Source organism: Acaricomes phytoseiuli DSM 14247 (assembly GCF_000376245.1).
Classification (GTDB): domain Bacteria; phylum Actinomycetota; class Actinomycetes; order Actinomycetales; family Micrococcaceae; genus Renibacterium; species Renibacterium phytoseiuli.
Genome location: NZ_AQXM01000043.1, coordinates 1 through 42,013, shown reverse-complemented (window position 1 = coordinate 42,013; position 42,013 = coordinate 1). Strand labels below are relative to the sequence as shown.

Below are 42,013 nucleotides of genomic sequence, written 5' to 3'. Positions count from 1 at the left end.
CCTGAAGAACAACGGCCTTATCGGCTCCATGGGCCGGTCCTACGGAGCTGGCGATAACGCGAGCATGGAGAGTTTCTTCAGCCTGCTTCAGAAGAACGTGCTCAACACGAGATGCTGGAACACTCGCGCTGACCTCCGCCTCGCGATCGTTTCCTGGATCGAAACGAAGTACAACCGAAGACGCCGGCAACGCGGCCTCGGCAAACTCACTCCCGTAGAGTTTGAGACGATCTACACGGACGCGAAAGCGGCCTGATCACCCCAAACCCCAACTGTCAACCAAACCCGGGACAGACCCGAGTACCGTTACCCGACCTCGAACGTTATCTGCGGTCTGCGTAATGGTGGTTGCTATGCGAACTTCCAGGGGTTGCCTTCCGGCCCGACATCGATAATTCTGACCCCTACTAAAGAAGCTTTCTTAAGTCAGGGAGGTATCAGAGCGGAATGGGCCAATCAGAATTACGAGAATGGACGTCTAGGCTACCCCACCAGTGATGAAATTTACCCGGCACCGGGCGAGGCTTATCAGACCTATGAAGGCGGAACCATCTTCTACAAGGCTGGTCAAGGTACTCGGATTCAATATAAATAAGAACTAACTCCTGACAGCATTGCGGGGTAACACCAACTAGTGTTGCCCCGCAATGCTGTCTCCCTGTCAAGAATTACTCACCCGGCGCCAGGCTAGGCCGCGGTAAGCCGAAGACTTCCTTGAGTGCCAGCTCGGCTGCTTGCAGGCCGGCCATGCCGTGCACACCCGGCCCCGGAGCCGTGCCTGCAGAGCACAGGTAGGTACCCGGTAGCGGAGTCTGCCAGGGTGTGGGGCTGAGTACCGGCCGGGCGAGGAGCTGGCGAAGATCAACCCGCCCGGTGCCGAAGTCCCCGCCCGGGTAGTTGGCGTTGTACTTCGATAGTTCCGCCGCCGGAGTCACCCGGAATCCCACGATGAGATCCCGGAAGCCCGGTGCGAAGCGCTCGATCTGCGCGATCATCGCGGCGCTCATATCCCTATCCGAGCCCGCCGGGACGTGACAGTAAGACCACACGATCTCCCGCCCGGCAGGCGCCCGGCCAGAATCGAAGCGGCTCGGTTGGGAGACCAGAACATAAGGCCGCTCCGGATGCTGCCCCCGCGCCACCTGGGCCTCCGCGGCGGCGACCTCCGCCCGGGCCCCGGCGACATGCACGGTCCCCGCCCCGCTCAGTTCCGTGTACTGCCAGGGGATGGGCCCGGAAAGAATGAAGTCCACCTTGCAGGCGGCGTTCCCGTACTCGAACCGGTTCAGCGACTTCAGGTAGCCGGTGCGCAGCTGGCCCGGAGTCAGCTCTGCCAGTGCGGTAGGCGCGATATCCAGTAGCCTCGCTCTGGCCTGCGGCAAATCGGCCAAGGCGGTGACCGGACTGCCGAGGTGGAGACGGCCACCATGGGCGGTGAAGTCGGCGAGCAACGCCTGGGTGATCTGCTGCGAACCGCCCCGTGGGATCGGCCAGCCGACGGTATGAGCCAGATGGCTCAGGACGAGCCCCGCGGCTGCCGTGGCCGGGCGCGGCTGCGGGGTCACGGTATGTGCCGCAGCTCCGCTCAGCAGTGCCGGGGCGGCCTCGCCCCGGAAGCCCAGATTCCAGGCAGGGGTGCCTTGCCAGGCGGTGCCGAGCCCTAAAGCGAGAAGCGCCGGGAAGAGTCGCACTAGAGCATCTGGCCGGCGAAGCAGCGGATGCATGGAGACATCCAGGACTTCTTCGCTGTGCCGGATGAGTGGGCCGAGCAGTCGCCGATAGGCCCTGCCGTCCCTGCCCAGGTTAGCTACGGTCCGCTCCAGGTCGTGGTAGGCCAGGGCCGCCCGGCCGCCATCCAGCGGGTGACCATAAGAGATCTCCGGCACGAACCAGTCGATCCGCTCCGCCAAACCGAACTCGGCGAAAAACGGCGAAGCAAAAGCCATGGGGTGCACTGCGGAGCAGGCATCGTGCCAGTGGCCTGGTTCGATCAGCTGCTCGGTGCGGGTACCCCCGCCCGGAGTGTCCCGGGCTTCATACAGTTCCACCTCGAGCCCGGCACGGGCCAGGGTCACCGCAGCGGCCAGCCCATTGGGGCCGGCACCGACGACAATGGCATCGGTTCCGCTCACCTAGAGACCCCCGCTAAGCCGGCTTTGCTCTTGTCTTTACTCTTGCCTTCGCCGTTACTCTTACCCGGTTTCTGTTCCTGAGCCGGCGGCATTCTGGTTTCCCGGAGCCGGGCCCAGATCGCGCGCAGTTTCCGCTCGGCCCACTGATAGCTGCGATTCCGGATGAAGATGACATCGGCGGCCACCATCGCCAAGGAGAACAGACCCAGACCCATGACCACGCCGATCATCAAATGCATGGCGCTAATGCCCAGCAAGCCGATGATCCTGGTCCAGCGCTGCAGGAGCATCAGCGGGAAGGCGATCTGGATCGCCACTGAGAAGAAGGTCACTAGCCCGACCATCACGCCATTGCTGTAGAGCATCTCGTTCAGCCAGGGCCAGATATTGAACCGGTCGGAGGCCAGGGGGAAGTACACTGCGGTACCGGATCGCCAAGTGTCCCCCGCGAGCTTGGCGAGCCCGGCGATGGCGTAGATGGTGAACAGCTGATAGGCGATGGCGATCAGGGCGACATTATGAATACCCGCCGGAACCCAGGAAGGCAGGAGCCGCTCCGCGGAAAGCGGATACGGCCGCTTTCCGGCGAGCGCCCGGCGGCGGCGGCGCCAGGCGTCGACGGACCAATGCTGAGACCAGTCGGTGAAGCAGAACAGCAGGAGCATGATCCGGTAAGCATTGTCCTGAGCGTCGGTGACCGCGGGGTTCGAGTTCACCAGGCTGGTCATGAGATAGAGCACCACGATGGCTGAGGTGCGGCTCAAGAACCCCACCATGAGGCTCAGCCCGGCGAGCCCGAGGAGCAGGAATTTCAGGGTGAACAACACGGTGCCGTCATCCGGGGTGTAGAACGTGAAGGGCGGGCCCCAGATCGAATTCCAGCGCAAGGGCTCGGCCCACTGCGCGCCGCTGCCCCACAGCACATTCCGGGGCCCGAAGTTCGTCACGACGAAGAGCACCGCGATGAGTCCGTAGAGAATCCGGGCCATGCTCACGCCGTAACTCGCCCGCTTGCCGTCGAGGAGCCAACGCTCCAGGCGGTAATAGAGGTCTTTGGTTCTGGCTACTAGCTCCGGCCAGGGATTGAGCTGCTCCGTGGGGGGCTGCGGGGCGTTCATCGTGAGGCCCCTTGAGTCGGCATTCCCTGAACATAATCGCGATACACCTGAAGGTCAATGCCAGGGCTCGGTAACGGGCTGCGCCACCCTGAAGTAATCACGCTGGGGGTGGCTCGCTTATCCGTACCGCGATCTTCGAAGTTTGGCACGTTCTGCTGAGTGTGCTGAGTCTGGACCGAGATGATCTCTTCTTCCGGCCAGAGGGCCTGGGCGATATTCGTCGATAGCATTACGAGCGCCTGATCAGTACGCGCCATTCCGGTATACGCCCCGGAAGCCTTGGCGTCCGGCGCCTGCGCCAGGTGGTCTATCAGCTGCTGGGGCCAGTCCTCGCCATCGAAATTTTGGCCGAAGATCTTTTTCTGTTCCGCAGACAGGGTTGCGAAATCTCCGGAATACGTGGCTGCCAGCCCGAAGCTGGAGATGAGGAGTTTGGAGGGGATGGGGTGCGAGCGAATTGATGAGTCGATATCGTGCTGGCTGATATTCACGAATTCGCTGACCCGCTCCGCCCCGGTTTGCCGATCCCGCAGGGTAGCCCTGAAGAGCACCCGGGCATCGACGAATTCCGGATCCGGCGCGAATACGTTCCATGCCTGATTGAACATCGGCAGCATATAGGAGCTGAGGTTCTGTGTGCCCACCGCGTTCTGGACGGGCAGATTTCCGCTGCCCCAGACGAAGGTGGCAAAAACATGCCAGCCGAGGACCATCGCCAGGACAGCGAGGAAGATCCGGGCACCGAGTGGTCGTTTGGTATCACCGGGTGGCAACGCTGCCGCCTGAGACGGTGAGGATTCTTTCACCATGTCATTCTTTCCGCACAGAGTGTTTCTGAAGCTTTTTCTGAAGCTTAAGGCACTGGTGGCGTGTCTGCCGAGGGGGAGACAGACACGCCACCAGCTATTCATTTATAGGCCCATCAAAGACGGGCGGTTCATCAGGCCTTGCTGCGCCGTGACCGGGAGAAGACCAGTGCTGCGGCCCCTCCGATCAAGGCGAGTGCAGCGAGGCCGAGCGGGATCGCTGTCTCGGCACCGGTAGCTGCCAGCGAGCTACCCGTGCTGCTGCCGCGCACGCTGCCAGCGGTGGCACCGTCGTTGGTCGCTCCGCCAGAGGTGGAGTTACCAGCTGTGTTGCCTCCCGTGCCGGGATCAGCTGCGTCGAGCACCGCGAGCGGTGTCATGGCAGAGATGCCGTCATCCGTCATCCCCGTAACCGTGAGTGTCTGAGCCGGCAGGTCCAGCGGCACGGTCAGCGTGGTGAAGGGCACGTTGCCGTTGGCATCGGTCTGAACCTTTGCCCAATCTCCCACTACGGCACCTGACGGGTCGTTCAACCGCAGGGTGACCGTGACCGATGCGGGCCAGCCGTTACCAGCGATCGTAGCCTTCTCACCCGGCTTCACCTGCGACGGCACGGCCACCAGGGTCGGGTTGGACGCGGTCGGGTTGGACGCGGTCGGGTTGGACGCGGTCGGGTTGGACGCGGTCGGGTTGGACGCGGTCGGGTTCGTGCCGGGGCCCGGACCTGGATCAACCGTGTAAGGCGCCTCAGCCGTCATGCTGCCCTGAGTTCCAACCACCGTGTACTCGCCTGCTGGAGTGCCGGCGGGTACCGGCAGATCGGTGGCGGGCAGGGTGCCGTCGCTGTTCGGGGTCACCGAAACCGGATCGCCACGGGCTGGCCGTCAGCGTCGTTCAGTTGCACCGAAACAGGACCACCAGCAGGGTCGAAGCCCTCACCGGTGACACTTGTGCTCTTGCCGTCCTGCACCGAAGCCGGAGCCGCGGTGATCGTCGGAGCGGCTGCGGCAGCGTCAGCGAATACCGTCGAGGAGGAGATGCTGACCCGGGCTAGACCGTCGCGCGGGTCGGGAACCTGAGCGAAAGGCGTTCCGCCGCCGGGCAGGCCGCCCGGGAACAGGACCGCGGTGAGCGCCCGGACGGTGTAAGCCTTCGGGCTGGCGATATCAGCGGGCCGTCCCTCAAGGGTCGGCTGGTCGTTGATGATGAGCCGAGCTGCCTGCTGGAAAGCCATGAAGACTGGTTCTACAGCGGCCAGAATCGGATCAGTGACACCCTTCACGATGGTGGTGATAGGACCACCCGGAGCGGTGATCTGGTTCAGCAGAGCGTCCAGAGGAGTTCCCAGCGCCGTTTTCAGCGGGGTCACGAGCACTGGCTTGAGTGCGTTCACCACAACAGATGAAGGAATGTTCACGGCCGGCAAGAGCGGCGGCTTGAGCGAGATGTCCTGGGCGGTGATCACCGGATCCCCGGCCCCGGCCACTCCAGTGACCTGCGCCAAGGTGCCGGAGACCTCGAAGCCGGTCGTGGCGGTCACCGTGGCTACGGAAGCTTCGGCGGTGGCTTTGATGGTCACCTTGACGTTATTCAGCAGGGCATCCTTGAAGCCCGTGTTGAGCTTGTCGACGATGGCGTCGGCCACATCTGACACGCCACCGAGCTAGTCCTGGACCATTTTGCTGTCCAGGATGTCGGTGTTCGGGGGGAGCCCGTTCAGATCAGTGGCATCGGCGCCTTTGTAGAGCTTGGCGATGTCGACATCGGCCAGACCGGTGTTGAGGTCTAGGGTGACCGCACCGTTCTTGCTCTTAATGGTCGTCGGCAGGCTCGCGGTCAGGGCGTTGAAGGCATCGTCGATGCCGGAGAACGTGACCGTGCTTCCGGTGGTCTTGAGCTTGGCTACGCCAAGATCGAGGTTGATCGCGTTGACCGCGGTCTGGAGAGCGGTGGTGATAGCACCGTTGCTTCCCAGAGCGGCGGTCACCGTGTCCTTGACCGGGCCGAGGCCTCCGGTGACGCCACCGATGATGGTGCCGACCGGCGGAACCTGAAGCCGCGCGTGAGCATCAGCGAAGTCGTAGCTGGTCTCTGGCGTACCGCCCTCAGTCACCTTGATGCTCGTGGATAGGGAGTTGGCGTCGACCTCAGCCGCGCTGACCAGCTGATGAGCGACGTCGATCTTGAGCTGATCGAGCAGGACGCGCAGATCGATCTTGGCATTGCCATTGCTGCTGGGGTCCTGTGGATTGGTCGGGGTGACTGAGCCGTCTGAGCTCACGGCACCCGCAGCGGCGTTCGCTCTTCCATCAGCAGCTTTGGAGTAGGAGTTCAGCGCTCCGACGCTGCCGCCGATATCTAACAGACCGGGCTGATCGCCGTCCTTGAGCAGCGGGATGCTGATATTGGGGAGCTGGATGGCTTTGCCGCCGAACACCTCAAGGTAGATCGGCTGGAAGTCAGGGCCCGGTTTCGTGGGGAAACTAGCCGAGGTGACTCCGGCTTCGGCAATGGCCGAGCCGCCCAGGAAAGCACCCACGATGGAACCCCGTGCTTCTGAAGGGTCACCGGTAGGGGTCTCAATGGCATGAGCCGGTCCTGCGAGTGGCAGTGCGATAAGGGAGGCGGCTAAAGCGCCTCCGAGGACTTTGGCGGCTAAACCGCCTGCTGGGATGGTACTGCGCGGTCGGCGCCGTTGGAATACATTCACGTTCTTCCCTCGAATCTATCGTGCAGTTCTAGGTACTCCATGGTCCAGCGCCCGCCGCATCACTCGTTATGCCTCATCCGAGAATTCCGCATAGCCAAGAAACTTGACGACCTGCATTCCGGTCCTTGATACGTGCGACAGGCCATAGAGCACACCTGACCCCAACTGTCAACCAAACCCGGGGCAGACCCGTTGCCAGACTATTCCTGATGAATAATGCTGGCAACGAAGTTAAGAAAACATTTGAGACAGCAAAGTTCTGAGTCGCGACGATCGGTTATAAATTTCGGCCAATGGTATTTTTCGGCGTTCAATCAGTGGGCCGGAGCCAGGCCCGAAAAGTGACTTGGGTCACTGGAATCATTGATATTTGAAGGGTTCGAGTGTTTGGGAATCAGGGTTCCGGAGCCTCGAAGACTGCTGCCAGGGGTTCGCTCTCAGACGGCTCGAATCAGGTTACTTACGAGTACTAATAATTTTTCGCGGTGGTCTGAAATTTTCTAAATATCTTTTATGGCCACCCAGCTATACGGGGCGTTAATTATTAACCGATAGGCTAATAAATATATATCCGGCTGCTTTATACAAGAGATCCGGTCGGTGCTGCCCAAGGGAAGCGCGGACGGTATATTTTCCCGGGGCTCCGAAATCGGGGCTCCGAAATCGGGGCTCCGAATCGTGAGCCGCTCGGTAGAATGGCAGCCGGCGCTCTTGCGGCGCATAGCACTCACGAATCAGGGAAATGAGGCGCGGTACAGGGTGAACACCAAGACGACCCCGAGGTTCGCTGAACTCGGAAGCCGCTACTACGGGGTTCTCCTGGCGACCATGGCGGTGATCGTGGTGCTCTCCGGCATCGGGGCAGCCAAGGGCGTGCAGTTCGGCCCCATCATCACCGATGGCGGGTTCTTCCTCTTCCCTTTCGCCTACATCCTCGGTGATGTGATCAGCGAGGTCTACGGCTTCAAGGCGGCGCGCAAGGCCATTCTGACGTCATTCGCCATGTCGGCTTTCGCCTCGGTCTGCTACTGGATCATCATCATCCTGCCGGGGTTCGACGACGAGTTCGGCCGGGAGAAGCAAGCTGCGTTAGAAACCGTCCTCGGCCCGGTGCCGCAGCTCGTGCTGGGATCCCTGCTGGCGTTCCTGGCCGGTCAGCTCATCAACTCGCAGATCGTGGTGCGACTCAAAGCGCGTCAGGGCGAACGGCGCCTATGGCTGCGGCTGCTGGGCTCCTCGGGGTTGGGCCAGTTCGTGGACACGCTGATCTTCTGCGCTGTCGCCGCCCCCGTGATCGGGATCACCGGGGCACCGGATTTCCTTAACTACTTGATTGTCGGCTTCGTGTACAAGGTGACCCTGCAATATGCCCTCATCCCGGTGACCGCGGTGTTCATCGGCTGGATCAAACGCCGGGAACCAGGTTATGCGGCAGAGGTTGCAAGCACCCCGCCTTCGACTCAACCGTAGTAAGCGCCCAGGGTTTCGGCTTTGTAGTCGGCGAAATCTCCCGCGGTGATGGCCTCCCGAGCCTGATCGACCAGTCGGATCACGAAACGCTCGTTATGGATCGAGATGAGCGTCGCGGAGACCATCTCCTTCGCCCGGTACAGGTGGTGAATATAGGCTCTGGTGTAATGCGTGCAGGTGTAGCAGTCGCAGCCGTCCATGAGCGGGGCGAAGTCCCTTTTGTACCTGGCGTTGGAAAGGTTCTTCCGGCCCCGGGGGGTGTAGAAGGCCGAGTTCCGGGCCACCCGGGTGGGCGAGACGCAATCGAAAGTGTCCGCGCCGTTCTCAATGGCGGTGAAGATATCATCCGGTTCGGAGATGCCCAGCAAGTGCTTCGGTTTGTCTTCCGGCAGCTCTTCGCAGCACCAGCGCACGATGGTGCCCAGATTTTGCTTCTCCAGAGCTCCACCCAGCCCGAAGCCGTCGAAGCTGCGCCCCTGCTCGCCGGAAGTGGCAGTTTCCGCCGGAACCGCCATCGCGGCGAGATCACGGCAGGCTTTGCGCCGGAGATCTTCGTATTGCGCTCCCTGGATCACCCCGAAAAGCGCCTGATACGGCTTCTCGGAGCGCTCCACGGTGAGCCTGTCGTGCTCCACCAGGCAGCGCTCGGCCCAGAGCCTGGTGCGCTCCAGGGCTTCTTCCTGATAGCCCCGGGAGTTATGCAAGGTGGTCAGCTCATCGAAAGCGAACATGACATCGGCGCCGAGTTGATGCTGCACCTGCATGGAGACTTCCGGGCTGAAACGATGCCGGCTGCCATCCAGATGGGACTTAAACCACACGCCGTCATCGTCGATATGTGCCAGGCGCTCGCGCCCCGGCGCCACCGCGCCATCCCCGGCCGTGGCTGCCGCGCCCATATCGATGATTTTCTTGAACCCCGAGCCCAGGCTCATCACCTGGAAGCCGCCCGAGTCGGTGAAGGTCGGCCCCGGCCAGTTCATGAAAGAGCCGAGGCCGCCGGCTTCATCGACGATATCCGGGCCCGGCTGCAGGTAGAGATGATAGGCGTTGGCGAGCAGCGCCTGTGAGCCCACCTCGGCCATGGACTCGGGAAGCACGGCTTTGACCGTAGCCTTGGTGCCCACGGGAACGAAGGCCGGGGTCTGGATGATGCCATGCGGGGTGCTGATAGTGCCGGTTCTGCCCAGCAACTCGGCCTCGCTGCCCGAACCGCTCTCCCGGAGCCTGGTACCGACGCGGAACCTGAAATCTCCTGCAATCACCCGGCTAGTCCCCCCGAACGCCGCTGAAGGCCAGGGCCTGGCGCACCAGCTCGCCCCGTCCGCCGGCGAACTCTCCCTGCACGAAGGGGCTGAGTACATCCTGTGGGCTCATCCAGGTGAGCTCCAGGGCATCTTGGCGGGGATTGCATTCCCCGGTCACCGGAATCACATAAGCCAGCGCCACTGCGTGTTGGCGCTCATCGGTCAACCCGGTCTGCGAAGGCGAAGGGAAGTATTCGGCCACCGTGAAAGGCACCGGGCTGATCGGCAATTGCGGCAGGGCCAGCGGCCCAAGATCTTTCTCCAGGTGCCGCAGCAGCGCAGCCCGGACGGTTTCCCGGTAGAGCACCCGGCCGGAGACCAGTGATCGGATCATCGAGCCGTCATCGTCGACCTGGAGCAGCAGGCCTACCTCCGTGACGAATCCGAGTGGATCCAGCCGTACCGGCACGGCCTCGACATAGACCATGGGCAAGCGGCTCCGCGCTTCATAGAGATCCTCATCGGAGAGCCAGCCAGGGTACGGATCCGGGGTGCGAACAGCCATGGTCTTAGTTTTACCTGATTCCGGTCAGCATGCGAAGGATCCCGGCCTGAATGAACGGTGTGCCGCATAGCCCTCGCTCAGCTAAAGCGAGGAGAATCGACGGTGATGCCCATCAGCCCTTCTCCCACTCTACGCGGACCGGAACGCACTGTGATCGCCCGGCTGCGGGTGCCAGTGCTGCTCGTGATCTTCGGAGTGGCCGGTTTCCTCTGGGTTCTGGACACCATGCGCAACGGCACCGGGCTCTCTGCCTTGGACCCTTCCGCACACGCCTGGGCGATCAGCCTCCGGACGCCCTGGCTCACTGCGGTACTGGCGATCATCACCACCGCGGCGGCCCCGTTCTGGCTGACACTCATCGTGATCGTGGTGACTCTCGCGTGGGGCTTCCTCGGCAGGCAATGGTGGCGCCCGCTGCTACTGGCGCTGGCCATGCTCACCGTCGTAGCAGTCTCCACCTCGCTCAAACACGCTGTGCAACGGCACCGGCCGCCCAGTGCGGAGATGCTGCTAGGCCCCTTGGGCAGCCCGTCCTTCCCCTCCGGTCACGCGCTCGCCGCCGCGGTGTTCTTCGCCGCCCTCGCCTATCTGCTGCTCAGTCGCACAAGCACTCGGGCCCGGGCCTTCTGGCTGATCGCCGGCGCCATCATCGGCACCGCCCTGGTCGCCATCAGTCGGCTTTACCTGGGTTATCACTGGCTTTCGGATCTCGCTGCATCAGGCTTCCTGGCGGTGGCCATCATGGGTTTAGTGGTGATCGCGGACAGATTCAGACCAGCTGCAGCCGATGGGCTGACTCGAAGGCCATCCACGCCTGAAGCTGACCGGACAGCCCCACCGGGCGCCCCGGCGGAAAGCACTTCGCCGCACTCAGCTGAAGATCCTCCGTGAACACATTCTGCGCCGAGCCAGAGGTCCAGAGCTGTTCCGCGGTGCTCAGCACCAGCTGATGCGCTAGGGCGCGGCTCGGCTCGGGCAGTCCGTCATGCCGGGCAGCCAAGGCGAGGTATCGCAGCAGGATTCCGGTGAACAGGCCACGATCCCCGTCGCCGTGCAAACGGACCATTCCGTTCTCGGTGAGTCCGGAGGAGATGCCCGCGATCAGTTCAGCCGCTCGTTCCAGGTTGCCCGCATGATCGGCCAGCTCCAGCAGTGCTCCGAGCACGGGCCCCTGGTTGTAGCTCCAGACCGTGCCCTCCCGTTCCGGACCATCCTGGCGCAGGTGAAGGCCATCGACATAGACACCCGGTTCCGCATCCCATAACCGCTCATGCAGCCAGTCGAGGATCTCCTGAGCGCGCTCTTCATCGCCGGTTCTGGCGAAGTACAGCGCTGCCGGCCCATTGGCCGCGGTGTTCTTGTAATCGCGTTTCTTCGACCAGTAGATGCCGCCGCCCAGTTCATCGCTCAGGGCTTGGTGCAGTTGTCTGCCCAGGCTTCGGTGCACGCGGCGGGAGCCCCGGAAATCGCGGCCGCGGGCGGCCCGGGAAAGCTGCTGCGCCCGGTCCACGGCGAGGGCCAGCCAGGCCATATCGTCGTAGAAACTGTTGACTAGCACGAAGAAGTTCCGCAGCCTGATACCACGCAGCAGTGCACGCGCCCGGCTGAGGTCCACGGCTTCTCCGGCAATACTTCGGCGCCATTGCGCATCGATCAGACAGTCCAGGTAATGGGCCTGCCACCAATAGTTCCACTCCCGGAGCCTGGTTGTGAGGCCAGCTGCTCCGGCACTGGTCCGGCCGAGCCAGGTGTTGGGAAGCCCCAGCACCCGGTGCCCGAAGCGATGGTTCACGGCATTCTCTGCGATGGCGGCACGGCGAGCCCATTCCGCGGCCGAGGTCCTGGATTGCTGCACCCATCCAGACTATGCCCGCAGGACGCCGGGGCTGCGCCGAATCGGGCAGCGACAGCCGGGGTGTTGCGGGCGTGCCGGAGTTCTTCGGACAAGTTTCTGCGGGCAGGGGCTTCTCAGCTGCCGGATTCCAATTAGTATTCATTAACATCAGGCGGCTGCCAGAACTTCTGGAACATTGTCTCAATCTCAATGAGGAGGAGCCATGGAGCTCACGAGCACACCGGCAACGGTAGCGATGGTCACCGGCGGAGCCTCAGGGCTCGGCGCGGCCACCGCCCGGCGCCTGCATGCCGACGGTGCGGCAGTCGTCATCGTTGATCTACCAGCGTCCCGAGGTGCCGAGCTCGCCGATGAGCTGAATGCGCGGCGGCCCGGAAGCGCCGCCTTCGCCGCCGCTGATGTCACTGATGAAGTTCAGACCAAGGATGCACTCAGCGTAGCTGCCAGCCTTGGCGCCCTGCGGATCCTGGTGAACTGCGCCGGGATCGGTACGCCGGGGAAGGTTCTGGGCAAAACCGGCGTCCTGCCGCTGCAGGACTTCAGCCGGGTTCTCCAGGTCAACCTGATCGGCACTTTCAACGTCATCCGACTCGGTGCGGAGATGATCGCCACCCAGGAGCCGTTACCGGATCAGCATGGCAGCGAGCATCGCGGGGTGATCGTCAACACCGCCTCGGTGGCCGCCTTCGACGGGCAGATCGGCCAGGCGGCCTATGCGGCCTCCAAAGGCGCAGTAGCCGCGATGACCTTGCCGATCGCGCGGGAACTGGCGCGCTCGGGGATCCGAGTGATGACCGTCGCCCCAGGAATCTTCGCTACCCCGATGATGTCGGGCCTGCCCCAGGCCGCGCAGGACTCCCTGGCTGTTCAGGTCCCCTTCCCCTCCCGGCTGGGGGAGCCCGAAGAGTATGCGGCGCTGGTAGCGCATATCGTGAGCAATGACATGCTCAACGGCGAAACCATTCGCCTGGACGGGGCGATCCGGATGCAGCCCCGATGAGCACCCCGGTGCTTCCCGGCGCTGATCTATCTGATGTGCCCGGTGCTGATTTACCCGGTGCTGATTTCTATCAGTTCGAGTCCCGGCTCAACGGTTTCGAACAGCGTAAGCTCGCCGAGCAGCGGGCTTTTCTGACCGAGCATGTCGACCCCTTCTGCATCCAGTGGTGGAATGACGCCGAATTCCCGTCCCAGATCCTGCCGGATCTTGCCGGGCTGGGCCTGACCACGCCGCTGCAGCAAGGGTACAGCCCCTTGTTCGCGGGGTTGGTCATCGCGGAGATGACCCGAGTGGATGCATCTGTCGCCACGTTCTTCATGGTGCATCACGACCTCTTCGTCGAATCGCTGTACCGTTTCGGCAGCGACTCGCAGCGGGAGCGCTACCTCGCCGATGCCCTGGCCCTGCGCACCACGGGCGCCTTCGGGCTCACCGAGCCCGAGCACGGCTCGGATGTCGCCGGAGGCATGGATACCACGGCACGGCGGGAAGGCGACGAATGGGTGCTCAACGGGGCTAAACGCTGGATCGGCAACGGCACCTTCTGCGATTACCTGCTGCTCTGGGCTCAGGACGAATCCGATGGTTCAGTGCGCGGGTTCATCCTGGATACCAGCCTGCCCGGGGTCCGGCGCAGCAAGATCGAGCACAAGATCGCCCTGCGCACGGTGCAGAACGCTCTTATCGAGCTGACGGACGTCCGGGTCGAAGAGGCGGATCGCTTCGCCGGAATCGACTCTTTTCACGACACCAAGGTGCTGCTGCAGGGTTCCCGGATGATGGTGGCCTGGCAGGCCGTAGGCGCTCAGCTGGGCGCTTTCGATATCGCCCGGCAATACGTCATAGAACGTCAGCAGTTCGGCCGCCCGCTGGCATCGTTCCAGCTGGTCCAGGCGCAGCTGGTGAAAATGCTCGGCAATGCGATGTCCTCCATGGCATTGATTGCCCAGCTGACCATGCTGCCGCCGGCTGAGATCTCCATGGACCAGGTGGCTCTCGCCAAGGCCGTGACCACGGAAAGAATGCGGGAGACCGTGGCCCTGGGCCGGGCGCTGCTGGGCGGCAACGGCATCGTGACCGATTACCGGATGGCCAAGTGCTTCGCCGATGCCGAGGCGATGTACACCTACGAGGGCTCCTATGAGATCAACACGCTCATCGTGGGGCGCGCGATCACGGGGCTCAGCGCGATCGTCTAGCGCATCAGCCGTTCTCCGGCCCGTACCGGTGCATCGAGGATATTCTCCGGAACTGGCCGTGGGCAGGTGCCGAAGGGCGTGAACCCGCTGGGCCAGTTGAGCGCATAGTTGAAATCGACGGTGACGATGGCGGCACTGCCATCAGCCTCCGGAGCCGCTGTTCGCAGGTACCGCCAGCCCGCGGTTTCGGCCCCGTTGCTGGCATCGCCGAAGTTGATCAGCAGGCCGCCGTCACTTCCCGGCTGAGCGAGCAATGCAACCTCCGCGCCGGGGCGTCCTGATTCCTCAGGGAGCCACAGGGTGAGCTCCCCGCAGAATTCGGCCTGCGCCGGGACGAGCTCGTGTGCGGTGCCGATCTCGCGCAGAACTGGCTCCGGATAAGCGCGGTACTGCCCGGTGAGTGCCCATTCCTGCTGGTAAGGGAAAACCGGCACCTGCGTGAAGTCACGGAGCAGAGCTGCTGCCGAATCCCTGGTCCTGATGCCGTACCGGCCGCCGCGCAGCACGAGCTCGATCACGATCGTGCCGTAGCGGAACCATTCCAGGGATTCGTCTTCGGCCAGCGAGGCTGTTGCTGTTCTGGTCTGCGTCGTGCTGCCCTCCCGCCCGGGTTCAGCGGTATCCCGGCCCAGTGGCAGGAGCCCTTCCTCTGCCCGGAACCTGACTTCCGCGCGGCCCTCATGCTGCCGCCAGAGCCCGGCAACGAGTTCCAACGATGCGAAGTCCGCCGGCAGCCATTGGAAAGAGGTGAGGCTCAGCCAGCCATGTGGGGCAGGGAGGCTGCGGTCTCGTTCGGCGCGGAAAGCGGACCACTGCTGCTGGCTCTGCTTTTGCTCTTGTTCTTGCTGGGGTGATTCTGCTTCGGCCACAGGCCCAGAGTAGCGGCTATCGCGCCGTGCTGGTGGGTGCCGTACGGCAGACTAGGAGGATGCCTTCCTACCGCGCAGCCCTGCAGATCACCGGCCTACGCCCTGGTCATGATCCGGAAGCGGTCATGGATACCGCGACCGCGGCGGTATCCGAAGAGCATTTGGTCGAGGCGAAATCCCTCGATGTGCCCGCTGGGGTTCCCACGATCACGGTGCGCTTCCTGGTGGAGCCGAGCAGCGAGGGGGAAGAGAATCAGGAAGCGCAGCGGGTATCGGCGCAGATGCAGCACGCCGTAGCCGCCATAGCGCATACCGGCCGGTTACGTACTCTGCGCAGGCAACGCGGCCGGTGGCTGCTGATCGGCTGAGGGCTCCGGCGATTTCGAAAGCTCCGGTTGTTCCATAAGTTTCAGCCCGCTGCGGAACTGCACCTCGCGGCCGCTGATCGGATCGCGGAACTCGAGGCTGCGGGCCAGGAGCTGCAGCGGCCGGTTGTAGTCATCCGGGGATTCGTCCAGAAGCACCGGGTAGAAGGGGTCATTCCGGATTCCCAGGCCGAGGAATGCCATATGCAGCCGCAGCTGATGGGTTTTGCCGGTGTACGGGGTCAGCCGGTACAGCCCTAGCTCCGCCCCAGGCTCTGCCTCTGCTCCCGGCCCTGAGCTAGCCCAGCGCTGCACCAGCTCGATCCCGGTCCGGGTGTTCGGGGCTCCCGGAAGATGCCTGCTCAGCAGGTAATCCCGGCTTTTCTGCATCCGGGTCGCGATGGTCAAGGGCAGGCCGAGATCGGAGCGCACGGGGGCGATGGCCTCGTACTGCTTATGCACCTGACGGCGCTCGAAAAGCAGCTGATACTTGCCTCTGGTCTCCGGATTCGCGGCGAAGAGCAGGACGCCGGCGGTCATTCTGTCCAGCCGGTGGATCGGCACCAGCTCGGGCAGATCCAGGGCTCGCCGCAGCCGGATCAGCGCGGATTCGGCGAGGTACCGGCCGCCCGGAGTGGTCGGCAGGAAATGCGGTTTATCCACGACGATCAGATGCTCATCCCGATGCAGCAGCTGAAGCTGGAAAGGGATGGGCTGCTCTTGTGGTAATTCCCGGTAGTACCAGAGGAAGGCGTGTTCGCCCAGCGGAGTCCCGGCATCGATCACCGTGCCGCCGACTCCGCGGACCTCGCCGCGAGCGAATCTGCTGACGATTCCCTCGGGATCCACGTGCCCGAAGCGTTCCAGAACGTATTCCAGAATGGTCTGCCAAGGCCCATCGGCTGGCAGCCGGAGCCGGGTGGCGTTGACGCCGTGCCGCACCGGCAGCGGGGATTCCATCACCCCACCAGTTTAGGCTTTGGCTGGCAGCGCGGGCAGGAATACAGTGGGCGGCCCGCTTCCTCGGTTTGATGAATCAAGGTGCCGCAGCGATGGCAGGGCCGGTTCGCCCGGCCGTAGACCCAGCTGCGTTCATCGGCCACCAGGCCCGGCAGGCCGGTCGTTATGCGCTGAGTGCGTCGCTTATTCGCTTCCAGCAATCGCCGGGCCTGCTTTACCAACCGGAGCAGATCCGCCTCGACTACCGGGCTGCTGGAGCGCAGCCCAGCGAGGAAGCAGAGCTCATTGCGGTAGATATTGCCTATTCCGGCGAGATTCCGCTGATCCAAAAGCGCCTGGCCGAGGGGGCGCCCAGGCTGAGCTGCGAGCCGGCGCACTGCTTCCGCGGCGTCCCAGTCCGGGCCCAGAAGATCCGGGCCCAGCCCGGAGAGGCGCTCTGCGGCTTCGGCAGGGGACAGTACCTCCAGAATTCCGAGAGAGAAGCCGACCGCAACGGTATCAGCGGTCGTCAGCACAGCCCGTGCGGTATGGGCCGGTCGACGCCAGCGCGAACCGGCCCCCTGCCGGGGGTAGAACTGCCAGATACCACCCATTTTCAGGTGCGAGTGAATGAGTGCGGTGCTGTCTCCTAGAACACCACCGGTGCATTCGATGAGCAGATGCTTGCCCCGGGAGCGGGCGGCGGTAACCTGGCAGCCGCTCAGGTCGGTTGTGGCGAATCGTGGCACGCGCAGATCACAGCCCATCAGCTGCTCGCCGCCGAGCGCGGAGTTCAGCCGCTGGGCTTGCAACCAGACGGTATCGCCTTCAGGCACCTGCCCTCCTCTGCGTTATTGTCTGTGTTCTCGGGGCCGGGCTCATGGCCTCGTCCGGATGCTGATCCTCTTGGGCGTGGAGTAGGCACCCGCTGCGAGCAGGGCCTCGGCCAGGGCAGTGCCCAGCACGGGAGCGCCGTTGACTTTCTCGATGGCCAGCCGCTCTGCGGCCCCGCGCTGCACCAGAGCGACCAGAGCCTCGGCGGCCGCGCGGTCCTTGGGGTCCACTCTGGAGCTTCCGGGCGGCAGAAGGTCCGCTTCCAGCGAGGGCTCGGCCGCCGGGAAATGCAGCATGGTTTTACCTCCCCGCTCGGAGTAGAGCACCAGCTCCCCATCGACCAGGATCACCAGCGCCCCGGCTTTCCGCCCCGGCCGGTGGCCGGTGGTTCCTGGAGAATCCTTCAGTGCGGGCCAGGGCAGCGCAGCGCCATAAGGATTGGCCGGGTCAGTGGCGGCCAGCGCCACGGCCCGGTACGGCCGTTTACAGGTATCCAGATCTGCGCTCACCCCCCGTAACCGATCCACGGTAGCCGGGACCGCGAATTGCGCGGCCCCTAGTTTTTCGATGAAGTAGCCGCGCCGGCAGCGCCCTTGTTCTTCGAGCCGGGAGAGCACCCGGTACATGAGCGCGAAGCCGCCGGGCAGCCCTTCGGCCATCACGGAGCCGTGAGTGACCACTCCGTAGCGGTCCAGCATAAGTTCGGCCATGGCGTGAGCGCGCTCGGTATCGCTCAGCCCCGCGACGGCTCCGGCCGGTGGCAGCAGGCTCCACCGCCCGCTCAGCACCGGCGGGGTAGCGGATGCCTGATCCGGGCGGCTCAGCCCGGCGTAACGGCCCCGGGGTATCCGGGCTCCGCGACCACCGGGCCGGGCTCTCGGCGTGCGGCCGGAGCTGCGATGCGCGGTATGACCGCCGGCCAGCAGGGAGCGGACCGGGCCGAAGGTGTCATTGCTGAGCTTGCCGGCCCAGACCAGCTCCCAGATAGCAGCGCTGATCTCCGCCGCTGTAGGCGCCGTAGCCGCGAGCTCCCTGGAGGTCAGTTCCGCATGGAGCTGCGGATAGAAGTACGCGCCGCCGTGGCCGAAGAACTCCAGGATGCGGTCCGCTAGGTTATGTAAACCATGGCCGGCCTCGGACTCCGGGCGCAACGATGACGGTGGTTCTGCTCCCGCAGGCGGCAAGGTCAGTGCCGCCGATTCGCTCAAATGCAGGCTGATCCAGCCGTCGTTGCCCGTTAGGTCGCCGTGCCCGGCCCAGAGCACCTCCCCGGCCGCCATGAGCTCATCCAGCAGGGCCGGTGAGTATCCGCGGATCCGGCCGCCGAGGATGAGCGGCTCGACCGCTGATGCGGGCATGCTCGCTCCGGCCAGCTGATCGATGACCGTGAGCACCCCGTCATGCCCCCGCAGCACCGGGGCATTGGAGGCTTCCAGGTGCTGCCACTGGGCTAAGAAGCGCGCGTAGCTCGCCTGGTCCACGGGTTCCACTTCGGCCCGCAGAGCGGCCAGGGAGCGCTGCCGGATCCGCCCCAGTACTTGCCTGTCGCACCATTCGAGCCCTGATTCACGCTGGGCCAGCTCGACGGGCCGGAACTCGCCCTGGACTACCCGGCCATCCGCGAGCAGTCGTTCCAGGGCGGTACTGACCACCGCGATGCCGAGCCCCAACTGACTCGCAACATCTTGGGCCACAAAGGGGCCGTGCGTCCGGGCGTATCGGGAGACGAGGTCGCCCACCGGGTCCGGAACCGCTTCCAGGAACGCCGTGGGGACTCCCAACGGCGGCGGCACGCCCAGGGCATCTCGGAGCCGGGCGGCATCTTCGATAGCAGCCACTGCATCCTGGCCGGCTACCCGGGTGTAGAAGGCCCGATGCGCGCCGTGCAGTTCGGCGGCAGCCTGTGCGGCTAGTTTCATAGGGTCGGATTCTGCTGAGCCCGGTGCCATCCGCTCCGCGATCTGCTCCAGACTCAGCGGGCCCAGGGCGCGCAGAAGATCCGCTAAGCCTTCCGCATCGCGGATCCGGCGGCCCGGGGCGCGGTACTGCAACTCGGCTTCGATTTCCTGGATCACGCCGGCATCGAGGAGCTCGCGCAGCTCGGCCCGGCCCAGCAGATCGTTCAGCAGCGCCGGGTCCAGGGAGAGCGCCGCCGCCCGCCGCTCGGCCAGTGGTGAGTCTCCCTCGTAGAGGAAACTGGCGACATAGCCGAAGAGCAGGGAGCGCGAGAAGGGCGAGGGCTGGGCGGTGTCGGTTTCAACCATCCGGAGCGCGCGATTCTGCAGGTCCTGGCTGATCTGGCGCAATGCGGGAAGGTCGTAGACATCCTGCAGGCACTCCCGCACGGTCTCCAGGATGATCGGGAAGCTCGGGTATTTACGGGCGATATCGAGCAGCTGGGCGGAGCGCTGCCGCTGCTGCCACAGCGGTGAGCGCTTGGCCGGGTTCTGCCGGGGCAGCAGGAGCGCACGGGCCGCGCACTCCCGGAAGCGCGAAGCGAAAAGCGCGGACCCGCCCACCTGCGCGGTGACGATCGCTTCGAGCTCGTCGGGGTCGAAGGCGAAGAGCTCGGCACCCGGCGGGGTGTCATCCATCCGCGGAATGCGGAGCACGATGCCGTCGTCAGCGGCCATCGCCGAGCCGTCGAAGCCGTAACGCTCCTGCAGCCGAGCGCCCACCGCAAGAGCCCAGGGAGCGTGCACCGGCATGCCGAAAGGGCTGTGCAGCACCACTCGCCAGTCGCCCAGTTCATCGGTGAAGCGCTCGATCACCAGGGTCCGGTCATCAGGGATCACCCCGCTGACCTGGCGCTGCTCCTCAAGATAGCCGAGCAGATTATCGATGGCGTACCCATCCAGCCCGCTGCTGGCCAGCCGGTTCCTGGCGCGTTCCGGCTCAGCGGCGGCGATCTCCCGCAGAAACGCCCCTAGCGCCCGGCCCAGTTCCACCGGCCGGCCCGCGGAGTCGCCTTTCCAGAACGGCAGCTTTCCCGGCTGCCCGTAGGCCGGGGTGACCAGCACTCGGTCATGCGTGATCTCCTGGATCCGCCAGCTGGTCGCGCCGAGTGCGAAGACATCGCCCACTCGGGATTCGTACACCATCTCTTCGTCCAGCTCGCCGACGCGCCGCGAGGCCTTGGTACCGACGTCTTCGGAACCGGCCAGGTACACGCCGAAGAGACCGCGGTCCGGGATTGTCCCGCCGGAGGTGACGGCCAGCCGTTGCGCTCCGGGCCGGCCGGTGATGGTCCCGGCGTTGCGGTCCCAGACGATTCGCGGCCGCAGCTCCGCGAACTCGTCCGAAGGGTAGCGCCCGGAGAGCAGATCCAGCGTGGCATCGAAAGCGGAGCGCGGAAGGTTCGCGAAAGGTGCCGCGCGGCGTACCCTGCCGAACCACTCATCGACATCGATCTGTTCCAATGCGGCCGCGGCCACGGTCTGCTGAGCCAGGATGTCCAGGGGGTTGGCCGGGATCCGCAGCGGCTCGATCCGCCCGGCGAGCATGCGCTCCACGGTGACGGCGGAATGCAGCAGATCCGAGCGATGCTTGGGGAACAGCGCCCCCTGGGAGACTTCCCCGACTTGATGACCCGCCCGGCCCACCCGCTGCAGGCCGCTCGCTACGCTGGGCGGGGACTCGACCTGGATCACGAGGTCCACCAGGCCCATGTCGATCCCGAGTTCCAGGCTCGATGTGGCCACCACACAGCGCAGCCGGCCGCTTTTGAGGTCGTCCTCGATGACTGCCCGTTGTTCCTTGGACACGGACCCGTGATGCGCTTTGGCCAGCACTGGAACTGCGGCGTCAGTGGCGTCAAGAGTGCTGGTCACCCCTGCCTGGGCCATGATCTCGGCGGGCCGTGGCGCTTGCGCTGCGGGGGTTTCCCGAACCGCACCGAGACGCTGCGCATAAATGTCATTGAGCCGTCCGGTGAGCCGCTCCGCCAGTCGGCGCGAGTTGACGAAGATGATGCTGGAGCGGTTGGCCAGGACTCTGTCCACGATCTGCTCTTCGACATGAGGCCAGATGGAGGCTTCGGGCGCTGTGTCAGAGCCGGGCTCCGGGTCATGCGCCGCGCTTGCCGCGGGCAGGTCCGTCATATCCGGTACCGGAACATTGATACTCAGATCCCAGGTCTTCGCCGAAGCTGGGGAGACGATACGGCATGGTGCCTGCCCGGAAAGGAAGCGAGCCACGTTCTGCGCCGGCTCGACCGTTGCGGAGAGGCCGATGCGTTGCGCCCGCTGAGTGCTTCCCGGGCCGTGCTGGGTGCCGGTCATGGCGTCCAGGCGTTCCAGGGAGAGCGCCAGGTGCGCGCCGCGTTTGCTCCCGGCGAGGGCGTGCACTTCATCCACGATCACGGTGCCTACCGAGCTCAGGGTCTCCCGGGCTTTGGAGGTGAGCATGAGGAAAAGCGATTCGGGGGTGGTGATCAGAATGTCCGGCGGATGGGCCTGTAGCCGCCGACGTTCTGCGGGAGGAGTATCCCCGCTGCGGATGCCCACGCTGATCTGCGGTGCTGGCAGGTCCAGCTGAATGGCGTGATGCGTGAGCCCGGTGAGTGGTGCCCGGAGATTCCTTTCCACATCTACGCCGAGTGCCTTGAGCGGGGAGATGTACAGCACTTTGGTGCCGCTTGTTTCTGCTGGTGGTGCTGAGATGAGCGAATCGAGCGACCAGAGGAAAGCGGCGAGCGTTTTACCCGAGCCGGTCGGGGCGATGACCAAGGTGTCCTCACCCGAGGCGATGGCCGCCCAGGCTTCGGCCTGAGCTGCGGTGGGCCCCGGGAAGGCGCCATCGAACCAGCGGCGGGTGGGCGCGCTGAATTGGTCTGTGTCGAATTGGTCTGTATCGAACAGATCCGTGTTGAAAGGCTCGGAGGCAGAGGCGTCCACGCTCTCCATCCTCCACCCTTACGCCGACAATCTGCGAGTAAAGTAATACGAGCCCAGGGCGCAGTCAGTGGTTCTATGCGGCCGCCAGCTCGGGGTCAGCGGGCCTGGAACGCGCCGATCGTCAACAGCACGACTCCCTGGTTGCTGCAGGCGGTGAGCTGGTAGGGGACGAAAAGAGCGTCGGTGGCGCTCGGCGGATAGATCCGCAGCCCGTCGCTGTTGAGCCGGTTGCAGTTCTGGTAATTCTCCGCCCGGGTGTAAGCGAGCCCTGCCTGGGCAGTGTCCCCCGGTGCCAGGGTAACCGGGCCGGATGAGGCTCTGGCCGGATCCCGGTCCGCCGGAGTGCCCAGCTGGGTGCCATCGCCGTTGCCCACGAAGGAAACCCCGGGGTAGCCGTCGATGCTGCAGGTGGTGCCGGAGACATTGTTCACCACGAGGTTGAAGTAGCTGTGGCCTGCTCCGCTGCCGGCTGGTTCAAGCGTTCCGTTCAGCATTCCGGCGGTGCAGATGCCGGCAGCAGCCGGCGGCTGGCCGCCGCCGTTGTTCTCGGAGTCACCCCCGGAGCCTTCCGGGGTGCTGGTAGCGGGTGCTGTGCTCTCCGGGGACTCGCTCTGACTGGCTTCCGGAGAGCTGTTCGTTTCCGTACTGGTGCTCGTGGCGGTGCTGTTCGCGCTGGAAGTTCCCTGATCAGATCCCGAATCGTTCGCCGGTGCACAGCCGGAAAGCCCTAAGCCCAGGGCCAGCAGAGCGCTGAGGGCGGTCAGAGTGATGGGTCTGCGCGTAGCGGCGGGGAGTCTGCGGATGGTGTTCATTTCCTCAGGGTTCCTCCAAATGCTTCGCTCAGTCAACTGTTATTGATTCCTGATGCCGGATTGTGATTTTAGGCATCTCGTTTCGGATGCGCCTAGTGAAATCGTTCTTGTCTTGCTGGTCCTTACTCTGTACCAGCCACTGGCGCGGGTTAGTCTTGAGTGTGCTGCGCGTTGCCTTTGTCCCCGGCGTCACTCCGGATAAATGGTTCTACCGCTGGCAGCAGCGGTACCCGCAGACGCCCCTGTCGGGGCAGGCGGTGACCGAGGCCGAACAGCGCCGGGTGCTGGTGGAGGCAGAAGCGGATTTCTGCTTCGTCCGCCCGCCGGTGGACCGCACTGGCTTGCAGATGATCCCGCTCTACCCCGAACCCGCCGTGGTGCTCGCCCCTAAAGACCACCCGCTGACCGCCTTCGAAGCACTCACCATGGCAGAGCTGGAGGACGAGGAATGGCTCGAACCATCCGCTGAGCTCAGCGGACAGCAGCTGAATCTCATTGCGGCGGGGGCCGGCCTGCTCCTGCTTCCGCAATCACATGCCCGGCAGCTGAACCGCCGGGATCTGCGCTTCCGCCCGGTGACCGATGCCCCGGAGCACTCCATCGCCCTGGCCTGGTTGACCGGCCGGGATGAGCCCGAGATCGAGGACTTCATCGGCGTCGTCCGCGGCCGGACGGCCAATAGCTCCCGGGGCAACGCCCAAGCCGACAGCCAAGCGCAGAAGAAGCCCGAACCGAAAAAGCCGCAGCAGAAAAAATCAGACCCGAAGAAGCAGTCGCAGCGGCAGCAGCCCTCATCTCGCTCCCGGCGGCCGAAGGCACCGCGCGGCAAGCCCCGCGGCGGTCGCTGAGACCAATTTCTGCCGAGACCAGTTTCTAGTGCTCTAACTCCCTGGCGTTCTGCTCCTTGAGCCCGCTCCGGGCCCGGTAGCTGAGCATCTGCCGCCAGCGGCGCTGCAAACTCTCCCGGCGGTGATCGTCGGTCCGGGCGGTGAGCTCGATATGGGCAGGCCCGTAGCGCCACAGCAGTAGATCGTCCAGTAAGCGATCCGGGCCCGGTGAATAGCGGTGATCTAGGGCTTTGCGCACATGAGAGATCGACTCGGACTGCAGCAGCCCGGCCAGATCGATGGTCCGGGTCAGCCCATGTGCGCCGAGCAGTTCTGTGACCCACCTCCAGTCATCATCGCTTTTACGATCCACATGGGGCAGCAGATTCCGCCAGATCTCCTTGATCCGTTCCGGGGTCAAAAGAGTTCTGCCCTCGCTTTCTTCATCCCAGTAGCTGGTCAGCGTCTCATGGCGGTCATGCAGTTCGGAGAACGCCGATTCGACAGATTCGAGCATGGCTGCGGTGGCCGTGAACTGCCGATCGAAATAGGGGCTCCAGGCGCGCCGGCCAGTGGGCTTGAATCGGATATCGTGCTCGATCTCGCTCCAGGCATGTGCGAAGATAGTGCGGATCTGGCATTCGAAGAACAGGCTTCCGGAGGCTTTCGCACCCGGATCGATGACTTCCTGGTACGCCCGGACCGCGTCGTTCTGGATGGTTCGCAGGATCAGGTGACGGCTGGAGTAGCCGTAGGTGCCGGACTCGATGGAGCCGATGTCTTTTTCCCGGTCGCCGCGACAGTCAAAGACTGACCGCTGCCGTTTGATCAGGTTCGCCGCAGCGGCGTTATCGCTCGGCAGAGTGGTGATGATCCTCACTCCCACCAGATCGCTCAAGTTCCTGAGCGGGTCCGGGAACTGCAGCACCGGCGAGCCGTCCGAATCCAAGGTGCGCGAGGCTTTCTCCCGGAAGGATTCGATGCTTTTGGTACGGCTGGAGAAGAACAGCGGTTGATGCTGGGTATCGGCGAAGATCCCCCGCAGAGTCTGCTCCATCTGCGCGGTGACGGCCTCCAGAGCGGACCGCACCCGGCGGTACTCCTCTACGCTCGCAGCGACGGCGGGCCGAAGTCTTTCGTCCAGGCGCTCCCAGTTGCTGGTCATGGCCCCCCTTTCATCGTGCAGTGATGTCACAGTGCTTGTCACGGCACTGCCCAGCGCAGCCTAGCATCCGCTACCGCAGGATTGCTTTGTAGGATCTAGAGATGAAGCCGTTCTTATTCCTCTCGACCCGGGCGGAAACGGAGATTGCCGCCCAGGAGGCCGAAGCCTTCGCCCGGTATGCCGGGCTGGGCGGGGGCATGATGGGCGTGGCCCGAGATTTTCGCTGGCACCGTCTAGACCAGGAGCCGCTGCCGGAACTGGATCTTGATGAGTTCTCCGGCATCATCCTGGGCGGCAGCCCCTTCAACGCCTCAGACCGCGCTGAGGATAAATCAGCGGTGCAGCAGCGGGTCGAAGCCGAGCTGGCCGAGTTGCTGGAACGGGTTATCGTGCAGGACTTCCCCTTTCTGGGCGCGTGCTACGGGGTGGGGATTCTGGGGAAGCTAGCGGGCTGAACGATCGATCGGCAGTACGGGGAAGAAGCCGGCGCGGCCTCGATCGAGCTGAGCCCACAGGGCCGCCTGGACCCACTATTCATAGGGCTCGCTGACCGGTTCTGGGCCTTCGTGGGGCACAAGGAAGCCTGCTCCGCACTCCCCGAGGATGCCGTGCTGCTAGCCTCCTCGGCGCAGTGCCCCGTGCAGATGTTCCGAATCGGCGCCAATGTCTATGCCACTCAGTTCCACCCCGAGCTGGATATCGAAGGGCTGCTGTTGCGGATCGAAGCGTACCGGCACCACGGGTATTTTCCGGCTGAAGAATATGCCGCGGTCCGCGAGGCCTTACAGGAGCAGGGCGGCAAGGTCCGTGAGCCGGGGCGGATCCTGCACAATTTCGTTGAGTTGTACCGGCAGTGATGAGGAACTAGCGATGACAGCCATCCGGACGCTTCAATACGGCGATCATGGCAGCCAGCACGGGGAGCTTTACCAGCCTGCTGAGCAGAGGGTGCCCGGGGCGGCGGTGGTCATCCACGGCGGCTACTGGCGGGATGCTTACGATGCCTCGCTGGGCCGGCCGCTAGCCCGTGATCTGGCCGCGCACGGGGTGCCGGCCTGGAACCTGGAATACCGGCGTGCCGGCGCAGACGGCGGTGGGTGGCCGCAGACCTTCGCCGATGTGGCCGCCGGTATCGATTTCCTTGCCGGTCTTCTGCCTGAGGGCGCACCAGTGGTGCTCATAGGCCATTCGGCGGGCGGCCATTTAGCCAGCTGGGCGGTATCGCGTCCGGTGCTGCCGCCAGACCATCCCGCTGCCGGGTCATGGTCGAGCTCGAAGGCCAGGGTGATCGCTGTGATCAGTCAGTCCGGGCTCCTGGATCTGGGCCGCGCGCGGGAGTTGAGACTGAGCCACGATGCCGTGGAGAATCTGCTCGGCAGCGAGGACCGATCTGCTCCGGACAGGCGCTACCAGTTAGCCGACCCGTTGCAGCTGGTGCCTGCGGCCTGCCCGGTCTTCGCCGTTCATGCGGAGGCGGACGTGGATGTGCCATGGGAGCTATCAGAGAATTACGTCCGGGCGGCTCAGGCTGCTGGTGGCACCGCCGAGCTGATCCCGGCCCCCGGCGATCATTTCGACCTCATCGACTCTGCTGCTCCGGCCTGGACCATTTGCCGGGAGCTCGCTCTGACCGCATTGCGGGACGACCGGAGGGTGGCCTGAACGATGATGACGATACAGTGTGACATCAGCCGGCTCGCCAAGAATCCGGCAGTGGCAGTGATAGAGCCATCGGAAAGGGCCAAGTAGCATGCAGCTTTATCCGCCGCTTGAACCAGACCGGTCAGGGCTGCTGGATACCGGTGATGGCCACCAGGTCTACTGGGAGACCAGCGGTAATCCGCAGGGAACACCCGTGCTCCTCCTGCACGGCGGCCCGGGCTCCGGCAGCACCCCCGGCCAGCGCCGGCTATGGAACCCGGAGCAGTACCGGATCGTTCAGATGGATCAGCGTCAGTGCGGACGCAGCCTGCCCTCCGCGGCAGATCCTGCGGTACCGCTGACCGCGAATACCACCGCGCATCTGCTGGCCGATATCGAGCAGCTCCGGGAAGCCCTCGGGATCAGCCGCTGGGTGCTCTGGGGCGGCTCCTGGGGGGTGACTCTGGCCCTGGCGTACGCCCAGCAGTCCCCGGAGCGAGTGCGCGCTCTGGTCCTGATCTCGGTGACCACCACTCGTCGTTCCGATGTGCACTGGCTCTACCACGAGGCCGGCCGGTTCTTCCCCCGGCAATGGCAGGAATTCGCTGAATTCGCATCGCAGAGTGATACCGGAGTCATGGGCGCCGAGGCCCGTGCGGATCTTGTGGCGGCTTATCACCATCTGCTCAATGTCCAGGAGGATCCGCACGTGCGCGCTCAAGCAGCGCAAGCCTGGTGTGACTGGGAGGACGCTGTGCTTTCCCTGGAGCCCGGTTGGAAACCATCGCCGCGTTATCAAGAGCCCGCTTTCCGAATGCAGTTCGCCCGCATCGTCACGCATTACTTTCACCACGGAGCCTGGTTGGCAGAAGGCCAGCTCTTGGAGCAGGCTTGGCGGCTGGCCGGAATCCCGGGAGTGCTGATCCACGGTCGGCTGGATATCGGCAGCCCGGCCGATGTGCCTTGGCAGTTGAGCCGGGCTTGGCCCGAGGCAGAACTGCACCTCGTCACGGAGGCCGGTCACGCTGGGAACCGTCGCAGCACGGAACTGATGCTCGCTGCGGCACAACGGTTCGCTGCGGCACCTTGATTGCCCCCGTTGACTGCCCAGGTGAATTGTTCCTGGTGCAGGAAGCGCCCGTAGACTGAGAACATGCTGACAGTCATCGGTGAGGCCCTGATCGATGAAGTGCGTCGCCCCGGCGGTGAGCCGATACCTCATGTCGGGGGCAGCCCCATGAACGTCGCTGTCGGCTTGGCCCGGCTGGGCCTGGCCGTGGAGTTCCTGGGCCGCTACGGCCAGGATGATTACGGTCAGCTCATCGAGGCGCATCTGCGCGAGAATTCGGTTCTGATGCCGTTGCCGCCGGATCATCTGCCCACCTCGATCGCTGCCGCGGAACTGGCTGAAGACGGCTCCGCCACGTACCGGTTCGATCTCGCCTGGCAGCTTCCGGAACTCGAGCCGGAACGGTTCCAGGCGACCACCCTGCTGCATACCGGCTCTATCGCCGCGATGCTCGATCCCGGTGCGGCCACAGTTCACGGCGCGGTTTTAGCCGCCCGGGGGCACGCTCTGATCAGCTACGACCCGAACTGCCGCCCCAGCATCGTCGCGGACCGGGAGCTCGCCCGGGAGCGTGCAGAATACTTCGTGCGCATCGCTGATATTGTCAAGGCCTCTGATGAAGACCTCGCCTGGCTCTACCCGGATCGTGAACCGGAGGCGACCGCCGAAGCCTGGCTGAAGCTGCCAGAAGGCCCGGCAATGGTGGTGCTGACCCGGGGTGCCCAAGGGCCCTGGGGCGTTGCCGCGGCCGGGGTGGCCGAAGTGCCCGCTCCGCGCGTCGACGTGGCGGATACCGTCGGCGCGGGGGACTCCTTCATGTCGGCGCTGCTCTTCGCCATCACGGAACGAGGCCTGAGCGGAGCCCAGCATCGGCAGCGGCTGCGCCGGATCAGCCGGGAAGAACTCACCGAGATGCTCGACTACGCGGCCGCCGCCGCAGCGATCACCGTCTCTCGCCCCGGTGCCGACCCGCCCCGCCGTGCAGAACTGACTGCCAGAACCAGCCTTCACTGATCCTTCACTGACCCATCACTGACAACGACTAGTACCCAGCAAACCAGTACCAGCAGCAAGGAGATCGCCGTGAACGAGTACGACCCGTATGCAGCACCGGTTATGCCCCGGCTACCGGAGTTCGAGGTACGCAGTGAGACTTTCCAGGATGGCGCGGCACTGCCCGCAGCCCAGGCTTCCGGAGTCATGGGCGCCGGCGGCAGCGATGAATCGCCGCAGCTGAGCTGGTCCGGATTCCCTCCGGAGACCAAGAGCTTCGCGGTCACCGTCTTCGACCCGGATGCCCCGACGGCCAGCGGTTTCTGGCACTGGGCCGTCTTCAACATCCCGGCATCGGTGACCTCGCTCCCCGCAGGTGCGGGCACTCCCGGCTCCGCCGAGTTGCCCGAAGCCGCGATCACGCTGGGCAATGATGCCGGGATGCCCGGTTACGTAGGTGCCGCTCCGCCGGAAGGCCACGGCCCGCACCGGTACATGGTGGTGGTGCATGCCCTGGACACCGAAAGTCTCGATATTCCCGAAGACGCCTCCTGCGCTTATCTGGGTTTCACGATCTTCAGCCACGGCATCGCCCGGGCCCGGATCACCGGAAACTATGAGCTCTGAGCCCTACTCGTTCTATTCTGCTCGCTGTGCTCTGCTCGCTGCGGTCCGCCCGGTAGGCTTGGAGCTATGAGGCTGATCGCGAGCGATATCGATGGGACCATCCTGGCCCACGATGGCAGGATCAGCTCGCGAACCATCGAGGCCTTTCGCGCCGCCAGTGCTGCGGGGATAGAGATAGTCTTCGTCACCGGCCGGCCGCCGCGCTGGCTCGGCCCGCTGCGCGAGCAGATCGGCCATCAGGGCACGGTGATCTGCTCCAACGGGGCCCTGGTCTACGATCTGGCGACGGAAAGCGCGCTGAGTTCATCCTGCCTGGCGGTCCCGGATCTCCTCGCAGCACAGCAGGCGATCCGCCGGCTGGAACCGCTGGCTTCCTTCGCCGCCGAAACTCTCGATGGCCTCTACCTCGAACCGGGGTATCTGACCGCGAGTTCACCCCCCGCGTTACGGGATATCGAACCGCGCCCGCTGGCTGAATCCCTCGCCGGCGGGCCAGGGGTCCTGAAGTTCCTGGCCAAGAGTCCCCAGGGAACCGCGGATGAATTCCTGGAGCTGGTGCGGCCCGCGATCACTCAGTGGGTCAAGGCCACACATTCCGCCGCTGGTGTGGCCCTGCTGGAAATGTCCAGGTGCGGCGTGAACAAGGCCATAACCCTCGCCGAATATGCTCGCTCCCGGGGAATCCCGGCGGCAGATGTCGTGGCCTTCGGAGATATGCCGAATGACATCGAAATGCTGGGCTGGGCCGGCCGGGGCTATGCCATGGGCGATGGGCACCCTGCCGCGCTCGCTGCGACATCCTGGCACGCCCCGGATTTCGCCGCCGACGGTGTGGCCCAGGTGATCGAGGAGCGCCTTGCCTGCCGCACCGCCTGAGCTGCCTTATCTCTCCGCGAGCCGGGGCCCGGGTGTGCCGCTGGCTTTCGCGCATCGGGGATTTTCCCCGGAGGACGCTCTCTGGGAAAATTCGCTGCGCGCTTTCCAGGCAGCCGCGGATCTCGGCTTCGAGCATCTGGAGGCTGATGTCTGGGCCACCAGCGATGGCACCGCGGTGGTCTTCCACGACGCCACCGTGACCCGCACCACCGGCAGCGCTGGTAAGATCTCGGATCTCAGCAGCGAAGAACTCTCCAGGCTGCGCATCGGTGGAAGCGAGCGCATCCCGACCCTGGCAGAACTGGTCAGCGCCCTGCCGGAAGCCAAGTTCAATCTCGACGTCAAATGCCGGGAGGCCATCGCCCCGATGGCCGAGCTGATCGAGGAGCTGGGGCTCCATGACCGAGTCTGCGTAGCGTCATTCTCTGATCGCCGGCGCCGCGCGGTGCTGCGCAGGCTGAGCCGGCCGGCGGTTTCCTCGGCCGGGGTCAGCGCGATGGCCTGCTTCGTGCTCTTCGGGCCCTGGTGGCCGCGCCGCTGGATGAAGCGGCTGCTGCGGGACGTCGATTGCCTGCAAGTCCCGCCGAGTGCCGGATGGCTCAGGCTGGTCACCCGGCGCACCCTGAAACGCGCGCATGGCCTGGGCCTCCAGGTCCACGTCTGGACTATCAATGAACCACTGCGGATGCAGGAGTTCTTGGACCTGGGGGTGGACGGAGTCATGACCGATCGGGCAGATCTTCTGGCCGAGGTCATGCGAGAGCGAGGGTACTGGCGCTGATGAGGATTCTGATTGCTCCCGATGCTTTCAAAGGCAGCCTCGATGCCGCCGAAGCCGCCGCAGCAATGGCCGAGGGCGCCTACCGGGTGTACCCCGAAGCAGAGCTCGATATCCTGCCGATCGCGGACGGCGGTGAGGGAACCGTAGCGGCTGCCGTCGCCGAGGGCTTCAACGAGCGGATCAGCGCGGTCACCGGCCCGATTCTCAAGCCGACCGCTGCTGCCTGGGCGCTCAGCCCGGAGCGCTCTGCGGCAGGCCATCCCATTGCGGTGATCGAAGTAGCCCAGGCCAGCGGCTTCATGCTCTCCGAGCGCACTCCGGAGCATGCGCTGCGCGCGCACAGTTACGGAGTCGGGCAGCTGATCGCGGCTGCGCTCGAGGCCGGGGCCCGGGAGATCGTGCTCGGCCTGGGCGGCTCGGCCATGACCGATGCCGGCAGCGGTGCGCTGAGAGCTCTCGGCCTGCAGGTCCTTGACCGGCACGGGGCGTTGATCCCGTTGGGCGGGGGGCAGCTTGTCGAAGCGGCCGCGATCGACCTCTCCGGCCTGGATCCCCGGCTCGCGCAGACGACGATCCGGCTCGCCGCAGATGTGCAGAACCCGCTCTACGGCCCTTCCGGGACGGCCCGGGTCTTCGCCGCGCAGAAAGGTGCCGATGCTGATGGCGTGGAACAGCTCGAGGCCGGAATCCGGCACTTCGCCTCACTGCTGCGCGAGACCACGGGCGTTGACCCGGATCAGCCCGGAGCCGGGGCAGCGGGCGGTTTAGCCGCCGGGTTCATCAGCTGCACCGGGGCGCAGCTCGAATCAGGTGCGGAGCTGATCTCCCGGATTTCCGGGTTGCCGGGGCGGATTAGCCGGGCGGATCTGGTGCTCACGGGAGAGGGCCGGCTGGATCAGCAGACCTTGAGCGGCAAGGCTCCCGCAGTGGTGGCGAGGACGGCCCGGGAACACGGGGTGCCGGTGATCGCGGTGGCCGGGCAGCTCGCCCTGCCCCTCGAGGAACTGGAGGCCTTCGGTTTCACCGCAGCTATTTCTGCGGCGGAAGCAGCCGGTTCCGCCGAGGCCGCGCTCGCAGAACCCGCCCGGTACCTGACTCTGGCAACAACCGAGGTGCTAACGGGGGCTTGACGGATTCGGATTGCTGGAATCTGATGGGATCGGCGCGTCCTCGAGTTCTGGCTGACGCAGCCGGGCCACGGCGTGCATACCATGGTAGATCAGCAGCGCTGCGGCAGTACCCAGGGCTATTCCGGCGAAGCTCAGCTCACCGATATCCCAGGTGTAATTGGCGATCCCGATGATCAGGGCCACCGCAGCGGTCATGAGGTTGATCGGATTGCTGAAATCGGCCTTGGCCTGCACCCAGATGCGCACCCCGAGAATCCCGATCATCCCGTACAGCACGGTGCTGGCACCGCCCAGAACTCCGGCCGGTACGGTGGCGATCAGCGCCCCGAACTTCGGTGAGAAGCTCAGCAGCAGCGCACCGAAGCCGGCGACCCAGTAGGCCGCCGTCGAATAGACCCGGGTGGCCGCCATGACGCCGATGTTCTCAGCATAGGTGGTGGTACCGGATCCGCCTCCGGCCCCGGCTAGAGTGGTGGCCAGGCCGTCGGCGAAGAGCGCCCGGTCTGCGACCGGGTCCAGGTTCTCCCCGGTCATCGAGGCCACCGATTTCACGTGGCCGATATTCTCCGCCACGAGAACCAGCACTACGGGTAAGAAGAGACCGAAGGCCGCCCAGCTGAAGGCTGGTGCCTGGAACTCCGGCAAGCCTATCCAGGCGGCTTCGCCGATAGCCGTGAAATCGACTTCGCTCTGCAGCACTGCGGCGAGGTAGCCGGCGATCACCCCGACCAGAATCGATAACCGGCCGAGGATGCCGCGGAAGAGCACTGTGGCCAGGATGATCACGAGCAGGGTGATCACAGCGGTCAGCGGGGCCTGATCGAAATTTTCCTTGGCCGCGGGGGCGAGATTGAGCCCGATCAGAGCCACGATCGTTCCGGTGACCACCGGTGGCATGAGCCGGTTGATCCAGCCGGAACCCCAGCGATGCACGATGAGCCCGATCACGGCCAGGGCGACGCCGGTCATCAGCACGCCGCCGAGGGCCACTGCGGTGCCCTGGCTGGACTGCGCCGCCGTGATCGGGGCGATGAAAGCGAAAGAGGAGCCCAGGTACGAGGGCACCCGACCCGCCGTGATCACCAGGAACAGCAGGGTGCCGATGGCGGAGAAGAACAGCGTCGTGGCAGGGGGCATGCCAGTGAGCAGCGGGACCAGGAAGGTCGCCCCGAACATCGCGATCACATGCTGCAGGCCGATGCCTATGGTCCGCGGCCAGCTCAGCCTCTCCTGCGGTGCTACGACCTCACCGGGCTTGATGGTTCTGCCATCGCCGTGAACCGTCCAGCGCATACCGAGCTGTGCCAATGACTCTCCTGGGAAATCGTGTGTTCGTCAGCTGCCTAGCCGAGCACTCCATCAACGATAGCCCGGGCTTCGTCCTGCACCCGGCGCAGATGATCCGCACCGTGGAAAGACTCAGCATAGATCTTATAGACATCTTCGGTGCCGGAGGGTCGAGCCGCGAACCAGGCGTTCTCCGTGGTCACTTTCAGGCCGTCGATCGCCGCGTCATTGCCGGGGGCACGGGTGAGCTTAGCGGTGATCTGCTCACCGGCGAGGGCATCCGCGGTGATATCCGTTGCGGAGAGCTTGCCGAGCGCGGTCTTCTGCGCCGGGGTGGCCGCGGCGTCCACGCGCGCATACGCTGGGTTGCCGAACTGCTCGGTGAGTTCTTCATAGCGCATGGCAGGGGACTTCCCGGTGACGGCGGTGATCTCTGCGGCGAGCAGCGCCAGCAGGATGCCGTCCTTGTCCGTGGTCCAGACCGAGCCGCCCCGCCGGAGGAATGATGCCCCGGCGGATTCCTCGCCGCCGAAGCCGCAGTCACCTGAGCTGAGCCCGGGCACGAACCACTTGAAGCCCACGGGCACTTCCAGCAGCCGCCGGTCCAGGGCCCCGGTAACCCGGTCGATCATCGACGAAGAGACCAAGGTCTTGCCCACTGCCGCGGAGGCCGGCCAGTTCTCCCGGTGCTGGTAGAGGTAGTCGATGGCCACCGCCAAGTAGTGGTTGGGATTGAGCAGTCGGCGGGTTCCTGCGGCATCCGGAGCGACGATGCCGTGCCGGTCCGCATCCGCATCGTTGGCGACCGCCACATCGTAGGCGCCGGCGTGCTCCAGCAGAGCGGACATGACCGCTGGGGAGGAGGGGTCCATCCGGATCTTCCCGTCCCAGTCCAGGTTCATGAACGCCCACTGCGGGTCGATCACGGGGTTGATCACGGTCAGCTCCAGTCTGTGCCGTGCCGCGATCTCCCCCCAGTAACTGACCGAGGCCCCGCCCATAGGGTCCGCCCCGATGCGCACACCGGAGGATCGGATCGCCTCCAGATCCAGGATCTGCGGCAGAGCGTCCACGTACTGGCCCAGGAAATCGAAGCTTCCGGCATGCTGGAGGGCTTGGGTCAGCGGAACCCGGCGCACGCCTGCCAGCCCGGCGGCTAAGAGCTCATTGGCCCGATCCGCGATCCATGCGGTGGCTTCCGATCCGGCGGGTCCGCCATGCGGGGGGTTGTATTTGAAGCCGCCGTCCTGCGGCGGATTGTGCGAGGGCGTGACCACGATGCCATCGGCCAGGCCATCTGCCGCGGTAAGGCCCCGGTTGTGATCGCTGATCGCCAGGCTGATCGCCGGGGTCGGCGTGTAGTCGTTTCTGGAGTCCACGAGGACCGCTACGTCATTGGCGGCGAGAACCTCTAGGGCGGTGTTATGCGCTGGCTCGGAGAGTGCATGGGTGTCCTTGCCCAAATACAGCGGCCCGGTGATTCCTTGAGCACGCCGGTAATCCGCGATCGCCTGGCTCGTCGCCGCGATATGCGCTTCGTTGAACGAGATCTTCAGGCTGCTTCCCCGATGCCCCGAGGTACCGAAGGCCACCCGCTGCTCCGGGACCGCCGGATCCGGCGAGAGATCGTAGTAAGCGCCGATGAGCTCGGTCAGGTCAACAAGGTCCTCGGGGAGGGCAGGGGCGCCCGCGCGGTCAGCCATAGCTCAAGCATGCCACTATCGCTGCCGTTCAGCATGATTTAGCGGGTTCCACGCTCAGTGCACGGTGCACGGTGCTCAGTGCACCCCGGCCATCAGCTTCCGGATCGGCTTGATCGCTGCGGCGAGGGCGAGGGCCAGGATGATCGCGGTTCCGCCGACCGCCGTGAAGTACGTTCCTTCGGAGCTGCCCGGATGGTAGAGCGTCGAGAGCTGCCCGGCGATGGCGCTGCCGAGGGAGATGCTCAGGAAGAACAGCGCCACCATCTGCGCCCGATAGCTTTCTGGAGCGAGCTTGGTCGCCAGGGAGAGCCCCACCGGGCTGAGCATGAGCTCGGCCATCGTGAAGAGGAACAGGATGCCGACCAGGCCCAGCAGCGGTACGCTGCCGGCTGCTCCGCCCGCGAAAGGCAGGAAGCCTAAGAACGCCAGGCCCATCAGGCCGAGGCCCAGCGAGAACTTCACCGGAGAACTCGGCTGCCGGTTGCCCAGCTTGGTCCACAGCGCCGCGAAAACACCCGCGAAGATGATGATGAACACCGGGTTGATGGAGCCGACCCACTCCGGCAGGAAATCCCAGCCGAAGAAGTTCCGGTTCAACCGTTCTTCGGCGTACACCGGGAACACCGTGAACTGCTGCTGGAAAAGCGACCAGAAAGCGGCGCTCGCCAGAAACATCGGAATGAAGGAGTACACCCGGGAGCGCTCGACCCCTTGGACCTTCGGATTCCGCAGGATGACCACGAAGTAGGCCACGGTTGCTACGATCGCCGCGAAGATGATCACGGTGACCAGATTCGCCGCGGTGACGATGCCCGTGGCCACCAGCAGAACGATCACTCCGAGAGAGGCGATGCTGATGCCGATCGCGAGAGGGTACTTGCTCCGCGGCAGCGGATTCGGCACGACGCGGGCATTTTCCGGAAGACTCTTCCGGGTCAGCGCGTATTGGGTCAACCCCAGGGCCATGCCGACCGCGGCCACGCCGAAGGCGACATGGAAGCCCCACTGATCGCGGGCGAAGCCGGTCAGCAGCGGGCCGGCGAAGGCACCGATATTGATGCCCATTTAGAAGATCGAGAAACCGGCATCCCGCCGTACATCGGCGGGAGCGTACAACGTTCCGACGATGGCGGTGGCGTTCGCCTTGAGCCCGCCGGAGCCGACGCCTACCAGGATCAGGCCGATCGCCAAGCCGGGGATGCCGGGGACCACTGCGAGGGCGATGTGCCCGACCATGATCATCACGCCGCTGTAGAACAGCACGCGTTCGCCGCCCCATAAGCGGTCCGCCACCCAGGCACCCAGAATAGTGGAGAGGTAGACCATGCCGCCGTAGGCTCCGATGAGGCTCGTGGCGACGCCTCGGTCAATACCCAGCCCGCCATCGGTCAGGGAAAAGTACATGTAGTACGTGGCGATGATCTGCATTCCGGAGAACGAGAATCGCTCCCATAGCTCGATGCTGAAGAGATTGATCAGCGGAGCCGGATGGCCGAAGAAGGTTTTGCCGCCTGGAAGCGGCTCCCCCACCGGCCTTGGAGCATCGTTGCTCTGCTGCGAACCGCTGGGCCGGGGGTCACCAGATAAGGTACTCACTCGCAGCATCCTTGCACTGGCGAGCGGTTCTGTCCAAGCTTTTTTCAGCTCCAGGAACTGGATTTCCTGGATTTGCGCTGATTTTCTGCGATTTTTTGCCGGCCCTCCGCCGGATTCCGGAGCCAGAGGAGGGTAAGCTGACCGCTATGAGCGATTTCGAGACCGTCAGCCTCGACCAGCTTCCGGAGGGTGCCCTGATCCTTGACGTGCGGAAAGATCAGGAATGGGCGGAAGGCCATATCGAGGGGGCGCTGCATATTCCCCTGGATCATCTGCCGGCCCGGTTCGCTGAGCTCGATCCGGATCAGGATACGTATATTCTGTGCCGGACCGGGGGCCGTTCCTTCCGAGCCTCGCAGTGGTTGGCAGCCCAGGGGTACTCGGTGTTCAATATCGCCGGCGGAATGGGCGCCTGGCAGGATGCGGAGCGGCCGATGGTCTCGGAAACCGGCGCTCCGCCGCAAGTGCGGTGAGTATGCCGGCCTCACTGCACTCACCGCACAGCTATTCTTCCTACGCTTATCTGGGCCCGGAAGGGACATTCACCGAAGCCGCACTGCTGCAGGTGCCCGGGGCTGTTTCAGCGCGCCGTGAACCCGCCCAGAGTGCTGTCGCGGCACTGACGATGGTTCGCGACGGCGCAGTGGATGCGGCGATGCTGCCGATTGAGAATTCAGTGGAAGGCGGAGTCTCGGCCACGCTCGATGCCATTGCCACAGGCCAGCAGCTGAGGATCGTGCGGGAAGTCATCGTTCCGGTGAGCTTCGTTCTCGCGACGGCTCCGGGCAGCGCGGGTGCTTTGAATCAGCTGGCTCGGGTCGGCACGCATCCTCACGCCTGGGCACAAGTCCGGCAATGGATTCAGAAAAATATGCCAGATGCAGAATATGCTCCGGCGACTTCTACGGCGGCGGCGGCGCATGAGCTGCTGGGCGAAGCCCCGGCCTTTGATGCGGCGATCAGTTCACGGCTCATAGCAGAGACCCTGGGGCTGGAGATACTGGCCGAGGGCATCGAAGACACTCTCGGTGCAGTAACTCGTTTCATTCTTGTTGCCCGCCCGGGAATACTTCCCGAGGTGAGTGGTTCGGATAAAACCACGATCAGCATCCCGCTGCCCGAGGACCGGCCAGGAGCGCTGATGGAGATCCTGGATCAGTTCGCGGCCCGCGGCGTGAATCTCAGCCGTATCGAATCCCGGCCCACCGGCCAGTTCCTGGGTCATTACTTCTTCAGCGTTGACGCTGAAGGCCATATCAAGGAGGCCATGGTCGCCGATGCGCTGCGAGCCTTGCACCGGATCAGTCCGCAGCTGCGCTTCCTCGGATCCTATCCGCGAGCCGAGGCGCATTCGCCGCGGGTGCCGGAGCACACCACCGATGCCGCTTTCGCCGCAGCTGGTCAGTGGCTGGAGGGCATCTTGCGGCCTGAGCTAGACTCGCCATCAACCCGAAAGACCATGGGCTAGACCTAGCGAGAACCAGAAGGAGAGTGCGCGATGCCGGCAATCGGAAAAGACAGCAGTGAAGATGGCAAGATCGTCAACCCGGAACTCAGCTACTCGGCGGATGAGGTCGCCGATGATGCCGAAGCCGCAGAGCCGGAAGACCGGGGCGATGAAGCGAATGATCTCCGCTTCAGCGAGGAGAACGAGCTGATCCGTCAGCAGAGCGGCGATCAGAACGCCGAATAAAGTCCAATGAGCTGGGCCCGGTAACCCTAGGGCACGCGGACGAAAAGAGCCTTGGGCTCTACGGAGACGCGCACCCGGGTTGCCGGGCCCATAGCATCCCCGTCCAGCTGCGTCTGCTGGGGCTTGCTGCTGCTGACCACGATATTGCGGGTGCGGTAGAAGTCGATGCTGGGCAGATTGCGGTGATAGTGGAAGAGCACTTTGATCGCCATGCCAGCCCAGCCGAGGATGCTCCGAGGACTCAGCACCACCACATCGAGAACGCCATCGTCGATCAGCGCCCCAGGGACCAGGTCGATGCCCCCGGGCAGCAGCCCGCAATTGCAGAAGAGTACCGAACGCACCCAGCGTTGCTGTTCGGCGCCGCCATCGAGGGCGAAAGAGACTTTCTTCCGCAAGCCCGGCAGGCGCCGGACGCCCGCTTCGCTGTACGCCAGCCAGCCGACGGAACGCTTGAGCCCATCATTGGTGGACTCCACCATCTCCGCATCCAGGCCGATGCCCGCGATGACTAGGAAAGTATGCCGGGAGCCGGAATCATCCCGGCTGTTACTGCTACCGTCTCGACCGTCCGCGCCGTCGTTGAAGATCTCTATGCTTCCGGTATCTATCGGCCGCTGACGGCCGAATAAAGCGATGCGCACGCAGCCGGCCAGGTCGGTGACATCCAATTCCAGGTTCCGGGCCAGCAGATTCCCCGTACCCAAAGGCAGTAAGCCCATAGCCGTCTTCTGATGTTTGAGCACTTCGGCAATGGCCCGGACGGTGCCGTCCCCACCGCCTGCCAGCACCAGATCTGCACCCCAATCCAGGGCTGTCCGAGTCTGACTGGAACCGGGGTCCTCTGCCGTGGTCTCCAGGAAGAGAGGCTTCGGCCAGCCGGCGCGCTGGGTGGCTTCGAGCACGAGCCGTTTCGCTTCGCCGACCTGGGGCTTCACCGGGTTGAAGATCATCGCGACCCGTTGCGGTCCCTGGGGAGCGGCCTGAGGAGCTTCGGTCACGGCGCTGCGCATATGCCGTTCCCGCAGCCTGCGCACGCCTCGCCAGCTGCTGACCAGAACAGCGCCGACAGCGGCGCTCGCGGAGAGCGTCCACACCCAAGGAGACGGAGACATAGTCTTCTCACTGTACCGGGGTTATGCGGTATTGAGAGGGGACACCAGCAGAACACAGGCAGAGCCAGCCGGATTCAGCCAGGTAGGCTTAGACGGTGATCGACGTCAGAGACCTTATCGAGAATCCGGATCGTTACCGCGCCAGCCAGCAGGCCAGGGGTGCCGATGCCAGTGCTGTGGAGGCGATCATCTCCGCCGATGCCGAGCGCCGCTCGCAGATCACTACGGCTGAATCCCTGCGCGCCGAGCAGAACGCTCTGGGCAAAGAAGTCACCGGTGCCTCGGCTGAAGAGAAACCGGCCCTGCTAGCCCGGCTCAAGGACCTCGCGGCCCAGGTCAAGGCGGCCTCCGCTGAGGCCGATACTGCCCAGCAGCGGCTGGATGGGTATCTGCGGGATTTCCCCAACTTGATTGAAGAGGGCGTTCCCGCCGGCGGTGAAGAAGATTTCGTCGTGCTCAAAGAGGTCGGCGCGCCGCGCACTTTCGAGACTGAACCCCGGGACCACCTGCAGCTCGGTGAGCTGATCGGCGGCATCGATATGGCCCGCGGGGCCAAAGTCTCCGGCAGCCGGTTCAGCTTCCTCCGCGGCCCGGTGGCCCGGCTGGAGATCGCGCTGCTGAACATGGCCCTGGAGCAAGCCGTGCGCTACGGGTTCATCCCGATGATCACCCCGACCCTGGTACGCCCAGAGATCATGGCCGGCACCGGTTTCGATGTACAGCATGACGATGAGATCTACCGGCTGGAAAAAGACGATCTGTACCTCGTAGGAACCTCGGAGGTGGCGCTCGCCGGCTACCACGCGGACGAGATCCTGGACCTCAGCGAAGGCCCGCTGCGCTACGCGGGCTGGTCCTCGTGCTACCGGCGTGAGGCGGGCTCAGCCGGAAAGGACACCCGAGGCATCATCCGGGTGCACCAGTTCAATAAGCTCGAGATGTTCAGCTATGTTCCGCTGGCAGAAGCTGCCGCGGAGCATGAGCGGATGCTCGCCTGGGAAGAGGAGATGCTTGCGCGCCTCGAGGTGCCGTATCGGGTGATCGATACCGCAGCGGGCGATTTGGGTCTCTCGGCAGCCCGGAAATTCGACTGCGAGGCCTGGATTCCCAGCCAGGGCCGTTACCGAGAGCTCACCTCTACGTCGAATTGCACTGGCTACCAGGCGCGGAGGCTGAGAATCCGGGAGCGGGTGCCGGGCGCCAAAGCCACGCGGCCGCTGGCCACGCTCAACGGGACCCTCGCGACGACCCGCTGGATCGTGGCGATCCTGGAGAACCACCAGAACTCGGATGGCAGCGTGACGGTCCCGGAGCAGATCCGGCCTTATCTGGGCGGACTGGAACGGCTGGAGCCTCTGGCTAGCCGTGCGCCCGAACAGCCTGAGCAGTAGTCCTGTCCCGGTTCGTCCGAAATTCACCGGCAATTCACGAACCCCATCGCCGGAAGGCGACGCTCATTTCGTCCTTGCCTGATTCATTGGAGGCATGAGTACCGTGAACCAGAACGCATCGGCTGAGACGACCGATACGACCGGGGATGCCGCTGAGCAGCGCAGCCGGGCGCGCCGGCTGGTCGCCCTCGATATCGATGGAACCCTGGTTGATCACGACGGCACGATGTCCGAGGCGGTGCGCGAGGCCGCTCGTGCTGCTGTGGCGGCAGGGCACGAGATCATCCTGGCGACCGGCCGTTCGCTCGGTGCCACCATGCCGATCGCCCGGCAGATCGGGCTGGAGGGCGGGTTCGCGGTCTGCAGCAATGGTGGTGTGACAGTTGCTTGGGATCCGCAGCAAGCCGATGGCTACCGGGTGCTGGCCAAGCGTACTTTCTCTCCCCGCACCGCGTTGAGCGCCTTGCGTGATGAACTGCCGGGAGCGATGTATGCGGTGGAGACCGCTGATGGCGGCTTCCTCTCCACGCTCAGCTTTCAGGACGCGAGCTTCGGGATCCAGGCGCGCAGTGTGGAGTTCGACGAACTGCTCGACGCCGAGGCGGTCCGGGTGGTGGTGCGCAGCCAGGAAGTCCCGGTGGAGGAGTTCGAGGCTGCTGTGGCCTTAATTGGGCTGCACGGGGTGACGTATTCGGTGGGCTGGTCGTCGTGGCTCGATATCGCCGCCGCGGGGGTCACCAAAGCCACCGCGCTGGAAGAACTGCGCGCCGAGCTGGGCATCGAGCCGGCGAACACCGTGGCGGTGGGCGACGGCTTCAACGATGTGGAGATGCTCACCTGGGCCGGCCGGGGCGTCGCGATGGGGCAAGCCGCGCCGGAAGTCCAGCAGGCCGCCGATGAAGTCACCGGCAGCGTAGCCGAGGACGGAGCATCCGATGTACTCCGCAGCCTGCTCTGAGGGCCGGCCTTTCGAGGATCCTCGACCCGAAGTCCGTCTGGAAGTGGATTACGGCTATGGTTGGCCGATGTCCACGATCTTCTGGGATCCTAAAGGGTCTGTCCCGGGTTTGGTTGACAGTTGGGGTTTGGGGTGATCAGGCCGCTTTCGCGTCCGTGTAGATCGTCTCAAACTCTACGGGAGTGAGTTTGCCGAGGCCGCGTTGCCGGCGTCTTCGGTTGTACTTCGTTTCGATCCAGGAAACGATCGGGAGGCGGAGGTCAGCGCGAGTGTTCCAGCATCTCGTGTTGAGCACGTTCTTCTGAAGCAGGCTGAAGAAACTCTCCATGCTCGCGTTATCGCCAG

Annotated in this window: 40 protein-coding genes and 3 pseudogenes; 23 read left to right on the top strand and 20 right to left on the bottom strand. The window is 64.6% G+C overall.

Annotated elements, in window-relative coordinates:
* From C501_RS0102785 to C501_RS14925, 3 genes and pseudogenes are all read left to right on the top strand, one after another.
* On the top strand, positions 1-256 hold a 256-nt coding region (locus C501_RS0102785), incomplete at its 5' end, for an integrase core domain-containing protein (protein WP_018133642.1).
* Positions 257-319: 63 nt separating this feature from the next.
* A pseudogene (locus C501_RS14930) lies at positions 320-463 on the top strand (hypothetical protein); the annotation flags it as partial.
* The gene (locus tag C501_RS14925; protein WP_425393273.1) at positions 437-595 is read left to right on the top strand and encodes an LGFP repeat-containing protein; all 159 of its coding nucleotides are present in this window, start codon (positions 437-439) and stop codon (positions 593-595) included. The pseudogene C501_RS14930 and the gene C501_RS14925, both read left to right, overlap by 27 nt.
* A 73-nt stretch (positions 596-668) precedes the next feature.
* Here the strand turns inward: C501_RS14925 and C501_RS0102780 are convergent, their stop codons facing one another.
* From C501_RS0102780 to C501_RS0102755, 6 genes are all read right to left on the bottom strand, one after another.
* Positions 669-2,132 (bottom strand): phytoene desaturase family protein, encoded by a 1,464-nt coding sequence (locus tag C501_RS0102780; protein WP_018134110.1) that lies wholly within the window; start codon positions 2,130-2,132, stop codon positions 669-671.
* On the bottom strand, positions 2,129-3,250 hold the full coding sequence (locus tag C501_RS12265) for an HTTM domain-containing protein (RefSeq protein ID WP_018134109.1): 1,122 nt from the start codon (positions 3,248-3,250) through the stop codon (positions 2,129-2,131). The genes C501_RS0102780 and C501_RS12265 overlap by 4 nt, the downstream gene beginning before the upstream one ends.
* The gene (locus C501_RS0102770) at positions 3,247-4,056 is read right to left on the bottom strand and encodes a DUF5819 family protein (RefSeq protein ID WP_211206328.1); all 810 of its coding nucleotides are present in this window, start codon (positions 4,054-4,056) and stop codon (positions 3,247-3,249) included. Before C501_RS0102770 ends, C501_RS12265 begins: the two co-directional genes overlap by 4 nt.
* A 134-nt stretch (positions 4,057-4,190) precedes the next feature.
* Positions 4,191-4,913, bottom strand: a complete 723-nt coding sequence (locus C501_RS14215; RefSeq protein ID WP_018134107.1) for an LPXTG cell wall anchor domain-containing protein — start codon at positions 4,911-4,913, stop codon at positions 4,191-4,193.
* Complete coding sequence (locus tag C501_RS0102760; RefSeq protein ID WP_156807596.1) at positions 4,910-5,710, bottom strand: hypothetical protein; 801 nt, start codon at positions 5,708-5,710, stop codon at positions 4,910-4,912. Before C501_RS0102760 ends, C501_RS14215 begins: the two co-directional genes overlap by 4 nt.
* 9 nt (positions 5,711-5,719) lie before the next feature.
* The gene (locus C501_RS0102755; RefSeq protein WP_018134105.1) at positions 5,720-6,766 is read right to left on the bottom strand and encodes a choice-of-anchor G family protein; all 1,047 of its coding nucleotides are present in this window, start codon (positions 6,764-6,766) and stop codon (positions 5,720-5,722) included.
* A 759-nt stretch (positions 6,767-7,525) separates the two neighbouring features.
* Between C501_RS0102755 and C501_RS0102750 the strand changes: the two genes are divergently transcribed.
* Complete coding sequence (locus C501_RS0102750; RefSeq protein ID WP_043568008.1) at positions 7,526-8,236, top strand: queuosine precursor transporter; 711 nt, start codon at positions 7,526-7,528, stop codon at positions 8,234-8,236.
* Here C501_RS0102750 and tgt read toward each other — a convergent pair.
* Both tgt and C501_RS0102740 read right to left on the bottom strand, forming a co-directional pair.
* A complete protein-coding gene (gene tgt, locus C501_RS0102745) occupies positions 8,227-9,501 on the bottom strand; it encodes a tRNA guanosine(34) transglycosylase Tgt (RefSeq protein WP_018134103.1) in 1,275 nt (424 codons plus the stop codon). The two genes, C501_RS0102750 and tgt, sit on opposite strands and share 10 nt — an antisense overlap.
* A gap of 4 nt (positions 9,502-9,505) precedes the next feature.
* The gene (locus tag C501_RS0102740; RefSeq protein ID WP_018134102.1) at positions 9,506-10,048 is read right to left on the bottom strand and encodes an NUDIX hydrolase family protein; all 543 of its coding nucleotides are present in this window, start codon (positions 10,046-10,048) and stop codon (positions 9,506-9,508) included.
* 105 nt (positions 10,049-10,153) lie between these two features.
* On the opposite strand from C501_RS0102740, the pseudogene C501_RS14805 reads away from it, so the two are divergent.
* Positions 10,154-10,795: pseudogene (locus C501_RS14805) on the top strand (phosphatase PAP2 family protein); the annotation flags it as partial.
* Between the two features lie 22 nt (positions 10,796-10,817).
* On the opposite strand, the gene C501_RS0102730 reads toward C501_RS14805, so the two are convergent.
* Positions 10,818-11,903 (bottom strand): glycoside hydrolase family 76 protein, encoded by a 1,086-nt coding sequence (locus C501_RS0102730; protein ID WP_018134100.1) that lies wholly within the window; start codon positions 11,901-11,903, stop codon positions 10,818-10,820.
* A gap of 202 nt (positions 11,904-12,105) precedes the next feature.
* Here C501_RS0102730 and C501_RS0102725 point away from each other — a divergent pair, with 202 nt between their 5' ends.
* Together C501_RS0102725 and C501_RS0102720 are read left to right on the top strand one after the other, a co-directional pair.
* Entirely contained in the window at positions 12,106-12,903 is a 798-nt protein-coding gene (locus tag C501_RS0102725; protein WP_018134099.1) for a 3-hydroxyacyl-CoA dehydrogenase, read from the top strand.
* The gene (locus C501_RS0102720) at positions 12,900-14,102 is read left to right on the top strand and encodes an acyl-CoA dehydrogenase family protein (RefSeq protein WP_018134098.1); all 1,203 of its coding nucleotides are present in this window, start codon (positions 12,900-12,902) and stop codon (positions 14,100-14,102) included. The genes C501_RS0102725 and C501_RS0102720 overlap by 4 nt, the downstream gene beginning before the upstream one ends.
* On the opposite strand, the gene C501_RS12255 is transcribed toward C501_RS0102720, so the two are convergent.
* Positions 14,099-14,971 (bottom strand): DUF1684 domain-containing protein, encoded by an 873-nt coding sequence (locus tag C501_RS12255; RefSeq protein ID WP_018134097.1) that lies wholly within the window; start codon positions 14,969-14,971, stop codon positions 14,099-14,101. The two genes, C501_RS0102720 and C501_RS12255, sit on opposite strands and share 4 nt — an antisense overlap.
* A gap of 59 nt (positions 14,972-15,030) precedes the next feature.
* On the opposite strand from C501_RS12255, the gene C501_RS0102710 reads away from it, so the two are divergent.
* Complete coding sequence (locus tag C501_RS0102710) at positions 15,031-15,339, top strand: hypothetical protein (protein WP_018134096.1); 309 nt, start codon at positions 15,031-15,033, stop codon at positions 15,337-15,339.
* Here the strand turns inward: C501_RS0102710 and C501_RS12250 are convergent.
* The 4 genes from C501_RS12250 to C501_RS0102690 all read right to left on the bottom strand — a co-directional run bounded on the left by C501_RS12250 (position 15,292) and on the right by C501_RS0102690 (position 22,816).
* Positions 15,292-16,296 carry a pseudouridine synthase gene (locus C501_RS12250; protein WP_018134095.1) on the bottom strand — a complete coding sequence of 335 codons (1,005 nt, stop codon included), beginning with the start codon at positions 16,294-16,296 and terminating at the stop codon, positions 15,292-15,294. The genes C501_RS0102710 and C501_RS12250 overlap by 48 nt on opposite strands.
* The gene (locus C501_RS0102700) at positions 16,296-17,111 is read right to left on the bottom strand and encodes a DNA-formamidopyrimidine glycosylase family protein (RefSeq protein ID WP_018134094.1); all 816 of its coding nucleotides are present in this window, start codon (positions 17,109-17,111) and stop codon (positions 16,296-16,298) included. Before C501_RS0102700 ends, C501_RS12250 begins: the two co-directional genes overlap by 1 nt.
* Positions 17,112-17,153: 42 nt before the next feature.
* Positions 17,154-22,013, bottom strand: coding sequence for an ATP-dependent helicase (locus C501_RS0102695; RefSeq protein ID WP_018134093.1), 4,860 nt, complete (start codon positions 22,011-22,013; stop codon positions 17,154-17,156).
* Between the two features lie 86 nt (positions 22,014-22,099).
* Positions 22,100-22,816, bottom strand: coding sequence for a DUF4232 domain-containing protein (locus C501_RS0102690; RefSeq protein WP_018134092.1), 717 nt, complete (start codon positions 22,814-22,816; stop codon positions 22,100-22,102).
* Between the two features lie 161 nt (positions 22,817-22,977).
* Between C501_RS0102690 and C501_RS0102685 the strand changes: the two genes are divergently transcribed.
* Positions 22,978-23,664 carry a LysR family substrate-binding domain-containing protein gene (locus C501_RS0102685; RefSeq protein ID WP_018134091.1) on the top strand — a complete coding sequence of 229 codons (687 nt, stop codon included), beginning with the start codon at positions 22,978-22,980 and terminating at the stop codon, positions 23,662-23,664.
* A gap of 25 nt (positions 23,665-23,689) precedes the next feature.
* Here the strand turns inward: C501_RS0102685 and C501_RS0102680 are convergent, their stop codons facing one another.
* Positions 23,690-24,808, bottom strand: coding sequence for a GTP pyrophosphokinase (locus C501_RS0102680; protein WP_018134090.1), 1,119 nt, complete (start codon positions 24,806-24,808; stop codon positions 23,690-23,692).
* Positions 24,809-24,909: 101 nt separating this feature from the next.
* On the opposite strand from C501_RS0102680, the gene C501_RS14845 reads away from it, so the two are divergent.
* The 9 genes from C501_RS14845 to C501_RS0102640 all read left to right on the top strand — a co-directional run bounded on the left by C501_RS14845 (position 24,910) and on the right by C501_RS0102640 (position 31,925).
* Positions 24,910-25,263 carry a type 1 glutamine amidotransferase family protein gene (locus C501_RS14845; RefSeq protein WP_018134089.1) on the top strand — a complete coding sequence of 118 codons (354 nt, stop codon included), beginning with the start codon at positions 24,910-24,912 and terminating at the stop codon, positions 25,261-25,263.
* A 111-nt stretch (positions 25,264-25,374) separates the two neighbouring features.
* Positions 25,375-25,665, top strand: coding sequence for a type 1 glutamine amidotransferase family protein (locus tag C501_RS14840; protein WP_018134088.1), 291 nt, complete (start codon positions 25,375-25,377; stop codon positions 25,663-25,665).
* A gap of 13 nt (positions 25,666-25,678) precedes the next feature.
* Positions 25,679-26,470: an alpha/beta hydrolase gene (locus C501_RS0102670; RefSeq protein ID WP_018134087.1), complete on the top strand. Its 792-nt coding sequence runs from the start codon at positions 25,679-25,681 to the stop codon at positions 26,468-26,470.
* Positions 26,471-26,558: 88 nt separating this feature from the next.
* On the top strand, positions 26,559-27,539 hold the full coding sequence (pip, locus tag C501_RS0102665) for a prolyl aminopeptidase (RefSeq protein WP_018134086.1): 981 nt from the start codon (positions 26,559-26,561) through the stop codon (positions 27,537-27,539).
* A 63-nt stretch (positions 27,540-27,602) separates the two neighbouring features.
* Positions 27,603-28,532, top strand: a complete 930-nt coding sequence (locus C501_RS0102660) for a carbohydrate kinase family protein (protein ID WP_018134085.1) — start codon at positions 27,603-27,605, stop codon at positions 28,530-28,532.
* A 102-nt stretch (positions 28,533-28,634) separates the two neighbouring features.
* Positions 28,635-29,138, top strand: a complete 504-nt coding sequence (locus C501_RS0102655; RefSeq protein WP_018134084.1) for a YbhB/YbcL family Raf kinase inhibitor-like protein — start codon at positions 28,635-28,637, stop codon at positions 29,136-29,138.
* Positions 29,139-29,204: 66 nt separating this feature from the next.
* On the top strand, positions 29,205-30,014 hold the full coding sequence (locus C501_RS0102650; protein WP_018134083.1) for an HAD family hydrolase: 810 nt from the start codon (positions 29,205-29,207) through the stop codon (positions 30,012-30,014).
* Positions 29,995-30,795 (top strand): glycerophosphodiester phosphodiesterase family protein, encoded by an 801-nt coding sequence (locus tag C501_RS0102645; RefSeq protein ID WP_018134082.1) that lies wholly within the window; start codon positions 29,995-29,997, stop codon positions 30,793-30,795. The genes C501_RS0102650 and C501_RS0102645 overlap by 20 nt, the downstream gene beginning before the upstream one ends.
* The gene (locus C501_RS0102640) at positions 30,795-31,925 is read left to right on the top strand and encodes a glycerate kinase (protein WP_018134081.1); all 1,131 of its coding nucleotides are present in this window, start codon (positions 30,795-30,797) and stop codon (positions 31,923-31,925) included. The genes C501_RS0102645 and C501_RS0102640 overlap by 1 nt, the downstream gene beginning before the upstream one ends.
* On the opposite strand, the gene C501_RS0102635 is transcribed toward C501_RS0102640, so the two are convergent.
* From C501_RS0102635 to C501_RS12240, 3 genes and pseudogenes are all read right to left on the bottom strand, one after another.
* Positions 31,911-33,218 (bottom strand): uracil-xanthine permease family protein, encoded by a 1,308-nt coding sequence (locus C501_RS0102635; protein WP_018134080.1) that lies wholly within the window; start codon positions 33,216-33,218, stop codon positions 31,911-31,913. The genes C501_RS0102640 and C501_RS0102635 overlap by 15 nt on opposite strands.
* Positions 33,219-33,268: 50 nt before the next feature.
* Complete coding sequence (gene pgm, locus C501_RS0102630; RefSeq protein WP_018134079.1) at positions 33,269-34,915, bottom strand: phosphoglucomutase (alpha-D-glucose-1,6-bisphosphate-dependent); 1,647 nt, start codon at positions 34,913-34,915, stop codon at positions 33,269-33,271.
* Between the two features lie 75 nt (positions 34,916-34,990).
* A pseudogene (locus tag C501_RS12240) lies at positions 34,991-36,520 on the bottom strand (peptide MFS transporter).
* 137 nt (positions 36,521-36,657) lie between these two features.
* On the opposite strand from C501_RS12240, the gene C501_RS0102620 reads away from it, so the two are divergent.
* The 3 genes from C501_RS0102620 to C501_RS0102610 are packed head-to-tail and all read left to right on the top strand — an operon-like array spanning position 36,658 to position 38,204.
* Positions 36,658-36,984, top strand: coding sequence for a rhodanese-like domain-containing protein (locus C501_RS0102620; RefSeq protein WP_026174530.1), 327 nt, complete (start codon positions 36,658-36,660; stop codon positions 36,982-36,984).
* A 2-nt stretch (positions 36,985-36,986) separates the two neighbouring features.
* Complete coding sequence (gene pheA / locus C501_RS0102615; RefSeq protein WP_018134075.1) at positions 36,987-37,979, top strand: prephenate dehydratase; 993 nt, start codon at positions 36,987-36,989, stop codon at positions 37,977-37,979.
* A gap of 30 nt (positions 37,980-38,009) precedes the next feature.
* Entirely contained in the window at positions 38,010-38,204 is a 195-nt protein-coding gene (locus tag C501_RS0102610) for a hypothetical protein (RefSeq protein ID WP_018134074.1), read from the top strand.
* Between the two features lie 26 nt (positions 38,205-38,230).
* Here the strand turns inward: C501_RS0102610 and C501_RS0102605 are convergent, their stop codons facing one another.
* Complete coding sequence (locus tag C501_RS0102605) at positions 38,231-39,319, bottom strand: diacylglycerol/lipid kinase family protein (protein ID WP_026174529.1); 1,089 nt, start codon at positions 39,317-39,319, stop codon at positions 38,231-38,233.
* A 95-nt stretch (positions 39,320-39,414) separates the two neighbouring features.
* Here C501_RS0102605 and serS point away from each other — a divergent pair, with 95 nt between their 5' ends.
* Together serS and C501_RS0102595 are read left to right on the top strand one after the other, a co-directional pair.
* A complete protein-coding gene (gene serS, locus C501_RS0102600; protein ID WP_018134072.1) occupies positions 39,415-40,710 on the top strand; it encodes a serine--tRNA ligase in 1,296 nt (431 codons plus the stop codon).
* Between the two features lie 94 nt (positions 40,711-40,804).
* On the top strand, positions 40,805-41,668 hold the full coding sequence (locus C501_RS0102595) for an HAD family hydrolase (protein WP_018134071.1): 864 nt from the start codon (positions 40,805-40,807) through the stop codon (positions 41,666-41,668).
* A 136-nt stretch (positions 41,669-41,804) separates the two neighbouring features.
* Here the strand turns inward: C501_RS0102595 and C501_RS0102590 are convergent.
* Positions 41,805-42,013 (bottom strand): integrase core domain-containing protein (locus tag C501_RS0102590; protein WP_018134070.1); only part of this gene is annotated, 209 nt, incomplete at its 5' end.

What these genes read in the sequence shown, in the direction of transcription:
- C501_RS12265 (WP_018134109.1), bottom strand. Translation starts at nt 3,250, where the DNA reads ATGAACGCCCCGCAGCCCCCCACGGAGCAGCTCAATCCCTGGCCGGAG.
- C501_RS0102620 (WP_026174530.1), top strand. Translation starts at nt 36,658, where the DNA reads ATGAGCGATTTCGAGACCGTCAGCCTCGACCAGCTTCCGGAGGGTGCC.
- pheA (WP_018134075.1), top strand. Translation starts at nt 36,987, where the DNA reads ATGCCGGCCTCACTGCACTCACCGCACAGCTATTCTTCCTACGCTTAT.
- C501_RS0102680 (WP_018134090.1), bottom strand. Translation starts at nt 24,808, where the DNA reads ATGACCAGCAACTGGGAGCGCCTGGACGAAAGACTTCGGCCCGCCGTC.
- C501_RS14845 (WP_018134089.1), top strand. Translation starts at nt 24,910, where the DNA reads ATGAAGCCGTTCTTATTCCTCTCGACCCGGGCGGAAACGGAGATTGCC.
- C501_RS0102605 (WP_026174529.1), bottom strand. Translation starts at nt 39,319, where the DNA reads ATGTCTCCGTCTCCTTGGGTGTGGACGCTCTCCGCGAGCGCCGCTGTC.
- C501_RS0102660 (WP_018134085.1), top strand. Translation starts at nt 27,603, where the DNA reads ATGCTGACAGTCATCGGTGAGGCCCTGATCGATGAAGTGCGTCGCCCC.
- C501_RS0102650 (WP_018134083.1), top strand. Translation starts at nt 29,205, where the DNA reads ATGAGGCTGATCGCGAGCGATATCGATGGGACCATCCTGGCCCACGAT.
- C501_RS12250 (WP_018134095.1), bottom strand. Translation starts at nt 16,296, where the DNA reads ATGGAATCCCCGCTGCCGGTGCGGCACGGCGTCAACGCCACCCGGCTC.
- C501_RS0102670 (WP_018134087.1), top strand. Translation starts at nt 25,679, where the DNA reads ATGACAGCCATCCGGACGCTTCAATACGGCGATCATGGCAGCCAGCAC.
- C501_RS0102720 (WP_018134098.1), top strand. Translation starts at nt 12,900, where the DNA reads ATGAGCACCCCGGTGCTTCCCGGCGCTGATCTATCTGATGTGCCCGGT.
- C501_RS0102655 (WP_018134084.1), top strand. Translation starts at nt 28,635, where the DNA reads ATGCCCCGGCTACCGGAGTTCGAGGTACGCAGTGAGACTTTCCAGGAT.
- C501_RS0102740 (WP_018134102.1), bottom strand. Translation starts at nt 10,048, where the DNA reads ATGGCTGTTCGCACCCCGGATCCGTACCCTGGCTGGCTCTCCGATGAG.
- C501_RS0102610 (WP_018134074.1), top strand. Translation starts at nt 38,010, where the DNA reads ATGCCGGCAATCGGAAAAGACAGCAGTGAAGATGGCAAGATCGTCAAC.
- pip (WP_018134086.1), top strand. Translation starts at nt 26,559, where the DNA reads ATGCAGCTTTATCCGCCGCTTGAACCAGACCGGTCAGGGCTGCTGGAT.
- C501_RS0102695 (WP_018134093.1), bottom strand. Translation starts at nt 22,013, where the DNA reads ATGGAGAGCGTGGACGCCTCTGCCTCCGAGCCTTTCAACACGGATCTG.
- pgm (WP_018134079.1), bottom strand. Translation starts at nt 34,915, where the DNA reads ATGGCTGACCGCGCGGGCGCCCCTGCCCTCCCCGAGGACCTTGTTGAC.
- C501_RS0102635 (WP_018134080.1), bottom strand. Translation starts at nt 33,218, where the DNA reads ATGCGCTGGACGGTTCACGGCGATGGCAGAACCATCAAGCCCGGTGAG.
- C501_RS0102710 (WP_018134096.1), top strand. Translation starts at nt 15,031, where the DNA reads ATGCCTTCCTACCGCGCAGCCCTGCAGATCACCGGCCTACGCCCTGGT.
- C501_RS0102640 (WP_018134081.1), top strand. Translation starts at nt 30,795, where the DNA reads ATGAGGATTCTGATTGCTCCCGATGCTTTCAAAGGCAGCCTCGATGCC.
- C501_RS0102725 (WP_018134099.1), top strand. Translation starts at nt 12,106, where the DNA reads ATGGAGCTCACGAGCACACCGGCAACGGTAGCGATGGTCACCGGCGGA.
- C501_RS0102690 (WP_018134092.1), bottom strand. Translation starts at nt 22,816, where the DNA reads ATGAACACCATCCGCAGACTCCCCGCCGCTACGCGCAGACCCATCACT.
- C501_RS0102595 (WP_018134071.1), top strand. Translation starts at nt 40,805, where the DNA reads ATGAGTACCGTGAACCAGAACGCATCGGCTGAGACGACCGATACGACC.